This is a genomic window from Marinobacter sp. (genome assembly GCF_048259445.1).
GTDB lineage: Bacteria > Pseudomonadota > Gammaproteobacteria > Pseudomonadales > Oleiphilaceae > Marinobacter.
In genome coordinates, this window is sequence record NZ_JBLXHQ010000014.1 from 1 (window position 1) to 55,575 (window position 55,575).

General features: G+C 54.2%; 57 protein-coding genes (1 of these 57 only partly in view). 39 read left to right on the forward strand and 18 right to left on the reverse strand.

Annotation, left to right across the window (positions count from 1 at the left end; translation table 11 throughout):
• Positions 1-47: 47 nt before the first annotated feature.
• Complete coding sequence (locus ACN0RL_RS11215; protein ID WP_417516737.1) at positions 48-1,232, reverse strand: thiamine pyrophosphate-dependent dehydrogenase E1 component subunit alpha; 1,185 nt, start codon at positions 1,230-1,232, stop codon at positions 48-50.
• Between the two features lie 327 nt (positions 1,233-1,559).
• On the opposite strand from ACN0RL_RS11215, the gene ACN0RL_RS11220 reads away from it, so the two are divergent.
• From ACN0RL_RS11220 to ACN0RL_RS11255, 8 genes are all read left to right on the forward strand, one after another.
• On the forward strand, positions 1,560-4,205 hold the full coding sequence (locus ACN0RL_RS11220; RefSeq protein WP_417516739.1) for a DUF2339 domain-containing protein: 2,646 nt from the start codon (positions 1,560-1,562) through the stop codon (positions 4,203-4,205).
• 30 nt (positions 4,206-4,235) lie between these two features.
• A complete protein-coding gene (locus ACN0RL_RS11225) occupies positions 4,236-4,619 on the forward strand; it encodes a DUF2750 domain-containing protein (RefSeq protein ID WP_417516741.1) in 384 nt (127 codons plus the stop codon).
• Positions 4,620-4,666: 47 nt separating this feature from the next.
• Positions 4,667-5,107: a thioredoxin TrxC gene (trxC, locus tag ACN0RL_RS11230; RefSeq protein WP_417516743.1), complete on the forward strand. Its 441-nt coding sequence runs from the start codon at positions 4,667-4,669 to the stop codon at positions 5,105-5,107.
• Positions 5,108-5,453: 346 nt separating this feature from the next.
• Positions 5,454-6,875 (forward strand): diguanylate cyclase, encoded by a 1,422-nt coding sequence (locus ACN0RL_RS11235; RefSeq protein ID WP_417516745.1) that lies wholly within the window; start codon positions 5,454-5,456, stop codon positions 6,873-6,875.
• Between the two features lie 85 nt (positions 6,876-6,960).
• Positions 6,961-7,344, forward strand: a complete 384-nt coding sequence (locus ACN0RL_RS11240; RefSeq protein ID WP_417516747.1) for a hypothetical protein — start codon at positions 6,961-6,963, stop codon at positions 7,342-7,344.
• Positions 7,345-7,396: 52 nt separating this feature from the next.
• A complete protein-coding gene (locus tag ACN0RL_RS11245) occupies positions 7,397-7,576 on the forward strand; it encodes a hypothetical protein (RefSeq protein WP_417516749.1) in 180 nt (59 codons plus the stop codon).
• A 162-nt stretch (positions 7,577-7,738) separates the two neighbouring features.
• A complete protein-coding gene (locus ACN0RL_RS11250) occupies positions 7,739-9,220 on the forward strand; it encodes an esterase/lipase family protein (protein ID WP_417516751.1) in 1,482 nt (493 codons plus the stop codon).
• 95 nt (positions 9,221-9,315) lie between these two features.
• Entirely contained in the window at positions 9,316-10,014 is a 699-nt protein-coding gene (locus tag ACN0RL_RS11255; protein WP_417516753.1) for a crotonase/enoyl-CoA hydratase family protein, read from the forward strand.
• A 17-nt stretch (positions 10,015-10,031) separates the two neighbouring features.
• Here ACN0RL_RS11255 and ACN0RL_RS11260 read toward each other — a convergent pair whose 3' ends face one another.
• Complete coding sequence (locus ACN0RL_RS11260; RefSeq protein WP_417516755.1) at positions 10,032-10,859, reverse strand: zinc-dependent peptidase; 828 nt, start codon at positions 10,857-10,859, stop codon at positions 10,032-10,034.
• Between the two features lie 137 nt (positions 10,860-10,996).
• Here ACN0RL_RS11260 and ACN0RL_RS11265 point away from each other — a divergent pair, with 137 nt between their 5' ends.
• The 6 genes from ACN0RL_RS11265 to ACN0RL_RS11290 are packed head-to-tail and all read left to right on the forward strand — an operon-like array spanning position 10,997 to position 15,885.
• On the forward strand, positions 10,997-11,197 hold the full coding sequence (locus tag ACN0RL_RS11265; RefSeq protein WP_417516757.1) for a DUF1656 domain-containing protein: 201 nt from the start codon (positions 10,997-10,999) through the stop codon (positions 11,195-11,197).
• 9 nt (positions 11,198-11,206) lie between these two features.
• Positions 11,207-12,079 (forward strand): efflux RND transporter periplasmic adaptor subunit, encoded by an 873-nt coding sequence (locus ACN0RL_RS11270; protein WP_417516759.1) that lies wholly within the window; start codon positions 11,207-11,209, stop codon positions 12,077-12,079.
• 13 nt (positions 12,080-12,092) lie between these two features.
• Entirely contained in the window at positions 12,093-14,162 is a 2,070-nt protein-coding gene (locus ACN0RL_RS11275; protein ID WP_417516761.1) for an FUSC family protein, read from the forward strand.
• Between the two features lie 2 nt (positions 14,163-14,164).
• Positions 14,165-14,680, forward strand: a complete 516-nt coding sequence (locus ACN0RL_RS11280; RefSeq protein ID WP_417516763.1) for a thiol-disulfide oxidoreductase DCC family protein — start codon at positions 14,165-14,167, stop codon at positions 14,678-14,680.
• Between the two features lie 37 nt (positions 14,681-14,717).
• Positions 14,718-15,158 carry a MaoC family dehydratase gene (locus ACN0RL_RS11285; RefSeq protein ID WP_417516765.1) on the forward strand — a complete coding sequence of 147 codons (441 nt, stop codon included), beginning with the start codon at positions 14,718-14,720 and terminating at the stop codon, positions 15,156-15,158.
• 52 nt (positions 15,159-15,210) lie between these two features.
• A complete protein-coding gene (locus ACN0RL_RS11290) occupies positions 15,211-15,885 on the forward strand; it encodes a hypothetical protein (RefSeq protein ID WP_417516767.1) in 675 nt (224 codons plus the stop codon).
• Positions 15,886-15,903: 18 nt separating this feature from the next.
• On the opposite strand, the gene ACN0RL_RS11295 is transcribed toward ACN0RL_RS11290, so the two are convergent.
• Positions 15,904-16,758 carry a PA4780 family RIO1-like protein kinase gene (locus ACN0RL_RS11295; protein WP_417516769.1) on the reverse strand — a complete coding sequence of 285 codons (855 nt, stop codon included), beginning with the start codon at positions 16,756-16,758 and terminating at the stop codon, positions 15,904-15,906.
• A 235-nt stretch (positions 16,759-16,993) separates the two neighbouring features.
• Between ACN0RL_RS11295 and yeiP the strand changes: the two genes are divergently transcribed.
• Together yeiP and ACN0RL_RS11305 are read left to right on the forward strand one after the other, a co-directional pair.
• Positions 16,994-17,560 (forward strand): elongation factor P-like protein YeiP, encoded by a 567-nt coding sequence (gene yeiP, locus ACN0RL_RS11300; RefSeq protein WP_417516771.1) that lies wholly within the window; start codon positions 16,994-16,996, stop codon positions 17,558-17,560.
• 41 nt (positions 17,561-17,601) lie between these two features.
• On the forward strand, positions 17,602-18,786 hold the full coding sequence (locus ACN0RL_RS11305) for a YbfB/YjiJ family MFS transporter (protein ID WP_417516773.1): 1,185 nt from the start codon (positions 17,602-17,604) through the stop codon (positions 18,784-18,786).
• A 23-nt stretch (positions 18,787-18,809) separates the two neighbouring features.
• Here ACN0RL_RS11305 and ACN0RL_RS11310 read toward each other — a convergent pair whose 3' ends face one another.
• Positions 18,810-20,852, reverse strand: a complete 2,043-nt coding sequence (locus ACN0RL_RS11310) for an alkyl/aryl-sulfatase (RefSeq protein ID WP_417516775.1) — start codon at positions 20,850-20,852, stop codon at positions 18,810-18,812.
• Between the two features lie 99 nt (positions 20,853-20,951).
• On the opposite strand from ACN0RL_RS11310, the gene ACN0RL_RS11315 reads away from it, so the two are divergent.
• The gene (locus ACN0RL_RS11315) at positions 20,952-21,794 is read left to right on the forward strand and encodes a hypothetical protein (RefSeq protein WP_417516777.1); all 843 of its coding nucleotides are present in this window, start codon (positions 20,952-20,954) and stop codon (positions 21,792-21,794) included.
• A 22-nt stretch (positions 21,795-21,816) separates the two neighbouring features.
• On the opposite strand, the gene ACN0RL_RS11320 is transcribed toward ACN0RL_RS11315, so the two are convergent.
• Complete coding sequence (locus ACN0RL_RS11320; RefSeq protein WP_417516779.1) at positions 21,817-22,269, reverse strand: winged helix-turn-helix transcriptional regulator; 453 nt, start codon at positions 22,267-22,269, stop codon at positions 21,817-21,819.
• Positions 22,270-22,607: 338 nt separating this feature from the next.
• On the opposite strand from ACN0RL_RS11320, the gene putA reads away from it, so the two are divergent.
• Positions 22,608-26,237, forward strand: coding sequence for a bifunctional proline dehydrogenase/L-glutamate gamma-semialdehyde dehydrogenase PutA (gene putA, locus ACN0RL_RS11325; RefSeq protein ID WP_417516781.1), 3,630 nt, complete (start codon positions 22,608-22,610; stop codon positions 26,235-26,237).
• Between the two features lie 57 nt (positions 26,238-26,294).
• On the opposite strand, the gene ACN0RL_RS11330 is transcribed toward putA, so the two are convergent.
• Together ACN0RL_RS11330 and ACN0RL_RS11335 are read right to left on the reverse strand one after the other, a co-directional pair.
• On the reverse strand, positions 26,295-26,993 hold the full coding sequence (locus tag ACN0RL_RS11330) for a lytic transglycosylase domain-containing protein (protein WP_417516783.1): 699 nt from the start codon (positions 26,991-26,993) through the stop codon (positions 26,295-26,297).
• Between the two features lie 191 nt (positions 26,994-27,184).
• Entirely contained in the window at positions 27,185-27,361 is a 177-nt protein-coding gene (locus tag ACN0RL_RS11335; protein ID WP_134033325.1) for a DUF1328 domain-containing protein, read from the reverse strand.
• Positions 27,362-27,610: 249 nt separating this feature from the next.
• On the opposite strand from ACN0RL_RS11335, the gene ACN0RL_RS11340 reads away from it, so the two are divergent.
• The 3 genes from ACN0RL_RS11340 (at position 27,611) to ACN0RL_RS11350 (ending at position 29,366) form a co-directional block, all read left to right on the forward strand.
• On the forward strand, positions 27,611-28,087 hold the full coding sequence (locus ACN0RL_RS11340; protein ID WP_417516785.1) for a hypothetical protein: 477 nt from the start codon (positions 27,611-27,613) through the stop codon (positions 28,085-28,087).
• 26 nt (positions 28,088-28,113) lie between these two features.
• Positions 28,114-28,350, forward strand: coding sequence for a TIGR02647 family protein (locus ACN0RL_RS11345; RefSeq protein WP_417516787.1), 237 nt, complete (start codon positions 28,114-28,116; stop codon positions 28,348-28,350).
• A 125-nt stretch (positions 28,351-28,475) separates the two neighbouring features.
• The gene (locus ACN0RL_RS11350) at positions 28,476-29,366 is read left to right on the forward strand and encodes a DMT family transporter (RefSeq protein WP_417516789.1); all 891 of its coding nucleotides are present in this window, start codon (positions 28,476-28,478) and stop codon (positions 29,364-29,366) included.
• Here ACN0RL_RS11350 and ACN0RL_RS11355 read toward each other — a convergent pair.
• Positions 29,363-30,577, reverse strand: a complete 1,215-nt coding sequence (locus ACN0RL_RS11355) for an iron-containing alcohol dehydrogenase (protein ID WP_417516791.1) — start codon at positions 30,575-30,577, stop codon at positions 29,363-29,365. The two genes, ACN0RL_RS11350 and ACN0RL_RS11355, sit on opposite strands and share 4 nt — an antisense overlap.
• 178 nt (positions 30,578-30,755) lie before the next feature.
• Here ACN0RL_RS11355 and ACN0RL_RS11360 point away from each other — a divergent pair, with 178 nt between their 5' ends.
• The 3 genes from ACN0RL_RS11360 (at position 30,756) to ACN0RL_RS11370 (ending at position 33,114) form a co-directional block, all read left to right on the forward strand.
• Positions 30,756-31,658 carry a diacylglycerol/lipid kinase family protein gene (locus tag ACN0RL_RS11360; RefSeq protein WP_417516793.1) on the forward strand — a complete coding sequence of 301 codons (903 nt, stop codon included), beginning with the start codon at positions 30,756-30,758 and terminating at the stop codon, positions 31,656-31,658.
• A 7-nt stretch (positions 31,659-31,665) separates the two neighbouring features.
• On the forward strand, positions 31,666-32,361 hold the full coding sequence (gene mtgA, locus ACN0RL_RS11365; RefSeq protein ID WP_417516953.1) for a monofunctional biosynthetic peptidoglycan transglycosylase: 696 nt from the start codon (positions 31,666-31,668) through the stop codon (positions 32,359-32,361).
• A gap of 72 nt (positions 32,362-32,433) precedes the next feature.
• Positions 32,434-33,114 (forward strand): NAD-dependent epimerase/dehydratase family protein, encoded by a 681-nt coding sequence (locus tag ACN0RL_RS11370; RefSeq protein WP_417516795.1) that lies wholly within the window; start codon positions 32,434-32,436, stop codon positions 33,112-33,114.
• Here the strand turns inward: ACN0RL_RS11370 and ACN0RL_RS11375 are convergent.
• From ACN0RL_RS11375 to ACN0RL_RS11400, 6 genes are all read right to left on the reverse strand, one after another.
• Complete coding sequence (locus tag ACN0RL_RS11375) at positions 33,111-34,784, reverse strand: GMC family oxidoreductase (RefSeq protein ID WP_417516797.1); 1,674 nt, start codon at positions 34,782-34,784, stop codon at positions 33,111-33,113. The two genes, ACN0RL_RS11370 and ACN0RL_RS11375, sit on opposite strands and share 4 nt — an antisense overlap.
• A gap of 65 nt (positions 34,785-34,849) precedes the next feature.
• Positions 34,850-35,635, reverse strand: coding sequence for a ZIP family metal transporter (locus ACN0RL_RS11380; RefSeq protein WP_417516799.1), 786 nt, complete (start codon positions 35,633-35,635; stop codon positions 34,850-34,852).
• A gap of 63 nt (positions 35,636-35,698) precedes the next feature.
• Positions 35,699-36,184, reverse strand: coding sequence for a hypothetical protein (locus tag ACN0RL_RS11385; protein WP_417516801.1), 486 nt, complete (start codon positions 36,182-36,184; stop codon positions 35,699-35,701).
• A 114-nt stretch (positions 36,185-36,298) separates the two neighbouring features.
• Positions 36,299-36,967: a hypothetical protein gene (locus ACN0RL_RS11390; RefSeq protein WP_417516803.1), complete on the reverse strand. Its 669-nt coding sequence runs from the start codon at positions 36,965-36,967 to the stop codon at positions 36,299-36,301.
• 205 nt (positions 36,968-37,172) lie between these two features.
• Entirely contained in the window at positions 37,173-37,979 is an 807-nt protein-coding gene (locus ACN0RL_RS11395; protein ID WP_417516805.1) for a DUF1338 domain-containing protein, read from the reverse strand.
• Positions 37,969-39,075, reverse strand: a complete 1,107-nt coding sequence (locus ACN0RL_RS11400; RefSeq protein ID WP_417516807.1) for an arginine N-succinyltransferase — start codon at positions 39,073-39,075, stop codon at positions 37,969-37,971. Before ACN0RL_RS11400 ends, ACN0RL_RS11395 begins: the two co-directional genes overlap by 11 nt.
• A gap of 74 nt (positions 39,076-39,149) precedes the next feature.
• On the opposite strand from ACN0RL_RS11400, the gene ACN0RL_RS11405 reads away from it, so the two are divergent.
• Entirely contained in the window at positions 39,150-39,620 is a 471-nt protein-coding gene (locus ACN0RL_RS11405) for an Lrp/AsnC family transcriptional regulator (RefSeq protein WP_417516809.1), read from the forward strand.
• Between the two features lie 392 nt (positions 39,621-40,012).
• The gene (locus tag ACN0RL_RS11410) at positions 40,013-41,695 is read left to right on the forward strand and encodes an AMP-binding protein (protein WP_417516811.1); all 1,683 of its coding nucleotides are present in this window, start codon (positions 40,013-40,015) and stop codon (positions 41,693-41,695) included.
• A gap of 113 nt (positions 41,696-41,808) precedes the next feature.
• On the opposite strand, the gene ACN0RL_RS11415 is transcribed toward ACN0RL_RS11410, so the two are convergent.
• Positions 41,809-42,000 (reverse strand): hypothetical protein, encoded by a 192-nt coding sequence (locus tag ACN0RL_RS11415; RefSeq protein WP_417516813.1) that lies wholly within the window; start codon positions 41,998-42,000, stop codon positions 41,809-41,811.
• A gap of 141 nt (positions 42,001-42,141) precedes the next feature.
• Between ACN0RL_RS11415 and ACN0RL_RS11420 the strand changes: the two genes are divergently transcribed.
• Entirely contained in the window at positions 42,142-43,041 is a 900-nt protein-coding gene (locus ACN0RL_RS11420; protein WP_417516815.1) for a LysR family transcriptional regulator, read from the forward strand.
• A 4-nt stretch (positions 43,042-43,045) separates the two neighbouring features.
• Here the strand turns inward: ACN0RL_RS11420 and ACN0RL_RS11425 are convergent, their stop codons facing one another.
• Positions 43,046-43,663 (reverse strand): lysozyme-like domain containing protein, encoded by a 618-nt coding sequence (locus ACN0RL_RS11425; RefSeq protein WP_417516955.1) that lies wholly within the window; start codon positions 43,661-43,663, stop codon positions 43,046-43,048.
• 194 nt (positions 43,664-43,857) lie between these two features.
• On the opposite strand from ACN0RL_RS11425, the gene ACN0RL_RS11430 reads away from it, so the two are divergent.
• The gene (locus ACN0RL_RS11430) at positions 43,858-44,676 is read left to right on the forward strand and encodes a DUF2059 domain-containing protein (RefSeq protein WP_417516817.1); all 819 of its coding nucleotides are present in this window, start codon (positions 43,858-43,860) and stop codon (positions 44,674-44,676) included.
• A gap of 131 nt (positions 44,677-44,807) precedes the next feature.
• Here ACN0RL_RS11430 and ACN0RL_RS11435 read toward each other — a convergent pair whose 3' ends face one another.
• Positions 44,808-45,086 (reverse strand): peptidylprolyl isomerase, encoded by a 279-nt coding sequence (locus ACN0RL_RS11435; protein WP_417516819.1) that lies wholly within the window; start codon positions 45,084-45,086, stop codon positions 44,808-44,810.
• A 182-nt stretch (positions 45,087-45,268) separates the two neighbouring features.
• Here ACN0RL_RS11435 and ACN0RL_RS11440 point away from each other — a divergent pair, with 182 nt between their 5' ends.
• From ACN0RL_RS11440 to mnhG, 11 genes are all read left to right on the forward strand, one after another.
• Complete coding sequence (locus tag ACN0RL_RS11440; RefSeq protein WP_417516821.1) at positions 45,269-46,855, forward strand: ABC-F family ATPase; 1,587 nt, start codon at positions 45,269-45,271, stop codon at positions 46,853-46,855.
• Positions 46,856-47,029: 174 nt separating this feature from the next.
• On the forward strand, positions 47,030-47,593 hold the full coding sequence (locus ACN0RL_RS11445; RefSeq protein ID WP_417516823.1) for a DUF1415 domain-containing protein: 564 nt from the start codon (positions 47,030-47,032) through the stop codon (positions 47,591-47,593).
• Positions 47,594-47,826: 233 nt separating this feature from the next.
• Positions 47,827-48,558, forward strand: coding sequence for a spermidine synthase (locus ACN0RL_RS11450; RefSeq protein ID WP_417516825.1), 732 nt, complete (start codon positions 47,827-47,829; stop codon positions 48,556-48,558).
• A gap of 16 nt (positions 48,559-48,574) precedes the next feature.
• Positions 48,575-49,477, forward strand: a complete 903-nt coding sequence (locus ACN0RL_RS11455; protein ID WP_417516827.1) for an NAD-dependent protein deacetylase — start codon at positions 48,575-48,577, stop codon at positions 49,475-49,477.
• Between the two features lie 155 nt (positions 49,478-49,632).
• Positions 49,633-51,939 (forward strand): putative monovalent cation/H+ antiporter subunit A, encoded by a 2,307-nt coding sequence (locus ACN0RL_RS11460; RefSeq protein ID WP_417516829.1) that lies wholly within the window; start codon positions 49,633-49,635, stop codon positions 51,937-51,939.
• Positions 51,936-52,361 (forward strand): Na+/H+ antiporter subunit B, encoded by a 426-nt coding sequence (locus ACN0RL_RS11465; RefSeq protein ID WP_417516831.1) that lies wholly within the window; start codon positions 51,936-51,938, stop codon positions 52,359-52,361. The genes ACN0RL_RS11460 and ACN0RL_RS11465 overlap by 4 nt, the downstream gene beginning before the upstream one ends.
• A gap of 64 nt (positions 52,362-52,425) precedes the next feature.
• A complete protein-coding gene (locus tag ACN0RL_RS11470; RefSeq protein WP_417516833.1) occupies positions 52,426-52,773 on the forward strand; it encodes a Na+/H+ antiporter subunit C in 348 nt (115 codons plus the stop codon).
• Complete coding sequence (locus tag ACN0RL_RS11475; protein WP_417516835.1) at positions 52,770-54,284, forward strand: Na+/H+ antiporter subunit D; 1,515 nt, start codon at positions 52,770-52,772, stop codon at positions 54,282-54,284. The genes ACN0RL_RS11470 and ACN0RL_RS11475 overlap by 4 nt, the downstream gene beginning before the upstream one ends.
• A complete protein-coding gene (locus tag ACN0RL_RS11480; RefSeq protein ID WP_417516837.1) occupies positions 54,281-54,754 on the forward strand; it encodes a Na+/H+ antiporter subunit E in 474 nt (157 codons plus the stop codon). The genes ACN0RL_RS11475 and ACN0RL_RS11480 overlap by 4 nt, the downstream gene beginning before the upstream one ends.
• A gap of 11 nt (positions 54,755-54,765) precedes the next feature.
• Complete coding sequence (locus ACN0RL_RS11485; protein ID WP_417516839.1) at positions 54,766-55,038, forward strand: monovalent cation/H+ antiporter complex subunit F; 273 nt, start codon at positions 54,766-54,768, stop codon at positions 55,036-55,038.
• Positions 55,031-55,411, forward strand: coding sequence for a monovalent cation/H(+) antiporter subunit G (mnhG, locus tag ACN0RL_RS11490; RefSeq protein WP_417516841.1), 381 nt, complete (start codon positions 55,031-55,033; stop codon positions 55,409-55,411). The genes ACN0RL_RS11485 and mnhG overlap by 8 nt, the downstream gene beginning before the upstream one ends.
• Before the next feature lie 8 nt (positions 55,412-55,419).
• Here mnhG and ACN0RL_RS11495 read toward each other — a convergent pair whose 3' ends face one another.
• Positions 55,420-55,575, reverse strand: partial view of a sodium:calcium antiporter gene (locus tag ACN0RL_RS11495; RefSeq protein WP_417516843.1) — the end only. It continues 885 nt past the right edge of the window; only the last 156 of its 1,041 coding nucleotides appear in the window; the start codon falls outside the window, past its right edge; the stop codon is at positions 55,420-55,422.

The window sequence follows — 55,575 nt, forward strand, 5'->3', positions numbered from 1 at the left end:
TATCAAGCGCATCGTTGATGGCCTGCAGCATGTTCATCTTGGCCATGTTATGCCCCTCCCTGAACGTGAGCAGCCGACTTGGGATACTCGTCCGGATATTTGCGAATGTGTGCTTTGAGTTTTTCAAACTGCGCGTTCAGCAACGGAGGCACTTCGTCGTAAACATCCGTTATCAGGGACTCCAGCGGAGGCGGAGGGAGTTTCTGGGCGCGCTTCATGGTTTCAAGCACTTCGCGGCGCAGGCGTTCCTGCAGCTCTTTCTCTTCGCCGTCGCTCCACCATTTGCGCTTTTTGAGCCAGTTTTGCATGCGCAATATGGGGTCTTTTTCGCGCCACACGGCCTCTTCGTCTTTGCTGCGATAACCGGAAGGATCATCAGATGAAGAATGCGCCGCCAGGCGATAGGTCATGGCTTCGATCAACACCGGGCGATTCTCTTCCACGGCAAGTTTTCGGGCGGCTTCGGTGGCCTGATAAACAGCCAGAAGGTCGTTTCCGTCGACACGAATGGTATCCATTTTGTAGCCAAACCCACGGGGTGCTATGCCATCGGCGGCAAATTGCTCATCAGCGGGGGTGGAAATGGCATAGCCATTGTTGCGGCAGAAGAAAATAGCGGGTACCCGATGCACGGTTGCCATATTAAGGCCAGCATGGAAGTCGCCTTCCGAGGCTGCGCCCTCACCGAAGTAAACGATGGTGCAATGCCCGTTGCCAGCCATTTTCTGGCCATAGGCATAGCCGGTCGCCTGGGGAATCTGCGTGGCTAACGGCGACGAGATGGTCATGTAATTGAGTTTGCTGGAGCCATAATGGACCGGCATCTGACGACCTTTGCCGTAATCTTTTTCATTGCCGAACAGCTGGTTCATGAACTCGTCGATGGTGAACCCGCGATAGGCCAGCGCACCCTGCTCACGGTACTGGCCCATGATCATGTCGGCGTCATCCAGCGCGGCGGTACTGCCGATAACGGAAGCCTCCTCACCGGTACACTGCATGTAAAAGCTCAGGCGGCCCTGGCGCTGAGCGCCAAGCATGCGCTCATCCAGCACGCGGGTGGTAACCATCGCATGATAGATTCGCAGAGCTTTTTCTTTGTCGATGTCAGGGGCTTTGCCGCCTTTGTAGAGCGAGCCGTCCTGTTTCAGAAGTTTAAACGTCGGAATGCGGTACTCTGCACCGTCCGAAAAAACGGGGGTATAAACGGTTTTGGATTTTGTTGTTGTCATAATCCTCTTCCTGGGGTGATGGCTTGAGGAACAGAATGCCCCTTGTGAGGGCCTCGTCAGGTTACGGAGCCTTGTTCTATCCGCCGGTGTTTTGCCAGAGTATAGAACGCTTTATGCAAGCCTGCCGGCGTTGCAGTTCAGCTCCCGTTGTCAGTCTTTCCGGTTTGGGTAAAACCAGTTCAGACTGTACAAAGTTGACCTTAACGTAAAGTGCTCCTTTTGGGTAGTGTCCTTTCCGGGTGAGCTATTGCTACGGAGACGTTAGACTGCACACGGCCTCGGCAGCTCACGCCGCGATTGACGGGATTTTAAAAAGGGAAAAGGGATTTGGAAGCAATACTGATTCTTCTTGGTGTGGGTCTGGCATTGTTCATACCTTTGGGCTCCGTTCTTGGTTTTCTGGCTTTTCGCAAACGGAATGAGCAATCTTCCCGTATTGAGGCGCTGAGTCACGAGGTTGCATCTCTGCACCTTGAGGTTGCCGAATTACGTCTCCAAGCCAAGCAAACTCAACCCCCGCCGATTGCACCAGCGGCACCTTTACAGACACCTCTTCAGACACCTCTGCCGGGAGAGTCTCAAGAGGTTGTCCCGGAACAGCCGGCCAGGTCTGGGCGGAGGACAGCCGAAGAAATCATTGAAGCACAGTGGTCGAGCTCTCCTCAATCCCAGGCAGAGATGGGTGGCTGGGTCGAGCCCCGTGAACCCTCCCGCATTTTTGCGGCACTGAAAGAAAACTGGATGGTGTGGCTTGGTGGCCTGAGTGTCGCGCTGGCCGGTATTTTTATGGTTAGTCACTCCATCAACGCTGGGCTGATCGGCCCTGTGCAGCAATTACTACTTGCCCTCGCTACAGGTCTTGCCCTGCATGCAGGCGCTGAGTTCCTGCGCCGGCGCCACATGAGTACGGATCAGGTATTTGCCGCACTGGCGGGTGGAGGTAGCGTTACCCTTTATGCTGCATTGCTTGCGGGTGTTCACCACTACGAATTGATCAATCCTGTAGCCGGGTTAATGATTCTGGCTGCCGTATCTTTGGCGACCATGGCACTGGCGTTGGTGCATGGTCCTCTGCTGGCGATCATGGGGTTGAGCGGTGCCTATCTGGTGCCTCTGTTGATTGGTGGAGAGGATGGCAGTGTTGCCTTTGTGCTTACCTACAGCTTCGTAATCACCCTCAGCTCACTTCTGTTAATGCGGTACGTTTTTCGTGACTGGTTATGGTACGCCACCCTGGCCGGTGCATTGCTATGGTGGGCAGTCACGGTTGCTGCGGCGCCGTCTGAGTTGGCAACTGCCTGGTATCTGGCAGCGCTGTTTGTGGTTTTTGCACTCTTGCCCGGGGCAGAGCAGGCGGCGTCTTCGCGCTTGCGTGAGGCATTTCTGCCGCTATTGGCTGTATGGGGCATCTCGATTGCGCATCAGTCTGCTGATAACCCGTTGTTTTGGAGTTGGTTGCTTATGCTGCCTGCAGCGTCGCTGATTCCGCAAAGCCGCGAGGTTCTCGGGCGTGGAACCCTCTGGTTCCTGTCCTGGGGAGCCGTTCTGGCCAGCGCTGCCGGCTGGTTGCTCTATATGGGCAGGATGGATGGCGACCTTATCTATCTGGTGCAAATCCCCCTGGCGCAGCAGGCGGGTTTTGTCAGCTATCTTATTGCTGCAGCAATAATTACCACGGGCCTTGGTCTATGGCTGTGGGGCCACCATCCTGATCAGCGACGCTGGGCCTCGCTGACGCTGCTCTCACCGCTGGTGTGGCTGGTGCTTGGTTGGCTTTTGTTGCACGGCTACGGCGAAACATCAGCCGTGTGGTCGGTTACTACTGTCTTACTTGGCGCTGTTTACGGCGTTCTGGCCTGGCGCATGGAGGGGCGTGCCCGTTACGGCAATGGGGTCGTCTGGGCATTGATGGCAGCGCACTTCAGTTATTCGCTGGCCACCGTGATGGCTTTTCGGGAGGCATCGCTCACGCTGGCGTTATCCGTTCAGTTTGTCAGCCTCACCTGGCTGGCCCGGCGTTACCAGATGCCTGAGCTTTACCTGTTATTGAAAGGCGTGTTAGCACTGGTTGTCGCACGGCTTACCTTCAATCCCTGGCTACAGGGCTACGATGCCGGGGCTCACTGGTCGCTTTGGACCTATGGCGGCGCAACGCTGCTTGCCGCTGCTGCAACCAGGCTTGCCGATAGAAATCACTCGATTCGCCCCTGGCTTGAAGGCGCAACCCTGCATCTTCTGGTGTTATTCCTGGGCACTGAGCTACGTTACTGGCTCTATGACGGCGATATTTTTGTCCACGAATACAGCCTTGTTGAAGCAACAATGAATACGCTGCTGTGGGGTGCGCTCAGTGTGACTTATGCCGTGCGGGCAAAAGCCAGCCAGTCACTGGCCTGGCTCTACCGACTGTTTTCATGGATTCTGTTGGCGCTTTCCGGAATCAGCTATCTCACGCTGCTCACTCTTCACAACCCCTGGTGGAGTGACGGCACTATTGGCAGTACGCCCATTTTCAATATGCTGCTCCCCGCCTTTGGTGGCCCGGTGCTGCTGGCGCTTGTGATCAGCCGGTTCCCGGAGATCGCGCCCAGACTCTGGTCGCTGTGTGTTGCGGCAGCCGGTTTCCTTGTGTTCACAGCCCTGGAAATCCGTCAGCTCTGGCAAGGCAGCGATATGGCGCTTTGGTACGGCATGGCAGAGGGCGAGCTATACACCTATTCGGTGGTTGGTATGCTCTATGCCATTGCAGCCATTATCTACTCAACGGTTTATTCGGCGAAAAGTGCCCATATTGTGATGTATAAGGCGGGCATGGCGTTGCTCGGCATCGTCATCGGCAAGATTTTCCTGATTGACATGGCCGGCCTGCAAGGGCTCTGGCGGGTTGCGGCCTTTATGGGGCTGGGGCTTGCCCTGTTGGGCCTGGCCTGGATGTATCGGAAAGCGCAGCGCGCCAGCATTAAGGCACCATAGGCCTCATTTTATTAAACAGAGAAGCAGATTATGAGTGATGAGCGGTTAACGGGTGTGCTCGAGTCGAGCGGCGAAGAGCGATATGACTACTTTCTAAGCAGGGTGTTGGAAGAGCGCGAGATCTGGATACTGGTTAATTCAGACAACCGCTTTCTTTCGATCGTGTCGGAAGACGACGGAGTGAAGCACCTGCCAGTCTGGCCCAGTTCGGAATTTGCTGTTGAGTATGCCGGGGGGTCGAGCGATTTGAGTCCTAAAAGCATCTCGCTGCCGGACTTTTTCAAGAAATGGGTGCCGGGCTTGACGAAAGACGGGCTTCAGGTGGGTGTGTTTCCCGGTCTTGATAAAAGCGTTTGGATAACGGAAGCCAATGAATTGAAAAAAGATCTGCAGGATGAGTTATCCAGTTTCTGACGCACTGTCATAAACGTGATCTGTTAACGGTTATATGAGGTGAATCCATGAGTGATGGCGTAAAGCATGTCGTTTGTCCCCATTGCCACAAAACAAACCGTGTGCCTGTAGATCGCGTGGCAGCCGGTGGTAATTGTGGGGCCTGCAAGCAACCCCTGTGGCCAGGGTGTGTGCTGGAGCTTACAGAGCAGAGTTTTGCCGCGCACACCGGCCGCAGCGACTTGCCTGTGTTGGTGGACTTCTGGGCGAGCTGGTGTGGCCCCTGCAAAATGATGGCGCCACAATTTGAGCAGGCGGCCCGTGGTTGGTTGGGTAAGGTTCGTTTCGCCAAACTCAATACCGAAGAACACCAGGGTCCTGCAGGGAAATACAGCATTCGCAGCATTCCTACGCTGATTCTGTTCCGCAATGGCCGGGAACTGGCTCGCCAAAGCGGCGCCATGAATCAGGGGCAGATCGACCAGTGGCTGAAAAGCAACGGCTGCTGAGACCCGGTGAACAGTAAATGATCTGGTCAGTTAACGGTCATCTTTGCCGAACGCCCGTTTTAACTGGCGTGAGGTTACTTGTCCTGCGTCTTTTAACAAAGTTATCCACAGATTTTGTGGGTATATCGAAATCTATGTCAGCTGCTCATTGAATGATTGAGATCAACTAAATTCAGGGCGGGGCTGCGGATGGCACTGGTCGCAAGGACAGAGCCACCGCAAGGGTATATGCTGATCCTGATTTCCGGAATATGGCTGAAGTTTGCGGCCAGAGCCAACTAAAGGCCCGCCGTCTTTATGAACGCGACCGTCATAATCTGCCTTTGGAACAGGAAGATAACAGCCCATGACATCAGATCAATCCTGGAAAGAAAAGTATTTTAATGAACTAAAGTCTGCTGAATATAGAGAGAAACATTGGAAGACCGAGCGCAATGCGCTTGAGCGCATGCTGGTGCGCACCAGCTTGGCCTCCGAAGGTCAGGCGCCAGAGCTGGATCGTTTGCTTGCTCTTGTTCGATCTGATCTGCGCAAGAACAACGTTGATGTGACTACCTGGAAAGAGCTGCAAATACAGATCGATCGCGAGGTTGCCCTGCTGGATGACGCTCCGTCCCGAGCGGTGAGAAACCGCAATGAGCAGCTCACCGAAGTTGTGGCCGAGCCGGTATCCGAGAATCCTTCCGAGTCTTTATTGCCTGTTACTGCCGTGGACCATGGTCAGCGACTCTTGATTGCCCGGCGTGTTGGTCAGCTGATTGGGCAGCTACTCACTCAGGTTTCTCTTGAGGCGGAGGCAGAAGCGCATGCAAGAAATCTGCAGAGGTCGCTTCTGACCAGCGATAGCTGGGAAGAGTTGAGGGAGGGGCTGAATCAGGTAGCAGATCTGGTGATTGCGTCCGTTACCCGTGGTCAGCGCGAATTTGAGAGCTTTCTCAAACGACTGGACGAGCGTTTGGAGGCTCTGAAGCAGCATTTTTCGGTGCAGTCGAGTGCTCAAGTTGGCCGTCAAGCAGCGGCGGAAGCGCTTGATCGAGAAATTCGAGCAGAGATCGAGTTGGTTGGTCAGCATGTCGAAGCCAGCGATGACCTACAGGAACTGAAACACTCGGTCGGCCGCCATTTGGAAAGTATCGGCAACGTGGTGGGCCGCTTCCAGGCTCAGGAATCGGAACGAGAAAAAGCGCTATCCGAAGAGTTAACAGCCATGCGTGAGAAGGTCGCGCTATTGGAAACGCATTCGGAAGAGATGCAGGGCCAGGTTCGCAAGGAGCGCGAGCGCGCAATGACAGACTTGCTTACACAGCTTCCCAATCGCGAAGCCTGGCAAGAAAGGGTCGCCTTTGAGCTTAATCGCTGGCAGCGCTATCAGTATCCGCTGACTCTCAGCGTTCTGGATATAGATTTTTTCAAACGCGTGAACGACACATATGGTCACAAGGCTGGCGACAAGGTGCTTCAGCTTTTGGCCAGGGAAATCAAGAAACGCGTGCGTAAAAGTGACTTTGCAGCTCGTTTTGGCGGTGAAGAGTTTGTATTGTTGTTTCCGGAAACGCTTCCTGATAGCGCACACACGGTTTTAGACGAGCTTCGAGCACACGTTAGTGCATTGCCGTTTCACTTTGGTGGAGAACCGCTGACGATTACCTTCTCTGCTGGTCTGGCAAGCTTTGCCTCCGGTGACACCGAGGAATCGGTTTTTAATCGAGCCGACAAGGCACTCTATCTTGCCAAGAACAGTGGTCGAAATTGCATCAAGATCGGCTAATGGGCTTTGACGGAGCGTTTTCGTATTCCCGGGCTTGTCAGGTTTCCTCGTTTTGGCGAGGTAATCCAACAGGAGGTATTTTGTTATGACAGAAAATCCCGACACCAGAGGTGTGACTGGTCGCCCTAATATGCGCCGTCGCTATTTTTACTTGGCTCTCATCATTGCTTTAGCAATCGGTTGGGCTATCGGGCGTAATACCGCCCCGGTTCACGGGATGGAAGTAACATTCCAAAACCGCAGTGAGGTCGCTGTCGAGGCTATAAAGCTGGATTTTGGCACGGCAGACACGCAGTCATCGATACAGGCTTTTCGCCTTGCGCCGGGCCAAGAGCGTATACTTTTGTTAAATCACACGCCGGGTGCCGGCTTTAATGTGAACGTGCGCTACAAGGGTGGAGAAATTCAGGAGTTCTGTGCCCTGCGCGGAGACAAGCAACAAAAGCCGACGATTGAATTGAAGCCTTGATCTGCGGCTGCGGCCTGTTGAGGTACTGCGGTCTTTTGGAAAGGAGTTACCTATGGGAACCCTGCTGATTATTCTCGCCGTTCTGTTTCTGTCGCTGATTGTTATTCTGCCTCTGGTAGAGAAATATGCGCCGAAAGATGAGGGTCGTAGCTATGGCAATCTCACACGGTTCATTTTTCCACTGGTGGCTTTGCTGATTGTGGCTCAAATGATTCGGTACTATTTTTTTTAAAGACAGGTTTTGCCGTCAGCCTTTTTTACACTTTTTCTAAAACTACCTGAGCTTGAGCTCTGCGTGCATTCTGCAAGTACTGGCGATTTCCCGATAAAGAGCTTTACGGAACGGATATCGCATGCCTGCGGGGCAGGATCAGCCTGAAAGGAAGCATGCCTCATGAGCCAGTTGCACCCCATCATCTACGTTCGTGGCTACGCCATGACTGCCAGTGAAATTGCCGATACCGTATCCATGCCTTATATGGGCTTTAACCTGGGCGCGACCAAGGTTCGCCAGTCCTGGGATGGAACAATCTACAAGCAGGTCTTCGAATCACCGATGATGCGCCTGATGAAAGATTACGGCTATACAGATGCCTTCTCTGATGGTGCCGAGATCGACCGGGACATTACTCATAAATCCGTCATCATCTATCGTTATTATGACCAGGCGGACAGGGACTTTGGTGATGGCAAGCCTCTCTCGATACCCGCTGCAGCGCTGCAGCTTCGCGATCTGATTCTTAATGTCCGGCGTCAGTTGTGTGGCGACGACGAGGATTTGCTGGCGGAATTCCGTGTGCATCTTGTAGCACATTCAATGGGGGGGCTCGTGTGTCGGTGTCTGTTGCAGAATGACGGAATCAGTACACCGGCAATACGCGATATGGTGGATAAGGTGTTTACCTATGCGACGCCACACAACGGCATAGAAATGGCGGGGATCAACGTACCTTCTTTTCTCGGGTTATGGGACATCAATAACTTCAATCGCGAAACCATGGCGGGTTATCTGAGCCTGGATGGCAGGCCGGAAAGAGTGGATTCTCTGGGTGGCAAATTTGATCCGGACCGGTTTTTCTGTCTGGTCGGTACCAATCAGCAGGACTATGGTGCCGCCAAAGGTGTTTCAAAGTGGCTTGCCGGCAAGATGAGTGATGGCCTGGTAGCCATTGAGAATGCTACGGTTCAGGGCGCGCCCAGGGCTTTCGTTTACCGCAGCCACAGCGGTCCCTATGGCATCGTTAATTCCGAGGATGGCTACCAGAATATGGTGCGGTTCCTGTTCGGAGATGTTCGCGTAGACGGCGTGATGGATGTGGAATCTCTGCCGCTGCCGCCATCGGTAGAGAAGGCGAAAAAAGAAGGGCGTCGGGTTCGTGCTTCCTATTATTTTGAAGCCACCGTATCACCCCGGGGCGCACGCAGTTTTCGTTTGACTGAAAGGCGCAGAGAAACCTTCAGTGCTGTATTGCGCAAGTTCGACGAAATGATGAAACCGAAGCAGGCAGGGCTGGATTCCGCTCGCTCTCCTGTATTGTTCTCGACCTTTCTTGATAGTTCGAAAATTACCGTCGAGCGCGGGCGAACGATGGTTATGACCGTTGAACTTGCGGTCTCTGCTACGGATTATTTTGTTGACGGGGCGCTCTGGACCGAGCATCGGGTGGAGGGTGAATATCTTTACCGGGATACGCTTACGCTAAAAATGACCCCGTCCGGAGACGGCTGGAATCTGCGCTATGTCACCACGGATGAACGATGGAGTGAGCGCGGCGGCAGCAAAGCCGAGCAGGATGGTGACAACTATCTGATACCACTGTCGTCGAAGAAAGGTTTTAGCGCTCAGTTGAGGCTGTCGCTCCGGCGTCGTACTTGAGAAACCGGCATCTGGCGAAGAATGATTTGTGGCGGCCCGCATAAGCTGGCAAAGTTCTGCGCAATCAGACTTAACTCCACCAAGAGGATATGCCGGTGACAGATTTTGTAAGTTACACGCTGAACGATGGCGTCGCGACAGTCGTGATTAACAACGGAAAAGCGAACGCCCTGAGCCACGACGTATTTACAGAGCTGAACCAGGCTCTTGACCGTGCAGAACAGGACAAGGCTGTGGTTATCCTGACCGGCCAGCCAGGCATCTTCTCCGGCGGCTACGATCTGAAGGAGATGCAGAAGGGCATGAAGGAAGCGGCTGCGTTGGTTGCTGTGGGCTCAAAGTTCACTCGTCGTCTGGCGGCCTTTCCGCTTCCGGTTATAGGTGCATGCAGTGGCCACGCCATTGCCAAAGGTGCATTTATCATGCTGTCTGTGGATTACCGGGTTGGTATTGAGGGCAGCTTCAAGCTGGGCCTCAATGAAGTGGCCATTGGTATGACCATGCACCATGCTGGTATCGAGATTGCACGCCACCGCCTGGCACCTGCACACTTCTATCGTTCGGTGATCAACGCCGAAATTTACAGCCCGGAAGGCGCAGTTGTAGCCGGATATCTGGATGAAGTGGTCGCGCCGGATCAGCTTCTGATCCGCGCGAACGAGCTTGCCCAAGGGTTCCGGAAATTGAATATGAAGGCCCATGCCCAGACCAAGGTGAAAACCAAAGCTGGCTACCTGGAGCTACTGGATCGTAGCATCGAGAAGGATTCTGAGAGTCTGGGCCTGACCGCTTAACGGTAGTGACTGGAGGGTTAGCTTCGGGCCAGCTCTTCAGGATCTATTTTGTAGAAGGCGCGCAGCTGGTCATACACTGCGGGCTGTTGTTCTCTGAGATGTTGTGGTTGCTGATAGAAGGTTTCCGTCAGCACCGCAAAGAACTCTGCGGGTTTTGTGGCGCCATAAGGGTCGAGCCAACTGTTGCGGTGGTGTTTCAAGGAGTGTCTGAGGTCGTCGTAGGCAATGGTCATGGTCTGCTGCCATTCTTTGGCCTGGTCACCGCTCAATGGCGGAGCCCCGTCTGCCGACCCATCCAGATAATCAAGCTGATGTGCAAACTCGTGGAGGATTACATTGTGTGGACTTTTCGCCTGCATGGCTCCACTTTCGCATTCTGACCAGGCCAAGACCACTTGCCCCAGAGATGAAGCTTCACCTGCCCGCACCTGATTGCTGACGCCAACGACCATGCCGTCGCGCTCCGAAGCTTGTACCCTGTACACATCCGGGTAAACAAGGATGCTGCGAACTTCATCATAATCCGCATATGACCGCATGACAGTCAAAAGGCAGGCATGGCCGGCTACAGCTACCCGTACGCGGTCATTTACCTCAAAGCCGTCGCACCCGTAGAAGTTTTTTTCGGCAATGAACAACTGTATCTGTTGTTCCAGAATTTTCTGAAGGCGTTTCGGTAGTTGGCAGTATAGAGGTACTGTTGAACGCAGGTGCTTTCGCCAGACCTTCGGGAAGGGGTGTTTCAGTTCCCGCTCCCGCCGCCAGGATCGGTAGAAGAACAGATAAAAAATGGCCAGTGCGATGAAGGCGGTGGCGAAGAGTGCAAAAACAGTTGCTGACGACATTCTTTTAAACTCGCTTCATGCGTGTGTACCGGCTGTTTGTTGATAGCATACGCTAGTTGGCCAATTGCCTGAATCGTACCTATCATCAGACGCTGGATAGCAAATTACGTCGAAAAATTTGCGGGAACAGGGGTGACATGCTTCACGAGATAAGTATTGGTGGAATGTTGTTCAGCCCATTGCTGGTGCTGGCGCCCCTGGCATTTCTGCTGACGGCCGCTACGCGACTGGTATTGCACCATTCGGGCCTTCGCCGCTATATCTGGAGGGAGGCCTGGTTTGATGTGGCTGTGTTCGTCTGTTACCTGGCTGCTATCGTTTATCTGTTCGGAGATTAAGGGACTCGCATGGAAAAACTGGGGCGTATTGGACTGACATTACTGACGGTAGCTGCGGCGATTTTTGCCGGCACCTGGGTCTGGGATCATTACCTTTATTCGCCCTGGACCCGGGATGGCAGGATCCGGGCTGATGTCATTACCATTGCGCCCGACGTTTCTGGTTGGGTCACCGGGCTTAGCGTGAAAAACAACCTGGCGGTCAGTAAAGGCGACCCCCTCTTCACCATAGATGATACTCGCTATCGGGCGGAATTTGCGGAACGGAACGCGCGGCTTTCCCAGGAGCGCACAGCCTGGGATCTGGCGAGACATCAATATGACCGCAGGCAGAATATGGCCGATCGCCAGTCCATCAGCGAGGAGAGCCTGGAGGCTTACCGCATTCGGGCCGAGTCGGCCAAGGCCAGCTATCTGCTTGCACAAGCCGAGCTCAATACGGCCCGGATCGATCTGGAGCGGACGCAGGTGAGGGCGCCGGAAAGCGGTATTGTCAACAACCTCTCCTTGCGCCGGGGCAATTATGTGTCCCGTGGGGCTGCGGTTTTATCACTGATCAAAAGCGACTCTTTTTATGTGACCGGATACTTTGAAGAAACCAAGCTGCATCTGGTGCGAGTAGGGCAGAAAGCCCGGATTACACTGCTTTCTGGCGGCGAAAAGCTCAGTGGCGAGGTGGTCAGCATCGCTCGCGGAATCGCTGATCCGAATACCGCCAGTGATAACCAGATGTTGCCTCAGGTGCAGCAAGCCTTTAACTGGGTGCGTCTTGCCCAGCGAATTCCGGTTGATATAGCGCTCGATCCATTCCCGGAAGAAGTAAATATCAGTGCCGGCATGACCGTTTCCATATATCTGGAAACAGACCCGGGTAAAGAATAACGGAGCAACTTTCATGACGCTCCACCCTCTGCTGGCTCAGCTTTTGACACCAAAAAGGCACGCGGTGATATTTGCTCTGAAAGGAGTGATATCCATGGCGCTGGCAGTGTTCGTGTCGATGTACCTTGAGCTTGACCGGCCATACTGGGCGCTGGTGTCTGCCGTTTTCCTGCAGATCCGTCCGGAAAGCGGGCTGGTGATTGAAAAAGCGCTATGCCAGATTTTCGGGTCGGTGGTGGGGGGGGGTGTAGGCATCCTGATTCTTGCCTTTTTCATGCCTTACCCTCTGCTGGCGCTGGCCTGTCTCACACTCTGGATCGGCCTGAACTCCGCTGCCTCCTCCATGGTGCACAACGCCAACTTCATTTATGCCTTCGCGATGTCCGGGATGACGGCGGGTCTGGTGGTTATCATGGTGATGGCAGACGCCAGTGCTGCGGACGGGCGCGCAGTTTTCGATATTGCCCAGTCACGTATCAGTGAAATTGCCGTGGGCGCCCTCTGTGCGATGCTGGTCAGCCGGCTGTTTTGGCCAGTAACGGTGAAGAACAGTCTCCGCAGCAACGCCCGTGACGTGATCAACGATACGCTTGAGTACCTCTCGCTGGAGCTGGATCCCCATAGCACTCATGAACAGCGCCACCAGCATGCGGATGAGATTCTGGAAACGCTCGTTATTCTGAATGATGACTCCAGCGCGGTTGCCTATGAAGGGCCTGAGGGACCAGGGAGAAGCCGGGCCGCAAACCTTCTTTGTAACAAAGTGATGTCTTTGCTGGCAGTCGCACAGATTATGGGGCGCTTCCCGCGGAATCATCCGGATCTGGTATCGCCAGCTTTCAGCAAGTTGCTGGCAGACATGCGGAGCCATTTCATCAAGGTTGCGCAAGCGGACAACTATGAGGAGTCCTACCAGCAGTCGCAGGCTCTCAGGCGAGCGTTGCTGGAGCACAAGGCTGCCTACATCGATGAATCTGCCATTGTGACCCGTCTCACCCAGACGGCAGTGGAACTGGTGGCAGACCTGGTCATGGTATTACGAGCCTATAATGCGCTTGAAAATCGCGACCAGACGCTGCTGAAGGCCTCAAAGCTGAAAACCCACAGAGACCCATTGATCGGCGTAGTAAATGGCTTCCGGACCGCAGTCGTGTTCGTGATCGGAGCAACGGTATGGTTGGGCACCGGCAGCTCTGCGGCTATTATGCTGATGATTATGCCGGTCGTTTTTTCGGTGATGTTTGCCCGATTTTCTCTGGTTGTGTTGACGCCGATGTTGCGCCGCTTGCTGCTCGGGGTAATTGTAGCCATCCCGGTGGCATTGTTTTTCGGGCTGGGGCTGTTGTCGAGAAGCAGTGGAGACTTTGAAATGCTGGTTCTGGTGCTGGCCGGCCCCTATTTTATCGGTTTGCTTGCGCTTGCAGACCGACCGACACTGCCATACGGATTGGGCTTCTGCGTCGCTTTCACGCTCGTCGTGCAGCCTGGCAACCAGATGACTTTCAGTGCGGAGGTTGCGACAAGCAATGCTTTGGGGCTGTTTGTTGGTATCAGTATTCTCTACTGGGTATTCAAGTTGATTACCCCTCTGGACGGCCAGTTAATGCAGCGCCGTTTGCTCAGGGCCACGGCTCGTGATCTGATCGCTATTGATGATCAGCGCCGGCCCGAAAACTGGTTTAACGGCCGTATGGGGGAGCGCCTTTTGCGACTTGCCAACTATGATCAAGGGTCGGGCAGTTCCAGCCGTGTCATGACGGATCTGGGCTTTACCGGGCTGAATATTGGTCACATGTCTATTCGCCTGCGTCGGCGAATAAAGAATCATCGAAGTGCCGCTGTGGATTTAAAGCTTGCTGAGTGGCAGCAAGTGCTGGCAGACACCTATCTGATGAGTGCGAGTGGCAACATGAACTCCAGGTTCAGGGAGGCGAGCGCAGGGCTGCTGAGAGCTATCTTCGATGCTAAAGAGCCGGATGCGCAAACCGCAACTATTGAGGGAATGTTCGAGCGTATGGCCCTAACGTTTGAGCGAACAGCCCGGACGTTTCACCAGGTTCAATCAGCCGGGAAAGGAGTTTAACCGTGCCATTCGCTCGCAGGCATTTCTACCATTTTATTGGTGGCAGCGAGAGTAAATATGCGCCTGAGCCCGGAGTCGGCTGGCTGAATAAAGCCGGGTGGCTGGATGTGATAAAGTGCCATTCAGGCTTTCGCGATAGTTGGAGGGCTCTTATGAATCGAACGCAAGGCAAGCTGATCGTTTTCTACGATGGCTCCTGCTCTACCTGCATCAAGGATCGCCGCTGGTATGAAAAGCTGGCGGGGAAGACCGGTGAGTCTGTCGAATGGCTTGATATCACAGGCCGGGACGACGAACTGCTCCAGCAGGGCGTAGATCCGGACAAAGCGCTGCGAGAACTGCACGTGAAGGATGATCAGGGCGAAATTCACCGCGAGATGGACGCTTATATACTGCTGATGTCGCGAGTATTCGTGTTGAAACCGCTGGCGTGGTTGATTTCTTTACCTTTGATTAGGCCCGCTCTGGCGAAGCTCTATCATGCATGGGTTGAGCGTCGCCTCGCCGCGCGGGCCTAGGCTTTTAACTACCACACTGGATTCCGGAGAACCCTGAGTGACACACATTCGAGAACAGGCCATTCAGGGCCTCAAGACTGGTGATGTTTTTACGGTTACCCGAACCTTTACCGAGAATGACACAGTAGCGTTCGGCGAAATCAGCAGGGATATGAACCCTATTCATTACGATGAGAACTTTACTGCTGCCAAGGGGTTTCGGGGAAAAATCTGCCATGGCTTGCTGGTCGGCGGCATGATTACTGAAGTGGGTGGCCAGATTGGCTGGCTGGCATCCGGTATGAACTTCAGGTTCCGCCGGCCCGTCTATTTTGGCGATACGATTACCTGCGTGTTCACCATTATCGAGGCTGATGAGCAAAACCGAGCAAAAGCGGAAGCCGTGCTGTCGAATCAGCTGGGTGAGGTTGTTGTTGAATCCTGGCTGACCGGCATACTGCCTGGCACAGCTGAGCGGGCAATTCTCGCTCAAATCTGATTTACTGCGGCCCTCACCCACATCCCCCGGAATTCCATCTTCAGAGGTTTTTATGGCTCGCTTTGAGTTGTTAGGCACGGCGATCATCCCCGGCAAGGGCACAGAACTGCGCCTGTTGCAGCGTAATGATGAATTCTCCATCCGTATCGCCGGCACCAGCGGGGAGCTGATGAATACCCGCCTTCACGGCTCTGAGGACGCGCTTGCAACGCTGGCCTGTGAGCGCATTGCAGATCACCCCGCCCCGAAGGTGCTGATTGGTGGGCTGGGCATGGGGTTCACCCTTGCGGCGGCTTTGCAGTCTCTGGGTGATACCGCAGAAGTGACCGTTGCCGAATTGGTGCCAGAGGTAGAGCAGTGGAATCTGGGCCCCCTGGGCAGCGCTTCGGGCTACCCACTGAAAGACTCTCGTGCCCGGGTGCACATCGGTGATGTGGTTCAGCTGATCAAGGAATCTCCGGCCAGTTATGATGCTATCCTGCTGGATATCGACAATGGTCCGGAGGGTCTTACACGTAAGGAAAACGACTGGCTGTATTCTGCGGCGGGCATTGCCGCAGCGCAGGAAGCGTTACGGCCAGAGGGGATTCTGGCATATTGGTCAGCAGGGCAGGATCCAGCGTTTACCGAGCGCCTGAAGCGTGCCGGTCTTTCGGCTGAGGCCGTTACTGTGCGGGCCCATCGTCCCGGCAAAGGCGCAAAGCATGTTATCTGGCTTGCCTGGTAGGCGGCCGGACGACGAGCGCTAATCCTCGTCGTCTTCCTGCATGCGCTCCAGCCGTTCCCTTTCTTCCTCTTTGGCGGCGTCAATCACGGCCATAAGTTCTTCCACATCGGCACTGGCGGTATCGTGCTCAAAGCACCCGGTCAGTTTGATGTCGGGGTGCAAGTCGCCGCTTTCGTAAAGTGCCCAGATCTCCTTACCATAATCGGTAACCAGCAGGTCAGGAGCGTACTTACCAAAATAGCGGCGCATGTTGTCGACATCACGTTCCAGCATACGCTCGGCGTTATTATTGCCTGCGGCGTTAACGGCCTGGGGCAAATCAATGATCACGGGACCGCTGGCGTCTACCAGCACGTTGAATTCTGACAGGTCACCATGGATCAGCCCGGCGCTCAGCATCCGCACAATCTCTGCGATAACACGGCCGTGGTAGTCCCGGGCCTGCTCCGGAGTGAGGGTGACGTCATCCAGGCGAGGAGCAGCCTTGCCGTCTTCATCGGCAATCAACTCCATCAGCAGCACGCCGTCCACGAAGCCCATGGGCGCCGGCACGCGCACGCCAGCTTCGGCCAGGCGGTAGAGCGCATCCACTTCGGCATTGAGCCAGGCGTCTTCCTGCTCCTTCTGGCCATAGCGGGTTTTTTTGCTCATGGCCCGCGCCCGGCGTGTGTTGCGAACCTTTCTGCCTTCCTGGTACTCAACGGCCTGCTTGAAGCTCCGCTTTTGGGCTTCTTTGAACACCTTTGCGCAGCGTATCTGTTCGCCACACCGCACAACATAAACCTGTGCTTCTTTACCGCTCATAAGCTGGTAGAGCACTTCATCCACCATGCCGTCGTCGACCAGGGGCTGTAATCTCTTGGGTACTTTCATAAAACCTTTCAGTGTAAGGGCAAAATGATGGTCACAATGGGGCATAGCTTACATCAAATTGGTATTTCTTATGTGAATCCGGTTGTAGCGCCAGGAAGCTTTTTGCTGATTGGCTTATAGTGTTCGCTCGCCCTGTATCAGCGGGGCAGATCTGCGATTAGAATTGTCGGGTGTAAAATACGCCGGCTTCTGCCCGGTATGGATGCGTTCAGAGATTGTTTTGGAGCTTTAAAAAATGCCTAGAGCAAGTGAAATCAAAAAGAATTCTGCGGTTGAATATGAAGGCCGGGTTTATTTCGTCAAGGACATCGAGCGTTCTGTTCCTCAGGGACGGGCAGGTGGCAGCCTCTACCGCATGCGTATGTATGACGTGGTAACGGGCAGCAAAATCGACGAAACGTTTAAAGATTCCGATATGCTGAACCTTGCCGATCTCGTGCGCCGGCCAGCTTCCTTCTCCTATTCTGACGGCGAAGAATACGTCTTCATGGATACCGAAGACTTTACGCAGTACAGCCTCAATCGGGAAGCGATTGCCGAGGAGCTGCTGTTTATCAGTGAAGAGACCAAAGGCGTTATGGTGGTTCTGGTCAGTGATGCACCGGTTGCTCTGGCACTGCCGCCCACGGTGGAACTTGAAATCGAGGAAACCGATCCTTCCGTCAAGGGCGGTTCTGCGACCGCGCGTACCAAGCCGGCAAGAATGGCAACCGGACTGGTCGTTCAGGTTCCCGAGCATATTTCGACTGGCGATCGCATCAAAATCAATGTGGAGGAGCGTAAGTTCCTCAGCCGCGCCTGATCTTAAGCGGCCTTCAAGTTGTCCGGAAACAGGAAAACCCGGTGAAAACAGTAGAAACAATAAAAGTGCTGGCAGCCAGCGTGATCGCGGTGGTGGTGATGGTCGGGATAGCCCGGTTTTCATACACGCCGATGATTCCCGAGATGATGGACGCGCTTGGGTTAAGCCAGTCTGTTGTGGGCTTGCTGGCTACGGTGAACTACGCCGGCTATCTCACCGGTGCGCTTCTGATTACCCGAATCAGCGATCTTGGCCTCAAAGTAAGGTTTTACCAGCTTGGCCTGGTTGTCGCAGTAGTCTCAACCATTCTGATGGGGTATACCACCGACATCTGGCTGTGGTATCTGCTGCGTTTTGTTTCCGGGCTTAGTACCTCGGCAGGCATGCTGCTGGGCGCCGGCCTGCTGATGAGCTGGCTGATCAAGAACAATGAAAAATCCGAGCTTGGCGTGTTCTTTTCGGGCATCGGGCTCGGGATTGTTCTTACGGCTGTGCTGGCAGAACTTATCAAAGATTCCTTCACCTGGGATCAGCAGTGGGTAATCTACGGGCTGGTTGGTCTGGCACTTATGCTTCCTGTTTGGCGTTGGATGCCAGACTACCGTGCCTGCGCTCTGCCGAGAACCGGTGGGACATCGGGCAACGGTGGCCGGAGCCGGTTTATCATGATTTTGCAGCTGGCCTATTTTTGTGCAGGGGTCGGGTATGTGGTGACGGCAACCTTTCTGGTGGCGATTGCCGAATCCATGCCGGAACTCAGTGGCCGAGGATGGCTTATCTGGCTGATTGCCGGGCTGGCGGCCACGCCGGCCTGCTGGCTGTGGGATGTGTTCTCGCGCCGCTGGGGCCAGTGGACAGCGCTGTATCTTGCCTACGCACTCAATTCCGTCAGCATTCTGATGTTGATTGTTAATACCAGCATGTTCAGCGTCACGCTCAGCGCCATTATCTACGGCGCCAGCTTTATCGGCATTGTCAGCATGATGCTGGCAATGGTCGGGCGGGTGTTCCCGGAAAACCCCTCCCGGCCCATGAGCCGGCTTACCTTCAGCTACGGCATTGCCCAGATGCTGGCGCCTGCTGTTGTGGGCTACTTGGCTGACGTAGAGGGTAATTACACGAATGGTCTCTGGCTTACCCTGCTGGTGATGGCGCTCGGTGTTGGAGTGCTTCACATGGCGCGCCGTGCCAAGGACAGAGAAATGGAGCCAGCCTTGCCGGGATAGTATCCGGAAGGCTGGCGTAGGGTTCAGGGCGTCACAATGTTGAACTTACCCTCCGGCTTGTCCAGCATGCTGAAGAACCCGAGGAGGTCCAGTTTGCTTCCTTCAAAGCTGATCTCGTCGCTGAACAGCATGTCCTTCAATCCCGCCTCGCCAATCAGAATGTCGACAAACAATGGCTGGGTCAGGTTCAGTGTCGCGTCTGCGGGTGTATCACTGGCGGTTTTCCGGTTGTGCAGTACCGAATTGTCCAGGGTTAACAGGTAGCTTTCGCCAAGGTCGGTGAAAGTAACCTTGATGCTCAGGGACTCACCTTCAGCATCGTCTGCATTGAGGCGCACAGCCATACTGTCGAAGAACAGTGAGACGGGCGTATTGAGCAATACATCTTTCATTGTTGCAGGCTTGATACCCTCCGCAGGCCCTCCATGGCGTAGCTCATAGGCACCAGTTAGATAAAAATTGCGCCAGGGTGCTGATTCGGCCTGATACCCGAGTTGATCGTAAACCTTTGCCAGCAAGGTTGTGGCCTGCTCATTGTCCGGTTGGGCAAAGACAACATGGTTCAGAAGCTCTGCCAGCCAACGATAGGTTTTCTTGCCTTCGCTCGTATTCATCCCAGCTGCGGCGTCAAAGTTGCTTTGCGCCTTTTCCAGAATACTGTCAGCGCCGCCCATCATCTCGACGTAACGCTCAGCCGCTTCTGTTTCCGGCAAGGGGTCCAGCTTTGCGGGATTGGCGGTAAACCATCCCATGTAGTGCTGGTACACCGCTTTGGAATTATGGGAGACGGTTCCGTAGTAGCCCTGATTGTGAAAATCTTCATTCAGAGCGGCCGGGAGCTTGAGGTTGTCGGCGATTTCGTTGGGGGTGAAACCACGGTTCATAAGGCGAACGCTTTGGTCGTGAATGAACTTATAGGTGTCCCGTTGTTTGATCAGGAAGTCCTGAATCCTGTCTTGCCCCCATAATGGCCAGTGATGGCTTGCAAAGTAGACGTCTGCCTCGGAAAACTGGTTTCGGGCCTCGTCGATGAAAGCGCTCCAGATGCGTGCATCGCGAACTTTTGCGCCTCGCAGTGTGTAAAGGTTGTGCATGTTCCGGCTTACCAGTTCGGCACCACAGAAAGCTTTGAGCTGGGGTAGATAGAAAGTGAACTCAGCGGGGGCTTCGGAGCCTGAGACAATCTGGAAGACCATCCGAATGCCGTCAACGGTCAGTTCACTGCCTGTTTTGCTGATCAGTTGAGTTGGTTGGGCAAATCCGAAGTTGCCGAAAGCCGGGCCCTTGCCGAGGCCTGTTCCCACGTGGCCGCGATCGTCGCGCTCCAGTCGCTTCCCATACATGTATATGGCGCGCCTCGTCATTGCGGGCCCTGCGATGATGTTTTCGCTGGTGGCTTCCTCTTCAAAACCCTCCGGCGCAATAATTCTCAGTTCGCGTTTTTCGTCTTCTGAAAGGTGCTGGAGCACGCCCAGCACACCGCCAAAGTGATCGATATGGCTGTGGGTAAAGATGATTGCTTTAAGAGGTTTCTTGCCGAGGTGTTCCTGCGCGAACAAGAAGGCCTTGCTTGCGGTTTCGCGTGAGGTCAGCGGGTCCACCAGAATCCAGCCGTTGTCGCTCTCAATGATCGACATATTGGCCAGGTCGTAGCCGCGGATCTGGTAAAGGCCATCGGTGACCTTGAACAGGCCATGGATGTTATTGAGTGAAGCCTGGCGCCACAGGCTTGGATTGACTGAGGCGGGCGCATTGTTGCCATCCTCATCAATAAACGCATATTCAGGCATATTCCAGATCGCCTTATTGTTCTGGTCCTGGACAACCAGGTCTGGATCCTGAGCAATCAGGCCGCGGCGCGCGTTCTCAAAGTCTTCGCGATTGCTGAAGGGTCGCTGTTCAAGCACTTCCTTGTTAATTCGGCTGGTCATGTCCGTTGGAGCTGTATGGCCGGCAGTGTTGGCTCCAGCTTCCCGGGCCGGTCCGGAGTCGCAGCCGGCGATGCCCAGCACGGCAACAACTATTGTGAGAACGATTCGCTTGGGATAAACGAGTTTTGGGTTCATGGCGGGCCTGTTGTTATTAGTGGATGAATCTTGAGAGTTTAGCGCCAATGGTCGTTATAGCAGAATGTCGGCCAGAAAAGCTTGATTCGCTGTGGCGAAATGGAAGCAGCGATTGCAGGGGGTTGGTGCTATGGTAAGGGCTGGTTCATGGTGGAGCAGTCATCAGACATGTTGATATCGGAAGGCGCGCAACATTATGTTCTGATGCTGATCCCCAGTCTTTTGCGGGATATTGAAAAGCTGGGATTGCGGCGGATTATTCGTACGTCTGATTTTTCGGAACAGGAAGTGACCGCTCTTTACTTCGAGTTTGTGTCTGCCAAACGTGTGCTTCCGGATAACCCGGTCTCGATCGAACCGGTTCGCTGGCAGCATCTGCTCCACTGTGTTCGCGTGATGAGTTCGCTGGTAAGCCTGGCGACGACCGAAGATCTGGAGCGAGCCCGCGAGACTGCAATCCGCCGGTATTTTCCTCATGCCAGGGAAAGCCTGAAAAACGAGTATGACCAGATGCGCAGCGAGGGAAAAGTGGATTTCCGTCTCGCGGGCATTCTGCGTGGAGGTGATACGCCGGAGAACTCCGGCCAGGTTTGTATGGAGGCTATCAGGCGCGAGCGAGAGCAGCGCGTTGAATCGATCAAATGTATGGGTACCGAGCATCTGACTGACCACGAAGCCTTTGTGGTAGAGGCCGCCAGAGCTTACGTTATATCCCGTATCGATGATGCACCGAGTGATTTCGGCATTCTGGATCTGGTCATCCGGCTGCTGGATTTGCTTCGGCTGGTGCTCGTTCTGGAATCACGCTCCATCGGCGGTGCTAGCGCCGTGTCATCCAACTTTACGGTAGAGAATATTGTACTGGGTATCGGCAATGCGCTTTACCGAAGTGAACTTGGCCTTCATGTGTCTTCTCTGGGGCTGGCCCGAGTCAACAAGTAATTACTTACCGCGACCACGCGCTTCAGAGCCCCACATCTTTTACATTTTCCATCACCACAAACGTGCTCGTTTGCAGTACATGGGGCAGGGCGGAAATTTGCTCGCCCAGCACCTGCCGGTACTCTGCCATGTTGCGGGTCCGCACCTTCATCAGGTAATCGAAGTTGGCTGCAATCATGTGGCACTGCTCAACCGCCGCAATCTCTTTGACGGCTTTGTTGAAGGCCTTGAGTGCGTCGCTACTGGTGTCGCTCAGGGTTATTTGGGCGAAGGCGATGTGACTTTGCCCCAGCTTGGTCTGGTTTACGAGCACCGTGTAGCCGGTAATAAAGCCCTGTTCCTCAAGCCGCCGCATGCGCACCTGACATGGGGTTTTGGACAGGCCGACACGAGAGGCAAGGTCGGTGATCGTAATCCGCGCATTTTTTTGCAGCTCACGAATAATGGAATGATCGATCCGGTCAAGCTCGCTCATGTTGGTTGTCATCTTCCCCATGTGGCTACAGTCATCTGATCTTCCCCTCTCTAGCGGTCGTAGACATACGGTAGGCGTCTAAACCGTCACTTTCGGGCAAGTCATCGATTGGGGCGCTATGCTGTAGGTTGAAAATACCGGATAGCGCAGCAGCTCCGGAACCGAAGGTCTGGTCAGTTTAAGTTAATTTACCTGAAAAGGCATTTCGAAAAGGAGAATTGCTACATCTTTGAAGCTAAATAAAGCCGAAGTGACGTGTGCTTTTGGTTTTTACAGTGAAATAGTCTTTGTCGTTATCGGTAGAATGCGGAAAAGACAAACAACTGAGAGGTACAACTATGTTATCGCAGCAATCAGTTACTCCCGAACTTGCCAAAAGCCGGCAAGCGATTCGCGATTATTATCTCGAAGATGAGTATAAAGTCATTCACGAGATGATTGCTGACGCTCAGTTGTCCCGGGAAGAGCGCGAAGCTATCTCCGCCCGTGCGGCCGATCTGGTGCGCAGTGTTCGCAAAGGCGCAAAGTCGACGATCATGGAGAAATTTTTGGCGGAATACGGGCTCACGACCAAAGAGGGCGTGGCGCTTATGTGTCTGGCGGAAGCGCTGTTACGTGTGCCCGACAGCACTACCATCAATGCATTGATTGAAGACAAGATTACCTCAGGCAACTGGGGCGCTCACGTCGGCAAAGCGACGTCATCTTTTATCAACTCCACGACGGTTGCTCTGTTGATGACCAGCAACCTGCTGAAGGATTCCGAGCGTCAAACCGTCGGTGAGACTCTGCGCAAGCTGGTCAAGCGCCTGGGTGAGCCTGTGGTTCGCACGGTTGCAGGCCAGGCCATGAAGGAAATGGGCCGCCAGTTTGTTCTGGGCCGCGATATCGAAGAAGCGCAGAGTGAAGCCAAGTCTTACATGGCAAAAGGGTACACCTATTCCTACGACATGCTGGGTGAGGCCGCACGTACCGATGCCGATGCCCGTCGTTATTTCGAGTCCTATTCCAGCGCCATTGATAGCATTGCCAAAAACTGCAAAGGCGATGTGCGCAAAAACCCCGGCATTTCGGTAAAGCTGTCTGCACTGCTGGCTCGTTACGAGTACGGCCATAAGGACCGGGTGATGGCTGAGTTGCTGCCCCGCGCCCTGATGCTCGCCAAAAAAGCGGCGGCTGCCAATATGGGTTTCAATATTGATGCCGAGGAACAGGACCGGCTCGACCTCTCACTGGATGTTATCGAAGGGATTTTGTCCGACCCGGAACTGGCTGGTTGGGATGGCTTTGGCGTGGTTGTTCAGGCTTTTGCCAAGCGTGCCTCCTATACGCTTGACTGGTTATACGCGCTCTCTGAAAAGCTTGACCGTCGCATCATGGTTCGCCTGGTGAAGGGTGCTTACTGGGACGCCGAAATCAAGCGTGCCCAGGTGATGGGCCTGAGCGATTTCCCGGTGTTCACGCGCAAGGCATGCAGTGACGTCGCCTACCTCTCGTGTGCCAAAAAACTGGTGGGCATGAGCGATCGTATTTATTCGCAGTTCGCTACCCACAACGCGCACTCGGTTTCGGCCATTCTGGAACTGGCTAAAACCGCAGGTCTCAAAAGCTACGAGTTCCAGCGCTTGCACGGCATGGGCGAATCGTTGCACAACCAGGTCCTCAAAGAGAGTGGTGTGCCCTGCAGGATCTACGCACCTGTCGGTAAACACAGCGATTTGCTGGCTTATCTTGTGCGTCGTTTGCTCGAAAACGGAGCCAACAGCTCATTCGTCAATCAGATTGTAGACACCAGCATCACCCCTGAGGAGATTGCCAAGGATCCCATTGATGCAGTCCAGGAGCTGGGTGAAAACCTTTCCAGTAAGGTGATTGTGCGGCCTGCGGACCTGTTTGGCCCCAATCGCCGCAATTCCAAAGGGTGGGATATTACCGATCCGGTCACGGTTGCGCGCATCAACGAAGGACGCGATGCATTCCGTAGTCACCGCTGGACTGGCGGCCCGCTTATTGCTGCGGATGTTACCGGCACCGAAGTGCTGGACGTTAAAAATCCGGCTAACCCGGATGATCAGGTCGGGCAGATTACGCAGGCTAATGAAGCCGATGTCGATGCTGCCATTACCGCCGCTCAGCAAGGCTTCACTACCTGGTCCGCCATGTCTGCAGAAGATCGTGCAGCCTGTGTTCGCAAAGTTGGAGACCTTCTGGAGGAGAATGCCCACGAACTGTTTGCACTGACAACCCGGGAAGCAGGCAAATCCTTGCTGGATGCCATTGCCGAAATTCGCGAGGCGGTGGATTTTTCGCAGTTTTACGCCAACGAAGGTGTGCGCATTAACGACAATGGTGAGGCTCGCGGCGTTATTTGCTGTATCTCGCCCTGGAACTTCCCATTGGCAATCTTTGCGGGTCAGGTTCTGGCGAATCTGGCGGCCGGCAACGTAGTCGTTGCGAAACCAGCGGAGCAAACGTCGTTGCTTGCCTTCCGTGCTGTTGAACTTATGCACCAAGCGGGCATTCCAAAAGATGCGATTCAGTTGTTGCCGGGATCGGGTTCTGTTGTGGGCACTGCGCTCACCTCTGATTCCAGAGTGGCAGGCGTTTGTTTTACCGGCTCCACGCCGACGGCCCAACGTATCAATAAAGTGATGTCTGAAAACATGGCCCCGGATGCGCCTTTGGTGGCGGAAACCGGTGGTTTGAATGCCATGATTGTCGATTCCACAGCGCTGCCGGAACAGGTGGTTCGGGACGTACTTGCATCGTCTTTCCAGAGTGCGGGCCAGCGTTGCTCTGCGCTGCGTATGCTCTATGTGCAAAAAGACATAGCCGAGAACCTGCTGGAAATGCTTTACGGCGCCATGGAAGAGCTGGGGATTGGTGATCCCTGGGCACTTTCTACAGACGTGGGTCCGGTTATTGATGAGGCTGCCCGCAAGAAGATCGTGGATCATTGCGATAAGTTCGAACGCGAAGGTCGCCTGCTTAAAAAGCTCCCGGTACCCGAAAAGGGGCTGTTCGTTTCACCTGCTGTGCTGCGAGTCAACGGTATCGAAGATATGGAAGAAGAGATCTTCGGGCCGATACTGCATGTAGCTACCTTTGAGGCCAAGGAGATCGACAAGGTCGTCGATGCGATTAACGCCAAAGGCTATGGGCTGACGTTCGGCATCCACAGTCGGGTGGATAACCGGGTTGACCGCATTTCCAGCCGGGTCAAGGTTGGCAACATCTATGTTAACCGTAACCAGATCGGTGCGATTGTTGGTTCTCAGCCGTTTGGTGGTGAAGGGCTCTCCGGAACCGGGCCAAAGGCAGGCGGCCCTCAATACGTTCGCCGCTTCCTGAAAGGACCCACGGCCGAGCGGCCGGCAGCGTCGGGTGGTAAAGCGATCGATGGCAAGAAACTGGAAGGATTGATTGGCAACCTTGGCAAGCTCAAAGCGCCGGCGCCAAAAGCCAGAACTGAAGCCCTGGAGCCGATTTTCGGGAAGGTGCCTGAGCCGCTGGATGCCCACGCGGAAGAGTTGCCGGGACCAACCGGTGAGCTTAACCGGCTCACCAATCATGCACGTGGTGTGGTGATATGTCTTGGGCCAGACAAGGAAACGGCGCTGGCACAGGCTGCCATGGCGCTGTCGCAGGGTAACAAAGTGGCGGTGATCGCACCGGGCGTTGGAGACACCGTGAGTCGCGCAGCACAGGCCGGGCTGCCAATTGTAGGCGTTGAAGGTAATCTTGAGCCGGAAGCACTGGCTACTGCCAGTGGCTTTGAAGCAGTCGTGAGTTGTGCTGAGCAACCACTTCTGCGGAAGTATCGTCTGGCTCTGGCGAAACGTGACGGTGCGCTGCTGCCTCTGATCACCGAACATACTCTTGATGAGCGTTTTGTGATTGAGCGTCATCTTTGCGTAGATACAACCGCGGCCGGTGGTAACGCCAGCCTCATTGCGGCATCCGAATAAAATTGTTGCCAGAACCGGTAGCGCTGAGACCCAGGGACGGGTCGGCCGGTTTATTGATCAATTGCTCGCATATCGTTCGTGCAGTATGCCTACTCGCTCAACGTAGGCTTTGGTTTCGGCATAGGGCGGTATTCCGCCGTAACGGCTCACGGCACCAGGGCCAGCGTTGTAGGCTGCGGTTGCCAGCCTTGTGTCGCCCTTGAACCGATCAAGCATTTTCGCAAGATAGGTGACTCCGCCGCGGATGTTATCGGCTGCCACCATGGCGTTCTGAACGCCGACTTCCAGAGCGGTTCCCGGCATTAACTGCATCAGCCCTTGCGCACCCACCGGTGAAAGCGCCTTTTCATTGAACGCAGATTCCGCATGAATGACCGCGCGTACCAGCGCCGGATCTACGCCATACTCGCTGGCAGCTGTTTTAATTTCGGTATCATAACGGCCAGAAAACAGGGGTGTTGTGCGCCAGTTGACGCGAGAGTCGGGGTCGCAGGCGTAACAGTGGAAGCTGATCACGTCGAAATCTGCAACCGAGGGCCGGGTTCCGGTGTACGCGACAATGCCGTTTTCGTCCTGATACCGGAAAACAGTTTCGCTTTTACTGGAGGCTCGTCCGGGGCTGTTACTTTTAACGTTGGTAAACTCAACGCGGCCGTCGGGGTGCACAATACGCTTGATGCTGTCTGCTGTAACCGGTGTGGATAACCAGATCAGTAAGGTAAGAAACGGCAGGGCGATATGCTGTGGTCGTATCATTGGCTACTCGCGGAAAGCGCAATCGACGGATGTGCTGCCGGACATGATAAGACAGACACAGCGAAGATTATACGGCGCTACCGGGCAGAAATGACATTACGTCTTGTCGGAAAAATGTTACCGGGAGAGCAGCCCGGGCACGGCAATCAGGGGTGCCCGGGCCAAAACACTGATCAGATTCACTGAGAATGCTAGATCTTTGGCCCCCGCCCGCGCACTGCATTGGCGACCAGAGAAATCACCAGCAGGATGAGAAATATAAAGAACAGTACTTTGGCGATACCTGCCGCTGTGCCTGCAATGCCCCCGAAACCGAGAACGCCGGCAATGACGGCGATGATGAGACAAATGACAGCCCAATAAAGCATAGTCTTTCCTCCTTGTTAAACTTCAGTTCAAACGTGGCACAGACTTCAGGAATGCACAAATTTCGAACGGGTCCAAAGCCATCAAAGTGCAATTCCTGATGAGGTTTATCGTTTTTAAAGATATGTTTTTATTGATATAAACTGGTTTCATTGTCAGTTGATTAAGCTTTTATAAGATAAGCTGTTGGTCGGGATATTGTTATCGTGGCGCTACTGCTATTCTTAATGGACGAAGCTCGGGAGTAATTTATGACTTTGAAACACATCACCTGTGCTCTGCTTGTTGCAGCCTCTTGCGCGCTGGCCGAACCTCTGTATGCGGAAACAACCGAGTCATCGGTAGACAAGCTCAAGCAGGAAAGCCGGGAGCTTGGCGAGACACTGCAGGAATACGGTGCCGACCAGAAGGACCAGGCGGAGGACTCGATCAACCGCACACTCTCAGCTCTGGACAGACGTATTGCTGAACTCGAGAAAGAGCTTTCAGAAAATTGGGATGACATGAGCAACACTGCGAGGGAGCGCTCGCAGGAAAGTCTGGCGTCTCTTCGCGAACAGCGTGAACGAGTGCAAGTCTGGTATAACGAGCTCAAAGCCAGTTCTGCATCGGCATGGGAGCGGGCCAAAAAAGGCTTCTCTGATGCCTATGAAACATTTTCTGAGCAGTGGAATGAAACCGAGCGGGATCTGACTCTCGATCAGGAAAAGAAATCCGAAAGCATCTGACCATCAAAACGAGACAAGGAAACACAATGCCATTTTCTCCAGACCACATTGCCGAGCTTAACCTGTTGTCACAGTTTGAATCCTCTTCAGGCCAGGCTGGTATCAAGGTGCATCGGCATGATGCAGCACCGGCGACCGTTCAGGCCGCCGAGCGACTTTTTGCCAAGGGTTTGATTACTCGTGATGACGGGGGCTATCTCACGCCCATGGGCAGTGAGGCCGTAGAGTTGGCGCAGAAGCTGCAGTCTATACTCACTACATAAAAGCCAGTATTTCGGCCAGATGGGCATCTGTGATGGTCTTCTGGCCGGTTGTCTGTGTCTGTTATACATGCGCATGAGCTACTAAACTGGCTGACCGCCTAAATACCTCATTCCGGCTATCCGCTATGCGCAAGATGTTCTTTTCCTTTTTTGTTCCCGCGCTTTTTGTTTGGTTGTGGAGCACCGGTTTTATCGGTGCCAAATACGGCTTGCCCTACGCCGAGCCATTTACTCTCCTGTTGATCCGTATGTTGCTGACGCTGGTGCTGCTTTTTGTACTGGCATTGTTGCTTAAAACCCGCTGGCCGGGCTGGCGGCCTGCCGGGCACCTGGCGGTTACCGGGCTGCTGGTTCACGGTTGTTATCTTGGCGGGGTCTATTACGCGATTCAGGACGGAATGCCCTCCGGTATAGTGTCTTTGGTCGTTGGTCTTCAGCCGTTGGTAACGGCAGGTGCGGCGGTCTTCGTGCTGAGAGAGGCGGTCTCAGGCAGGCAGTGGCTTGGGCTTGGGCTGGGGTTGTTGGGTGTAACGCTGGTTTTGCTGGAGAAGTTTGGCGGGGCAGGCAATCCGGGCACCGGCTTTCCCCTCTGGACGCTTGTCTGGGCTCTGTTTGCCCTGACCGGCATCTCATTGGGAACGGTGTATCAGAAGCGTTATGGCACCGGTGCAGATCTTGTTGCGGGCACTATCATTCAGTATGGCGCCGCGGCCATGTTCTTCGCAGTTGGCGCGCTGATGCTGGAGACCCGAGAGGTAATCTGGTCTTTGCAGTTACAGCTTTCCATGGCCTGGCTGGTCCTGGGTGTTTCCATTGGTGCAATACTGCTGCTGATGTGGCTGATTCGTCGTGGCGCAGCATCCCAGGTTGCCAGCCTGTTTTATCTGGTGCCCCCGGTGACTGCCCTGGAAGCTTTCTGGCTGTTCGATGAACGCCTGGGCGTGCTGGCGATTGCGGGAGGCATTGTTTCCATAACCGGAGTCGCGCTGGTGGTATCGCAGAGGCGCCCCGGCTAAGAGGCGCTGATAACGCGCAACACCTGAACAATGTCGCCTTGATTCAGATATCTGGGAACCGCATAAGTGCCGTGTGCCTCTTTCATGGAGGCCTGGGCAATATCCGCAAAGTGGCTTTGATCGATACCTTTTACTTTGCGCTCTATTGGCAAGGCTGCCAGCAGTTCATTGACCCTTTCGATCAGCTTGTCGGCAGCCCGCGAATCCATATCTTTATCAGAGGCAAGATCACAAAATCTGGCCAGCGCAGCCATGCGTGCTTCAGCGCATTTCCGGTTCACTTCCAGTATGTGTGGCAAAACAATGGCATTAGCCCGGCCGTGAGGAACGCCATACTGTGTGCCCAGCTGATGGGCAATGGCATGTACATAGCCCAGGCCCGTTTTATTGATCGCCTGGCCGCCATAATTTGCTGCCAGCGCCATTGCACCGCGGGCTTCGTGGTCCTGGCCGTTTTCGCAGGCTTTTTCCAGATGTTTGAATACAAGCCTCACACCTGCACCGGAGTAAAATTCAGTCTCCGGTGTTGAAAAATCGCTGATCCACGATTCGAGACAATGAGTCAGGGCATCGATTCCGGTATCCGCTGTTACGGATCGGGGCATGCCGACCATGATTTCCGGATCCAGTGCAGCAGCCAGAGGCACCAGCTTCGGGTCGATCACAAGATTCTTCACATGCGTGATTTCATCCGATATAACCGCGCCGATGGTTACCTCGGAGCCGGTTCCGGCTGTCGTTGGAACTACGAAAAGCGGTAGCGCACGCTTTCGGGCTTTGAGTATACCAACCAGATCCTGAGGTGTTTTATTGTTAGTGGCCGCCAAAGCGATAACTTTCGCGGCATCGATGGAGGAACCTCCGCCAACAGCCAGCACCGCATCGCAGGTATGCTGGTGAAGTATTTTCAATCCGCTCTCTACAACCCGGAATCCCGGGTCTGGTGTAACTTCGCTGTATACGACCGTTTCAACTCCCATCTCGTTCAGGCGATCGACAATCGGGCTTGTAACACCCAACTGCAACAACACCTCGTCTGTGACCAGAAGCACCCGTTTGAAACCAAAGTGCGCTATCTGTTCAGCCAGCCGGAGGCGGGACTGCGCGCCTAGCAGGATATTGGGCATCGGAGTTGGTATCAGTTTCACGATTAACTTGAGAGCCGCCAGTTGGGCTTTGGATCGTACAGGGGTGAATTTATCAATAAACATAGCCAGCTTCCGGGTAATTCCAGTTGGGTTCAGATCTTGAACTATAGTCTGACAATCCGTCATCTGGAAATAGGATGCTGGTTTCCTGATCGTAACCTCAGTAGAGGCGAGTTTGAGGTATGTTGGAAGTGATTGTTTTCCGGATAATGTATGGCGCACGTAAAGAGAAAAGGATGATATGACCTATTGGCTGGTTGCAAATCCAGAAGCAGGCGATGGCCAGAAAGGCAGGGCGTTCTGGCTTGAGATGCTTGGAAATGCCGGCATCATCAGCCCCGAGTGTTGTGATTTCAGAGATCAGAACTGGAAGGATCGGGTACATCCTGATGACGTTGTTATGGTTGCGGGTGGCGATGGTTCGGTTAATGCCGGTGCCAGGCTTTGCCTTGAGCGCAATGCCATACTGGCCGTTTTGCCGTCAGGTACAGCTAACGATTTTGCTCGCAACCTTGCTTTGCCGCAGGAACCTGAGGCGGTGTGTCGATTAGTGAAGCAGGGTGTTACGCAAATGATTGATGTCGCCGAGTTTGGCGACCGGCTTTTCCTGAATGTTGCCCATGTCGGCCTGGGTACACTTCCCGCCCGGGAGTCGCAGGGCTCAGCCAAAAAGCTCCTGGGTCGTTTCAGCTACGGTGTTGAACTGTTGCGCAGTGTCCGCGCCAAGCGAGGCTTTCACGCAGAAATAACGTGCGATCAAGCTTTCGTGAGCGGTCGTTGGTTATCCATTGCAGTGGCCAGTGGTGCTTTTTTCGGAGGAGGGAATGAGATTCCGCAAGCGACTGCCGATGACGGGCTTCTGGACGTTATCGCCGTGAAACCACGGCCGTTGGTGCAACTGATTCTGACGTTTCTGATGGTCAGGTTTAACGGCAGATCGCCCAACCGCACCAGCACTGTAGTGCACCTGAAAGGTAAGCGTTGCGATGTTCTTACTTCCCGACCAAAGACTGTTACCGTGGACGGCGACGAAGCGGGCAAGACGCCGCTGCACGTAATCTGTCGAAAGCATTGTCTCCGGGTCATCGGTGCGTCGGTCGTGGGCACGGGAATGGTCGATGGCGACAGCCTGGGGCTCGGGTAACGCGCTTATGGCCCGCAGATCGATGGTTAGATGGCTTTTCCGTGCGATGGCCTGGGTGCTTTTTACACTGGTGCTGTTATTTGTTTCCCTGTTGCTTCTTTTTCGGTACGTAAATCCTCCAACCTCTGCGTTTATCGTCAGTTACAGTATTGCAAATCCGGACCAGAAGGTGCGACAGCAATGGGTCAGCCTTTCGGATATTTCGCCGTGGATGCCGCTTGCGGTTGTGGCCAGCGAAGATCAGCGGTTTCCGGATCACTGGGGGGTCGATTTTTCAGCGATTCGCCAAGCCCTGGCCGAATATCACGCTGGTGAGGGGCTCAGAGGTGCAAGCACGATCACGCAGCAAACTGCGAAGAACCTGTTTCTCTGGAATGGTCGCAGCTTCGTGCGTAAGGCGATGGAAGCGGGCCTTGGGCTGGCTGTCGATGGGCTCTGGCCCAAACGCAGAATTCTGGAGGTATACCTCAATATTGCCGAATTTGGCCCCGGAATATATGGGGTTGAGGCTGCAAGTCAGGTTTATTTCGGGATTCCTGCTCGCCAGTTGTCAGCAGAGCAAGCTGCGCGCTTAGCGGCGGTTTTGCCTAATCCGAAGGTTCTCAGTGTTGCGTCTCCGTCAGCCTATGTTCGGGATCGGGCATTCTGGATTCGTGGCCAGATGGACCAATTATCGGGATTGCAGTACCTGAAAGGGCTCTAGATACCAAAGGCGGGCTCCGGTCTGGCGGAGTCTTTGATATTATGAGTGCCTGCGCTGAGAGAAGAGAATACTATGAGAGTGCTATTACTGGGTGCTACCGGGCTTACCGGCGGGCTTGTTTTAAGTGGGTTGCTGGCCCGTGACGATATTGAGTTGGTGCAGGTGCCACTGCGGCGCCGGTCAAAGTTTGATCACAGCAAGCTCCGCCAGGAGGAGATTGATTTTGATCGCATGGAAGACTATCCCGGGCTTTTTCAGGTAGATGCGATTATCTGTTGTCTTGGTACAACGATCAAAAAGGCGGGCTCTCAGGAACAGTTCCGTAAAGTGGATTTTGGTTACGGGCTGAAAGCCGCCGAGCTGGGTCGGGCTGAGGGTGCTAAAGCATTTATTCTGATGTCGGCCATAGGTTCTTCGTCTTCATCAACCATCTTTTACAACCGGGTAAAGGGCGAACTGGAGGATGGTGTCAGGGGGCTAGGGTATCCTTATCTTTCAATTTACCAGCCCAGCCTGTTGCTTGGTGCCAGGACCGAGCATCGCGCAGGAGAGGCCTTGGGAGTTAAAGCCATGCCACTGGTCAATCGGGTTCTTGTTGGTCCGTTGGAAAAATACCGTGGTATCGAAGCGGCGACGGTTGCCAGTGCGATGGTTAATGAGGTTTGCAGTCTGGCATCCGAATCTGCGGCCGAGCAGGTGGTTCAGATCCGGGAATACCAGGATATCGTCAGGCTGTCTGATCAGGCAGCTTAATTGCCGGCCAGGATCCACCTTGCGGCTTTCTCGGCAATCATCAATGTGGGTGAATTGGTGTTGCCGCTGGTAATCACGGGCATCACGCCCGCGTCTACCACGCGCAAACCGGTTACACCTCTTACTCTAAGGTGAGAGTCCACCACGGCCATCGCATCATCGGGCCGCCCCATGCGGGTTGTGCCCACGGGATGAAAAATGGTGGTGCCTATGTCGCCGGCCAGGCGGCTAAGATCCTCGTCGGTCTGATACTGCGCCCCGGGTTTGTATTCCTCGGGCATGTACTTTGAAAAGGCTGGCTGTTCCGCAATGCGGCGTGTTACTCGCAATGAGTCTGCCGCAACTTTAAGATCCTCCGGGGTGCTGAGATAATTGGGCGCAATAGCCGGCGCCTCCAGGGGGTTGCGACTACGGATACGCACAGTGCCCCGGCTAGTGGGATTGAGGTTGCACACACTTGCGGTAATGGCCGGGAAATCGTGCAGGGGTTGGCCAAAGGCATCCAGGCTCAGCGGCTGAATGTGGTACTGGATATTGGCGTAGTCATATTCATCTGAACTGCGGGTAAATGCGCACAGTTGTGAAGGCGCCATGCTCATGGGGCCGGAGCGTTTAAGCAGATACTCAAGACCAATCCGGGCCTTGCCCCAAAGAGAGTTGGCCATGGTGTTCAGGGTGAGGGCGTTCTTTACCTTGTAAACAGAGCGGATTTGCAAGTGATCCTGAAGGTTTTCGCCGACCCCTGGCAAGTCTGCGACGACCGGAATGTCTAATGCCTGCAACAGGTCGGATGGCCCTATTCCGGATAATTGCAGCAGTTGCGGTGAGCCGATCGAGCCGGCCGATAAAATAACTTCGCGGCTGGCCGTCGCCAGGGTTTCAACTTGAGAGTCAGTGCCTGCCACGCGCACGCCGGTGCACCTTGGCTGTTCGCCATCCGTGTTCATCTCCAGGTTCAATACCTGAGTGGAGTGCCACACGGTGAGGTTGGGCCGTTTCGAGGCGCTCCGCAAAAAGGCTTTGGAGGTATTCCAGCGCCAGCCGGCGCGTTGGTTTACCTCGAAATAGTTCACGCCTTCATTGTCACCCCGGTTGAAATCACTTGTCCGGGGGACACCCGCCTGAACCGCTGCTTCGGCAAAGTCTTCGAGAACTTGCCATTTCAGACGCTGGCGCTCCACCCGCCATTCACCGCCATGGCCGTGAAAATGTTTGTGTTCACTATTTGTGCGGTCGCCGGCGTCCCGGCCATGATGATCCTCATGGCGCATGAAGTCAGGCAGGCAATTGTCCCAGTTCCAGGCGTCATCGCCGGTTATTTCCGCCCACCGATTGTAATCCCTGGCCTGGCCGCGAATATACAACATGCCGTTGATGCTGGAGCAGCCACCCAGGGTTTTACCGCGCGGGTATATCAGAGACCGGTTATTCAGCCCCGGTGCCGGCTCGGTGCGGAAACACCAATCGGTACGTGGATTGTTGATGCAGTAGAGGTAACCCACCGGAATATGAATCCAGTGATAGTTGTCCCGCCCTCCGGCTTCGATCAGCAGCACCCGGTTCTCCGGTTTGGCGCTCAGGCGGTTCGCCAACAGACAACCGGCGGTTCCGGCACCAACTACAATATAGTCAAACTCAAACGGACCCGGCGTTTTATTGTTATCGGGCAAGGTGGTTTCTCCGAGGTGATCGTTCTGAAATAGTGGCCTGATTTAAACAGTAGTCTTACGCCACACTACCCCAATGTGGCGTCCAGGAACATCATGACAACAAAGCCTACCAGCAATGAGAAAGTCGCCAGCGTTTTATAGCTGTTCCGGTGGGTTTCCGGAATGATCTCGTTGCTGATAATAAATAGCATGGCCCCTGCAGCAAAACCCAGAGTCCAGGGCATAACCGGCTCTGCCAGCCATACCATGGCAGCGCCGAATATGCCGCCGATTGGCTCGGCAAGCCCGGTCAGCAGCGCTATAGTGAATGCTCTGGCCCTGGAGTATTGGATGGCCATCAATGAGAGAGCAACGGCAAGGCCTTCGGGAATGTTCTGAATACCTATGCCCATCGCCAGCACAAAGCCGTTGCTCACGTCCCCTCCTGCAAAACCAACGCCCACCGCCATGCCTTCCGGGAAGTTATGCAGCGTTATGGCAATAATAAAGAGCCATATGCGGCGAATATGCGTAGCATTCGGGCCTTCTGGCCCAAGGCTGAAGTGCTCATGGGGCAGTCTCTGGTGGATGAAGTACAGAGCCCCTGCGCCGGACAATATGCCGAATATTACCAGCAGGGCTGCCGCCCAGGTTGAACCCAGCAGTGCCTCGCCGTGCTCGAGCCCCGGAAGCAGCAACGAGAAAAAAGAGGCTGCAAGCATCACGCCCGCAGCACCTGCAAGCATGCTGTCCTGCAACCGGTCAGACAGGGTTTTGACGAAGAAAACCGCCAAGGCACCGATTCCGGTTGCAAGGCCCGCCAGCAAGCTCGCCAGTGCGCCAAGCCATATAATGTTGATATCGGTTGTCATAAAAAACTGATTTTCATGGCCGGTGTTATGCCGCGTAATCGCTGTAGGAGCTGCTTCATGCCGTCAGTCTGTTTTGTAGGTTGGGCTTTTCGAGCGCGACAGAGTTGGCTCGCAGCCAATGATCTGTCTTGCCTGCTTGTGAGCATGGAGGTACCAGCGCACCCCGGGTTTTTTGAATGTTTGCGGTGTGACACTGAAATCGGTTGTTTCCATCGTGGCGGGGATAGGCGAGCCGTCGGCATGACGGTAAACACAGCTGGTACCCAGAGTTACAGAAGTAGCAACGGGTAACTCTATAAAGCCGTCATCCTGAACCTGCGGGGTTTCGCCATCCACACTGATGATTTTGAGGCAGGGGCCATAATGAACTTTTGCCAGATCACGCAGATATTCACTCAGACAGTGTTGGGCGCTGAGAAAGACTGTGCCGCTGGTTGCGCCTTCCTGGCTTGCGGATGCATTTTTGTTGCCTGGCTGTTGATCGGGCAATGACTGGCAGCCTGCAATGGAAAGGAGGCTGGCCAGCAGAAGCGTGACGACAGGTTTCATCGTGACTCCTTGTTGTGTTGAACAAAAGGGAATTGTCCGGGAACAAACAAGGAGCCAGTTTAGATCAGATCCGGGATGCCTGGGTACCCGTCAGGATATATAAAAGGACACAGCTCAGCTTGCCCGCCCGAACAGCTTCTCAAAAAAGCCGGCGGAACGTACATCCGGAATGGGCAAGCTATCTAATTCATCCATGGCTCTACGCCAGAAGTGTTCCGGGTTGTCCAGTTCCGCAACCAGTGCGCGCTCATCCGGGCTGTAATGGTTGTGTTCTCCCGCCAGCCCTTTGTCCATCAGTGCCTGTGTCCACAAATAAACCGCGGCCCTTACTGTTCTAAGCAGGCGTGAATAAACATCGCGGCTGAGGTTGATGGCCAGTTCTGCGCTCAGGTTGATCTGTTTCTGCAGAACAGCCATATCTTCTTCATCCAGCATTAGCCGGTTGCCGTCGCCTTTTTTGCTGTTAACGCAGATTTTTTCCAGAGACCTGGTGCCCTCTATCAGGTCGATATGTCCAAACTCGAGCTTCTGCTTTTCGTTTATCACTGGCGCAGGGATCCACCCATATTGTGGAGATTTCGCGACGATGTGTCCGGGTAGATCCAGGCGATAGGGCGGTGCCGCATCGCGATCCTGGTAACCATCGAATTCGGAGCGTAGCCATGCAGCCATTTTTTTGTGTCGCAACATCATGGCAAGCGTTATAGCCGACGGCATGATGCTCTCAAGAAGCTCGCCCGAATCCCGGGTACGCTCGTCGAGATGATTGGCTGATGCAGACATATGCTCTCCTCGGTGGAGGCGGGGTTCTGGGGGCCTGCCTCCATATTTTTGTTGTTGTGCCGTTCCCGGAATTGCCTGGACGGATTTATCAGAATGGTGCTCGTGCTTAAAAAGTAGACAATGACGCCGAGTGGCGCCGTTGTAAAAAGGTTATTTCTTTGTAACGGAGGGTAAGCGGTTTATGCGGTTAGGCACACCCAGGCCGTTACATACCGGCGTGGGTGCTCTCGAAAATTTTGTCCGCAGAGGCAGCAACAAACCCGTTGTATAGATTGCCGTCGGGTTTCGGGTAGCGCAGTGCAAACTCATAAAAACAGCTGGGAATGGTCATTTCCCGATTGCTGAACTTCACGGGAACGCGATCAGCCATGGTAGATGACTGCTCAAGAAGGTCTTCCGGGGAGCCTTTCACTTCGCCGCCGGAAGCGTTCACTGTAAAACCGTTGTCTTTCAGAAGCTGGTTAACGTCAGCAACTGTCTGAAAGTTATGCAGGTGATTAACACTCACGGTGAAGTGATTCGCACGGTAGCCCCAAGCCGCCAGCCAGGCCGCATATTCGCTTTCGTCCAGCAGTTTTCTGTAGGTGGCGTAATCGATATTCCAATGCCGGCCTGAGTATAGAAAGTCATCTGCTGTGACCTGTTCTTTTGTTACCCCCTCTACCAGCCCTTTTACTATGCCCTGGAGCTCTGGTGAGCACTGTTCCGTCAAGAGCTCTGAAATGAATACTCTCGGAGCTTCCGGGTCTGCGTGTTCATAGTGCCGTGCATAGAGTTTCTTGCTTTTAAAGTGATACTCGCCGCCTTCGCGATAGCCAAGAGCGAGAAAATGCTTTGCAAGCGTATCCAGACCAACGGGTGCCAGATTGAAGGTTCTCAGAGCGATATGATCGTTGATTATACTGTTGCCTTCTTCGGCACCCAGAATCTTGTGGATTTTTACTGCAGAAGGCGTGACGTCGCGATAGTTTTGCCAGAGCTTTTCGAACAACGCGTTGCGATCAGTAAGCATAACTTAACTCCGGGGCCGTATTTCGGGTTTGTGATGGCGCCGACTGGCTCAAGGGCAGAATGCGCGCGAGGTTGCCATTACTCAAGCGTAGCTTGTCAGCGAGGGCCGGAGGAACAGTCACTTTGCCTGGTTGGACAGACACCTCGGATGTAACAGTGGCCCGAAAATCTGTTGTGCCTGTATTTGCAATCAGGATGGGCTGATCCAGCTGGTAGCGGTTGTGTTCATACCCGTTGCCAGTTCCTGTATCCGCTTTATCAATTCTTATGGCACACGCCGAAGAGGACCGCACGCTGCCAATGTCCGCCAGAGCGCATTCAACCGTTGGGCCTGCGTCAAACAGGTCTATCAGCCCTTTGTGCTGAAACCCTTCGGCTTGCAGTATCCTTAAAGCCGGCCGTGTATTTTCGTGCACCTGGCTGAGAACCGCCCGGGCCTCCTTGCTCATCAGGCAAGTGTAAAGAGGATGCGAAGGCATCAGCTCATCAATAAATTCAGTGTTGCCGCTGCCTACCAGATGTGTCGCCCGCCCGAACTCCAGGTCAACAAAGTGCGCATTAAGCCAGTTCCAGAATGGCGACTGGCCAGCGGCATTGGATACACCTCGCATTTCTGCAATCACTTTGTGTGAAAAGCGTTCCGGGTGTTGTGCCATAAACAGAAAACGCACTCTGGATAAGAGTTTGCCAGCATGGGCCCGACGGAATTCGGGCCGCAAATAGAGTGAGCAGATTTCGGAGTAGCCGGTGTAGTGGTTGCAGCGGGTGAGAATTTCCACGCTTCGGCGAAGACCCAGGTCCCTGGAGTGATGGGTAACCGTATTGCGCCGGAAATGATAAAGCGGCCGGGTATGTCCTGCATTTGCTTCTATGCCGGAGGTGCCGAGAATATCGCCTGTGCTTTCATCTTCCAGTACGAACAGGTAATGCTCGTCGCCCGGACAGGTCACCCGGCGCTCGAAACTGGCCATAGAGTGGGCGATTTTTCGCGCCAGAGCATTTCTGTTTGGCATTAAGGAGGTAAACCCCGGGCCGGACTCCTCGGCTATCTGAGAAAGAGTGTCCAGATCTGTGTCGGTAATCGGGCGAATGATCATGAGCTGCAACCTGACATTGTTTGGGAACAGTATGAAGTGATGTTCCAACAGTTTGCAGGTGCAATATGCGCTAAATGAGCTATGATTTTATCAAAATGACCAGTCAGGTGATCAAAGTGATCGGGAACAAAGACCAGAAGCTGCTTATGCTGCTCCGCCAGAACGCCAGAACAAGTATCAGTGACCTTGCCAGAGCTTTAAGTCTGTCGCGCTCGACGGTGCAAAACCGGATAGCCCGTCTGGAAAACAGTGGCGTAATTGCCGGGTATTCGGTGCAGTTGGGAGGAGCTTTTTCAACCAGCCAGGTAGAGGCTCACGTTTCGATAAAAGTTATGCAGAAACTGACTGCGCGGACAAATTCCGCTCTCGATGGCATCAGCCAGGTATCGCAGTTGTTCTCGGTAAGCGGAGAATACGACCTGATAGCTATCGTTCAGGCGCAGTCTCTGGAGGAATTGAGTGCCGTGCTTGATGAGATCGGAAATCTGGAAGGTGTTGAGCGCACTAACTCGGCAGTAGTTCTGGAAACCCGCTTCCGGCGTTAGGCGCCTTTCAAAGACTATTTTTTAAATTTTGAGTGTCAAGAACCCAGCATGCCTGCGAAAGCGCTGTAAAAGAAAGCGGCTGACCCAAGCAGAATAAATCCCCAGGCCGGAAAAATCAGGAAAGAGCGACTCGATTGTTTCATGGTTGTCTCCTGTGAGTGACGGGATTCGATACGCTTCATCGTTCACTCTAGACCAGTCTTGATTAATGTCACAAAAAATTAATTAATTTCTTCGGTCACCCTGCTTCATACGGTGCGTTTTGCCAACACGCAGGGCGTTTAATGCCATTGAGCTCTTCAGAAATCGCGTTAATATGAGAATAATGTCGATTGCGATCCCGATGAACGGGTATCGGCTCAGTAGACGATAACAACAATAAGGAGTTTTTCATGGCAGTGGATTCCCGTAGGCAGACATCGTTGCACTGCTTGTATTTCTGGGCCGAACAGAACCCGGAAAAAATATATCTGACCCAGCCTTATCCGGATGGCACGGTAGAAGACATTACCTGGAAGCAGGCCGCCGATCAGGTATCGCGAATGGCGGCCCATCTCAACAGCCTTGAGCTACCAGAACGCAGCAACATCGCAATTCTTGGCAAAAACAGTGCGCACTGGATTCTGTCGGATCTTGCCATCTGGGCTGCCGGGCATGTGTCTGTGCCGCTCTATCCGACCCTCAATGGTGAAGCTGCCGCCTATATCCTCGAGCACAGTGAGGCGAAGCTGCTGTTTCTCGGGAAGCTTGATGGAACAGCGGATGGCTGGAACGATATAAAAGGAAATATTCCTTCAGGTCTTTCTGTTATTTCCCTGCCTATGTCGCCGCGGAATGACACGCCCAAATGGCTGGATATCATTGCTGAGTGCCAGCCAGCTTCACCAAAGCTACCCGATCCGGATATGTTGGCGACTGTTAAATACACCTCAGGCAGCACCGGTCGCCCCAAAGGGGTCATGCACAGTTTCCGGGCCATGATGTCGGTTGCGGACGGTTTGCAACAGATGTTCACCGCGTCATCTGACGACCGGATGCTGTCCTATTTGCCTCTGGCTCACGTGGCCGAGCGGGCTGCGGTGGAGACCCAGTCACTGTATTTCGGCTTTCATGTGTACTTTGCCAATACTCTGGACACCTTCCAGCAGGACTTGCAGCGTGCCCGGCCAACCCTTTTCTTCTCGGTCCCCCGTTTGTGGATGAAGTTCTACCTGGGAATTAACGCCAAACTGCCGCCCCAAAAGCAGAAGCTGCTGTTCAGCATTCCGTTTGTAAGCTCAATGGTGAAAAAGAAGGTACTCAAGCAGCTGGGGCTGGACCATTGTCGTGCCGCTCTGACGGGAGCCGCACCTTTGTCAGAAGAGATTATCACCTGGTACCGCAATCTCGGGCTGGAGCTGCTGGAGGTCTACGGTATGACAGAAAACTTCGGTTACTCCCACGCCAGCCGGCCCGGGCAGGCCAGAATTGGCTATGTAGGCGTAACGAATCCGGGTGTTGAACATCGTATTGGTGATGGGGGCGAGCTACAGGTTAAAAGCCCAGGAATGATGCTGGGTTATTATCAGAATGAGGAAAAAACCCGGGAAGATGTCACTGCCGATGGTTTCCTGAAAACCGGTGATATGGGTGAAATTAATGCCGATGGCTATCTGCAGATTACGGGCCGGGTGAAGGACCTGTTCAAAACTTCCAAAGGCAAGTATGTAGTGCCGGTGCCCATCGAAAACAGATTCAACCATCCTTCGGTAGAAGTGGTCTGTGTGGCGGGTGCAAACCAGCCCCAGCCCTGCCTTATGCTGTTGCTCTCTGAAGATGTCAGAGATGCTCTGGGAACCGGTACAGACCGGGATCAACTGGAGCGGGAGCTGGCGAACGAACTGGAGGCGGTAAACAAAGGCTGCGAGGCCCATGAGAAAATTGCGTTTGTGGTGGCGGTGAAAGAGCCCTGGACGATGGAGAACGGAATGCTGACACCTACCATGAAGATCAAGCGCAACGTTATTGAGGATATGTATAATCGTAAGATGGACGAGTGGTTTGAGCAGAAGAAAAAAGTAATCTGGGAATTCTGACCGCTGAATGCAAAACGCCGACGACTCTTTTCAGAATCGTCGGCGTTTTGAGTCAGGCTTTTGGTTTCAGAGCTGCGCTATTGGTGCAGCTCTTTACGTATGCGTGACTGGAATCAGTGGCCACCCTGCATTTGGGTGATATCAGTTACTGCTGCAGCTTTGCGATTAAATGAGCGCAGTTTGCTGCTCATGAATTGCACCGCCATCTTTGCAGCCGCACGTGTGTGCTGGCTTCTCACCGCAGTACTGTTGTGGAGGATACTGGATGGTAGCGGTTTAACGGTTGCCATATGTCTTTGTTCCATAGCGACTTCCTCCTGCTCTGGTGAGTTGCTTTTCAAAAATGATTAAAGGGGTTGGCCCGAATTTACAGCGAATTATAAGGGTATTTTTTTGCAGCGTAAATACGTTAAACTCCGTACTCACGTTGCAAATATGCAGTAACTATGGACTGGGATTATCTTCGATACATACACGCTCTGGCAATAGGTGGAACGCTCGCCAAAGCCGGAGAAATACTGGGCGTTCATCAAACCACTGTTTTGCGCCGGCTGGACCAGATGGAAGAGTCCCTGGGTGTGCAGTTTTTTGAGCGCAACCGGGATGGATTACAGCTGACGCCGGTGGGCGAGACAGCTTTCCGCAACGCGGAAAAACTGTCTGTCGAGATGGAAAACCTCGAGCGCAAGCTGGTAGGGCAGGATGCGGCGCCAGTAGGTAAGGTGCGTCTGGCCGCCGAGGACATGATGATGAGCGAACTGCTCGGGTCGGTTCTGGCGGAGCTGGTGCGCGAGTTCCCGGATATTGAACTGGAAGTTCTCACGGATAACGACGTAACCAACCTCACACACCGGGAGGCCGATCTCACACTGCGGCCTGAAAACAAACCTCAGGCAACACTCGAAGGTGAGCGGATAGCCGCAATCGAATCGGCTGTTTATGGCTCAGCCAGCTACTGCCGGCGCCATCGCAATATGGATATTGAAAACCACCCCGAAGACTGTCTCTGGATTATTCCGGATGAGACCTTCAGCCACCTGGCTACGGGCCGCTGGTATCGTAAACATCTGAAAAACGCTACGTCGGTCATCCGCTGTAACAGCCTGCATGCCATGCATGCTCTGGCGCGCTCCGGAGCTGGTCTGGCTGTGCTGCCCTGTTTCCTGGGTGAAGGCACCAAAGAGCTGCGCCGCCTGTCAGACCCCATAGAGGGTGAAAGTGTCGACCTGTGGGTGCATGTAAGCCAGGACACGCACCAAATGGCGAGAGTTCGTATTGTTATGGAGTTTCTGGTGGACCGACTGCGGGCCCAGGCCGCTGCCATCGAGTTCAGCCCGACCGCCTGACAGCTCAGCTGCAGAATGGCCAGAACTGATACCAGCGCCAGCATTGGAACTCCTGTTCACAGGATTTGAGCTGGTTGTCGTATCGGAAGGCCCGATTCTGAACTCTTGAAGCCAGCGCTGTAACCGCTGGTTTTCGTTTAAAGGATTGGCGTGCGTAACCGCCACGGCCTTCGTGGTACGCCAGATAAAGCTCGCGTGGTTTGTGGAAGGCGATACCGAGCTCTCGATGGGTGAGGTGGTTATACCAGCCCACAAAATCCAGTGCATACTCCATGTCGGTGCGAACGGTAAACAAGCCATCGCCGTTGGCAGCAAGATACTCGCCCCAGGCGGGATCAAGCGCCTGAGCGTAGCCGTAAGCTGTGGTTGGCCGTGTCCAGGGTATAAAGCCCCAAAGCAGAGTTCTGGGTGGCTTGGCGTGGCTGCGAAACGAAGATTCGTAGTAAACAAAAGCCATCTGTGTGGCGATGGGTGTCCCCCAGCGTTTCTCAGAGTTGCTCGCGTAGTCATACCAGACGGTATGTTCCCGGAAAATTTCGCACAGATTCTCGGGGTTAACCGGGGGATCCGGAGCCAGCAGGCTAAAGCGCAGCGTTGCCCAGGTTCCGATAATCAAACCCAGAACCGGGAGCCCGTACCATTTAACGCGCGATCGCCATTGATCACGGCGCGTTTGGCGTCGGGGTCGCCTGCGCGGACGCGCCGGCTTCCAGAATTTTCCTACCAAACTGTCATCTCCGGAACCCATGGATTGCTTGCTCTGGGAAGGGTGCGCGTGTCATAAACGCAGCACCCACCAAACAGGATGATAATTAAATGAAGCTTGGCACCCTAGTTAAACCTCTTTTAATCACCGGCCTGTTTCTGGCAGGTCCCGTTATGGCAGCGCCCACGGCTCAACAGGTTCTGGCAGCGTCGCCTATTGATGACATTGTTGATCGTTACCCCGCCATGATGAGTGAGGGTATCCGTGAGGGCCTGAAGCGCAACCCGCAGCTGCCCGCCATGGTTGCCGATACGATTGGATATGTCGTCACCAACAGTTTTCGTGCGTCGGATATCGAGCAGCAGATTGTAAAGAACCTGGAGAGTGACCTCTCGGCGAAGCAGCTTGAAGCGGTACAGAGTTGGTATGAAACTCCGGTCGCCCGGAAAATTTCTGCGGCGGAAATTGCAGCCGCTGATCCGGGAGCCTGGAAACAGATTCAGGCCAGGGCGGCAGATTTGAACAAGAAGTATAAAGGCACCGACCGCGCTCAGGCGTTTGAGCGATTTGATCGGGCATCCCGTGCCACTGAAAGTGCTGTGGACACTTCCATTGCCGTGCAGCTCGGGTTGGCAACCGCCATGGCTGCGTTCAGCAGTGATTCAGCAAATTACGATGAGCTCAAACAGAGCATAGAAAACCAGCGCGGCAAAATCCGGGGTATCGTGGAGCAGCAGGTGTATGACAGTTACCTGCACACCTATGAAAAAATCAGCTCTCAGGAAATGGGCCTGTATATCGATTTTCTGGAGAGCGGCCCGGGGACTGCATTTTCAAAAACCGTCACCCAGAGCATTCAGCAGGCCATCACGGATCCTGTTGAATCTATCGGCAACCAGATGGCGCGCTTTCTCTCTCCGCAGAAGTAGGGTTGAAGCAGAAAGGATGTTCAGCACTGGCAGGATTGGCTCCTGATGCGGTCAGGAGCCAGTCTGCAATTCGCAGTTGGAGAGCTCTCAGTTCGTGATTGAAAAACTCCCGACATGCGGCTGAGGGCTCATCAGGTGCGGCTGGTTACTTCGAGAAGGTGGTAGCCAAACTGGGTTTTTACCGGCCCGAGAACCTTGTTCACTTCGCCACTGAAGACCACTTTGTCGAACTCGGGAACCATCTGCCCCGGGCCGAAAGAGCCCAGGTCGCCGCCGTTACGGCCAGACGGGCAAGAAGAGTGCTGCTTTGCAACTTCAGCGAAATCCTTACCACCTTCAATCTCTTTCTTCAGTTCTTCACACTTCGCTTCGCTGTCTACCAGAATGTGGCGTGCGGTTGCCTGTGTCATGGTAACGATCCTTAAATAGAATGAATGGGTACTTCAGAGAGGGAATGCTGCCCGTCCCTTTCGCCGGAGGCAAGCCTTTTTATCGGTGTTTCTGCGGCCTCACGATTGTTACTGCAAACCTGTACAATGCGCGCTTTATTTAGCCGGCACGGCGCCGGCCCTCACATCTATAGGTTTGTTTCTTGATCTCTACTGCCAATATCACCATGCAATTCGGGGCTAAACCCCTGTTTGAAAATGTTTCCGCCAAGTTTGGCAACGGTAATCGCTACGGCCTGATCGGGGCTAACGGCTGCGGCAAATCCACGCTGATGAAGATCCTCGGCGGCGACCTTGAGCCGTCTGCAGGCCAGGTCATGCTGGAGCCGAACGTTCGCCTGGGCAAGCTGAGGCAGGATCAGTTTGCCTATGAGACCTGTTCGGTCATGGACACCGTGATCATGGGCCATGAAGAACTGTGGGAAGTAAAAAGAGAGCTCGATCGCATCTATTCGCTGGCAGAAATGAGCGAAGAAGATGGCATGGCAGTGGCAGATCTGGAAGTCCAGTTCGCTGAAATGGACGGCTACACCGCGGAATCCCGCGCAGGGGAACTGCTCCTGGGTCTGGATATTCCGCTGGAGCAGCACGAAGGGCCTATGAGTAACCTGGCCCCGGGCTGGAAACTACGGGTACTGTTGGCACAGGCCTTGTTTTCGGATCCTGATGTGCTTTTGCTGGACGAGCCCACCAACCACCTGGACATCAATACAATCCGCTGGCTTGAAAACATTCTGGTGGCGCGTAGCAGTACCATGATTATCATCTCCCACGACCGCCACTTCCTGAACAGCGTGTGCACCCACATGGCTGATCTGGACTACGGCGAGTTGAGACTGTTCCCGGGGAACTACGATGAGTATATGACCGCCGCCACCCAGGCTCGCGAGCGTATGCTTTCGGACAACGCCAAGAAGAAAGCCCAGATTGCGGAACTGCAGCAGTTTGTGAGCCGCTTCTCTGCCAACGCTTCGAAAGCGAAGCAGGCCACTTCTCGCGCGCGCCAGATCGACAAAATCCAGCTGGATGAAGTGAAGCCCTCCAGCCGCGTCAATCCGTTCATCCGTTTTGAGCAAGGCAAAAAGTTGCACCGCCAGGCGGTGACAATTCGTGATCTGACCAAAGGTTTTGATGGGAATACTCTGTTCAACAAGCTGAACCTGCAGGTTGAAGCCGGCGAGCGAGTGGCTGTCATCGGCCCTAACGGTATTGGTAAAACCACATTGCTGCAGTGCCTGGCTGGCGCTTATGAGCCAGACAGTGGTGAAGTAAAGTGGACGGACAGCGCCGAAGTGGGCTACTACGCGCAGGATCACACGGCGGATTTCGCAGCAGACGACACGCTGTCGGAATGGATGGCCCAGTGGACCACTGGCGGCGAGCAGCTTATAAGAGGCACACTCGGCCGTATGCTTTTCTCCGGTGATGACATTGGCAAATCTGTGCGGGTTATCTCGGGTGGTGAGCAGGGGCGCATGCTGTTTGGCAAGCTGATTCTGCAAAAGCCTAATGTGATGCTGTTGGATGAGCCGACCAACCACCTGGATATGGAGTCCATCGAGTCGCTGAACCTGGCGCTTGAGAACTATCCCGGCACACTGATTTTCGTGAGCCACGACCGTGAGTTTGTTTCCTCACTGGCGACCCGGATTATTGAGTTGACGCCTGAGGGTATTACGGACTTTAGTGGTACTTATGACGATTACCTGCGGAGTCAGGGATACCTCTAAAAGCTACATCTACTGAGGGGGCAGGGCAGGCTGGCAGGGCTGTCCAAAAACCGCTGTTAATACGTCCTTGTACGCTTGGCTCCGCCATCCATGGCTCCGCACATTTTTGGACAGCCCTGCCAGCCTACCCGATCTGACTTCTGTGGGTTGGATCAACAGCTAGAGGAGCTCCGTGTGAGTGAAGAATTAGTAGTTCAAGCGACCCGGAAATGGGTCGAAGACGTTGTCGTTGGATACAACCTATGTCCTTTCGCCAAACGGGAACTGGTCAGAGACCGGGTGCGGTTTGTGGTATCCGACGCGGATAACGAAGACTCATTGCTACAGGCCCTGCAAACCGAGCTCCTGCGCCTGGATGATGAACCGGAAATCGAAACCACGCTCCTGATTCATCCTCACGTCCTTCAGAGCTTTGCGGACTACAATGAGTTTCTCGATGCTGCCGACGGGCTGTTAACTTATCTGGATCTGGAAGGTGTATACCAGATCGCCAGTTTCCACCCGGACTACCAGTTTGCAGGCACCGAATCGGATGCCGCCGAGAATTATACAAATCGCTCTCCGTTCCCGATGCTTCACCTGTTGCGGGAAGCCAGTCTGGAAGCCGCGATTGATAGCCATCCGGATGTAGATGGAATACCACTGCGTAATATCGAACTGATGAACCAGCTCGGTGCAGAAAAAATGCGAACAGTTTTGGCCAATTGCGCAAAGGCACCTGAGAATACAGGGGAGTAGAACGAAGAGTCGGAGGATGCCGCCCTTCCAAAATGTGTGAAGCGCGGAATACCGGGGAGTAGACAGTAGCGCTGGTGGGGGCCTCTCTCCCAAAAATGTGCGGAGCCATGGATGGCGGAGCCAAGCGTACACGGACGTATTCACAGCGGTTTTTGGGAGAGAGGCCCCCACCAGCGCTTGCACACTGCAAATTTGAAGCAGGCCCGACCTTAGCTAAAAAAAGAGGCAATACAGTGGGACGTCTGTTCGAGCAAATTGATAGCCAACCCTCCGAAATCGGCGAAATCACACTCCGCCGTCGCCGCATCCCGGCACTCGGCGACAGAGACATTTTTGAGGTAAAACTCGGCGAAGAGTTTCTCATGTCCAGCATGTTTGTGGACGCCGAAGTTGCCCTTTCTGATCTCGGGCTGAACGAAACCGAAGGCGACAACCTGAGTGTCGTCGTTGGTGGCCTCGGGCTCGGTTACACCGCCGTGGCCGCCCTCAAGCACGAACGGGTAGGGGAGTTGCTGATTGTCGAATACCTTGAGCCCGTCATTCGCTGGCACCAGCAAGAATATGTACCCCTTGGCAAAGACATCAACGCTGATGCCCGCAGCCGCTATGTTCACGGCAGCTTCTTTGACCTGGCCATTGCCGATCCCGAGAGCGGCGGCTTTGATCCCGAAGCGCCGGGCAAAAAGTTCGATGCCATTCTCCTCGATATAGACCACTCCCCCCGCGCACTGCTGAACGACTCCAACGCCAGTTTTTATACCACCGAAAATATCCGCCGTATGGCCCGGCAACTCAAACCGCGGGGCATCTTTGCAATGTGGTCCAATGAGGGTGAAGACGCCGTATTCATGGAGGTACTGAGGGATATGTTCACCGAAGTGGTCTGCCATGTGGTGAGCTTTTACAATCCCTTCCAGAACAGAGAGTCTTTCAACACCGTTTATGTGGCCCGCAAACCGGGCTGAACTTGCCGGAGTTTGTATGCCAGTGACTACCCATCGCACCCGCCCCTTCAGTGCGAGCCAACGCCTCCCCGAACTCGATGGGCCGTTGGTACTGCATGAACCGGAACAGGCGGGTGAGTTACTGGCGGATTTTATTCATCGCTACCCCAGACTCATGATCTTGACCGGCGCTGGCGTCAGCACGGATTCCGGCATTCCCGACTACCGCGATGGCGAAGGTGCCTGGAAGCGGAAGCAGCCGGTTCAGCACCGTGAATTCATGGAACGTTTTGAAACCCGTCAGAGATACTGGGGGCGTAGCCTGATCGGCTGGCCTGTCATGCGCAATGCCACGCCTAATCCCGCCCACTACCACATCGCCGACCTCGAACTACGCAACCACGCCAGCCTTGTGGTAACCCAGAATGTTGATCGTCTGCACCAGAAAGCAGGCACTCAGGGTGTGAGCGATCTGCATGGTCGCGCCGATGAAGTGCTTTGCATGAGCTGCGGCTATCGCTGCCCCAGAGACGTTATGCACGAGCGTTGCGCCGATCTCAACCCGGATTTCGGGCAATACAAGGCGGACACCGCGCCGGATGGCGATGCGGATCTCGATGTGGATTTTTCAGGGTTTCGACTGGCAGATTGCCCTGAGTGTGGCGGCATATTGAAGCCAGACGTTGTGTTTTTCGGGGATTATGTGCCGAAAGAAAGGGTGAATTCGGCACTGGATGCACTGAAGGCCAGTGATGGCTTGTTGGTGATAGGTTCTTCGCTGATGGTGTATTCGGGATTTCGTTTCTGCCGTTACGCTAAAGAATTCGGTAAGCCGATCGCTACCCTGAACCTCGGTCGCACTCGTGCGGAAGCCCTGGCGGATCTGAAACTGAACGCAAGTATCGGCGAAGCTCTGGAGGCCACCTTGAACCGGTTGTGAAACGCGGTTGCGAACGACCTTTCTTGCCATCGGTCAAGTTGTCGGATAGTCTCACAAGTCATTGATCAGGAAGCGATAATCGGGCTTCTTAGGTCGTCCCCTTACTGGCAGGAAGCTAATTAATTTAACGGGCTTGAAGGGAGTGCAACCAAAACATGTTATTGGCTGTTTTATCAGGCTTCTTGCTAGCGATTTGTACCCCTGCATTACACAGGGTTGCCGGGCAATATATCGGTTGGGTACTCGCCGTGTTGCCTGCCGGTCTTGCTGTCTATTTCATCAGTCTTATTCCAGCCGTTAACGCCAATGGATCTGTGCTTATAGAGTATGCATGGATGCCCGGGCTGGAGATTACGCTGGATTTCCTGGTGGACGGGCTCTCCCTGACCTTCGCCTTGTTGATCAGCGGAATCGGCACATTTGTTTTAATCTATGCAGGTGCTTATCTTGCCGGGCATAAATATCTCGCCAGATTTTTTGTCATCATGCTGGCCTTTATGGCCTCCATGCTCGGTCTGGTGCTCTCCGATAATCTGGTAACACTTTTCGTTTTCTGGGAATTGACCAGCATTACCTCTTACCTGCTGATCGGCTTCAACCACGAGGACATGAATGCCCGCAAGTCGGCTTTACAGGGGCTTTTCGTAACAGTCGCTGGCGGGCTGGCTCTGATGGCTGGCCTTATTCTGCTGGCGATTATGAGTGGCAGTTATTCGATTTCTGAAATCCTTTCCTCGAATACAGCCGTGCATGAACACGCGTTTTATACCGCAGCCGTCATCTGCATTCTGGCAGGTACCTTTACCAAATCTGCTCAGGTGCCTTTCCACTTCTGGCTGCCCAACGCGATGGCCGCACCCACCCCTGTTTCGGCGTTCCTGCATTCCGCAACTATGGTCAAAGCGGGTATTTACCTGATGGCGCGCCTGAACCCCTCGCTCGGGCAAGGTGAGCTTTGGAGCCAGGCGCTTATGTTGTTCGGCTCTGCCACCATGTTGACCGGCGCTTATCTGGCTTTCAGCAATACCGGCATTAAAAAGGTGCTGGCCTATTCCACCATTATGGCGCTGGGCATGTTGACCATGCTCATCGGCGTGGGCACAGAACTCGCACTCACCGCCTTTATTTGTGTGTTGGTGGCTCACTCCCTTTATAAAGGTGCGCTTTTCATGATCGCCGGAGCGCTGGATCATGAAACGGGTACCAAGGACATCACGCTGATGGGTGGGCTCAGAAAGACCATGCCGGTAACAGCGGTCATTGCCTGCCTGGCCGCCCTCTCATTAGCCGGGCTGCCACCTTTGTTTGGTTTTATTGCCAAGGAGCTGGTATTCGAGTCGTTGCTTGGTGCGCCAATATGGTCAGCCGTGCTAATTATCGTAACGGTTGTGGCTGCGTTATTGGTTGTCAGCGTAGCCGGGCTGGTTGCGATCAAACCGTTTTTCGGAAAGGTCGGTAACACGCCCAAGAGGCCTCACGAGGCGCCTTTTGGAATGCTGGTTGGGCCGGCTGTGCTCGCAACGATTGCGCTGGTATTCGGGCTGGCGCCCTCGATTCCGGAATCTGCATTGCTGCAGGCGGCTATTGGTAGCGTCAACGGAGCCGCGGTGAAAACCAAACTGGCGCTCTGGCACGGCGTCAATATACCCCTGATGCTATCGGCGGTTTGTCTGGTTTTCGGGCTGATTTTGCTGGCCCTATGGGGTCGGCTTATTACCTCGCTCCAGGCGATCAATACGGCATTCGCACGCTTTGGCCCGGAAGCCGGGTATTTCCGCGTTATGGAGGGCATCACCACCATCGCTGCGTGGCAGACCCGAGTACTTCAAAACGGCGTATTGGGGCTCTATCTGCTGTTGCTTGTTGCGGTAACCTTTGGCTTGACCGGCTACACCTTGCTGGTGAAGCACGGCGTCAATCTGACGCTGAATCTTTCAGGCAGCCATTTCTATGAATGGGGCATTGCGCTGCTGCTGGTGGCATCGGTGGTTTTCGCCAGTGTTACCCGTTCACGCCTTGGAGCAGTGGCATCAACGGGTGTGCTGGGCTTCAGTGTTGCGCTTATCTTCATTCATTTCAGCGCGCCGGATCTCGGCATTACGCAGCTTCTGGTGGAAACCTTAACGGTGATCCTTCTGGTGCTGGTGCTTATCAAACTGCCGGAGTTCGTTCGCCTGTCGTCGCCGTTCGAACGCTTTCGGGATCTTGCTGTCGCAATCTTTGCCGGCGTGGTTATGACGCTCATGATTCTCTCTGCGCTCGATGTGCAATATTTTGAGAGCATTTCGAGTTATTACATCGAAAACAGCGCAACACTCGCTTACGGCCGCAACATCGTCAACGTGATTCTGGTGGATTTCCGGGCGCTGGATACCCTGGGTGAGATCTTTGTTCTGGCCCTTGCCGCGCTGGGTGTTTTCTCAATGACAAAACTCAAGGCAGAGGATCAGCACAAACCATGAAAAACAACACCCTGATCCTTCACACCGCAGCACTCTTTATCATGCCTTTGCAGGTGATGTTCTCGATATTTCTCATGCTCCGGGGCCATAACGAGCCCGGGGGTGGCTTTATCGGCGGGCTGGTTGCCGCAGGGGCGTTCGTGCTTTATGCCTTCGCCTTCGGCTCAGAAGCTACACGCCGCATTCTTCGGGTCGATCCAAGGGATCTGTTGTCAGCTGGCCTTCTGTTCGCGCTTGCGTCAACGATACCAGCCTTTCTGGCCGGCCAGCCCATGTTGACAGCCCATTGGTGGGAAGTGCCCCTGCCGGGTGATGGGTATCTCAAACTTTCGACGCCGTTGATTTTCGATATCGGCGTATATGCAGCCGTACTGGGAACCATAATGACTTTTGTTATCAACCTGATGGAGTCGGAAGAATGATTGGGGGTGGCTGTAGGCAACCGCGCGTGTTTCGCGCCATTTGTGACACGAAAGGAGAGCGTTTATGGAAAGCCTGATGGCTTACGTAGTCGGCATCCTGTTCGCAGCTGCAATATACATGATGCTGCGACGCTCCATCGTGAAGCTGGTTATAGGCCTGATCATATTAAGCAACGCCGCTAACCTTCTCATTTTCGTGGTGTCTGGAATGACCCGCGGAGCACCGCCTTTATTGCCTGAGAACTCACAAACAGCAATGGGTGTGATCGCAGATCCTTTGCCACAGGCATTGATTCTCACCGCAATTGTTATCGCCTTTGGTGTTCTCGCTTTTGCAGTGGTTCTTATACGCCGCGCCTACGAAGTTGTAGGAACCGACGACCTTGACCAGATGAAGGATACGGACACTTGAATCCGGAACTTGCCCTGCCGATTCTGATACCTTTGGTCGCCGGCGCCGTTTCGCTGGCTCTTTGGCGGTCTGTTCGTTATCAGCGCATCATCGCTGTGCTGGCGACCGCGATGCTGCTGGCAGCAAGCGTATGGCTGCTGCGCTCCACGATAGATCAAGGGTTTCTGGTCATGGAAATGGGCAGCTGGCCAGCCCCCTTCAGCATTGTGTTTGTATCGGATTTGCTCAGTGCCATCATGATTGTGCTGACTGGTATTATCGGGTTAGCCATCGCCATTTATTCCCTGGCGTCGACGCCCCAGGGGCACGCAAAGTTCGGTTACTTCCCTCTGATGCACTTGCTGCTGGCCGGGGTTGCGGGTTCTTTCCTCACCGGGGACATCTTCAATCTGTTCGTCTGGTTCGAGGTGATGCTGCTCGCATCCTTTGCTCTCCTGACCCTCGGGGGTGAGCGGGCGCAAATGGAAGGGGCCATAAAATACGTCACTCTGAACCTGTTCTCGTCGGCCATGTTTCTTTCAGCGGTGGGCCTGCTTTATGGCACGGTCGGTACCCTGAATATGGCCGATATCGCACAGAAAGTGGCGACGCTTGAAGACCCGGGCATGATTACCGTGATATCGATGATGTTCATGGTGTCCTTCGGTATCAAGGCCGCTGCATTCCCCCTGTTTTTCTGGCTGCCAGCGTCTTATCACACGCCGCAGGTTGCTGTATCTGCGCTTTTTGCCGGCCTGCTGACCAAGGTGGGTGTTTACGCGCTTTACCGTGTTTTCACACTGATTTTCACCCAGGACGTCGATTACACCCACACGATTCTGCTTTGGGCTGCGGCATTGACCATGCTGACGGGTGTGTTGGGAGCCGCTGCGCAATTCGAGTTCCGCAGGATTCTGTCTTTCCACATCGTCAGCCAGATTGGCTACATGCTTTTGGGGCTGGCTTTGTTCACGCCGCTCGCCATCATTGGTGGTGTGTTCTATATCATGCACCACATCATTGTGAAGACGAATCTGTTCCTGGTCAGCGGCATCGTTTATCGATTGCTTGGTAGTTACGAACTCAAGGATCTTGGGGGTGTATACAAAGAGCGCCCCTGGCTGGCGGTGCTGTTCCTGATTCCAGCTCTCTCACTGGCTGGCATTCCGCCGCTGTCCGGTTTCTTTGCCAAGTTCGTGGTAATACGCGCGGGCCTGGAAGTGGAAGCCTATGTGGTCACCGGTATTGCTTTGGCAGTCGGGTTGCTGACGCTGTATTCCATGATCAAAATATGGGCGGAAGTGTTCTGGAAGGAAACACCAGAGCATGTCACGGATTTGCGGCGCCTGAGAGGCGAGGTGAAAGACAGGCACAACTGGGCCTACTTCGTGCCAGCCATCGGTCTTGCAGCTTGTACGCTTTACATTGGCCTCAACGGCCAGCCAATTTATGAGCTTGCAGAGATGGCTGCGCACCAGCTGTTGAACCCGCAACTCTACATTGAGGCGGTTCTGGGAGGGCAGCAGCGATGATCGGTTTTGTCTGGAACATCATGTTGGCGCTTGCCTGGACAGCGTTGAGTGGTGATTTCAGTGGCATGAATTTCATGGCAGGCTTCATTTTCGCGTATGTGGCACTGATGATCCTGCAGAGACAGGTACCTGTCCTCACAGGTTATTCCAGAAGGCTTCCACGGCTCGTAGCGTTCCTGGTGTATTTCGTAAAAGAGCTCGCAAAGTCGAATTTCCGTGTTGCTTACGATGTCGCTACCCCTGTGTGGTACATGAAGCCCGGGGTTATTGCGTTCCGCCTTGAGGCCCGCACGGATGTTGAAATCATGTTTCTGAGCAGCGTGATTTCATTGACTCCAGGTACGCTGAGCCTGGATGTGTCTGACGACAAAAAGGTGCTTTTCATACATGCCATGTTTTTGCAGGATGAAGATCAGTTGCGCCAGGAGCTCCGGGAACTTGAGCGTCGAATCCTGAATATCATGCGCTGAGGAGCCATTACGTGATTCCATTCGTTATCAACATCGTCTACTTCATGCTTTCTCTGGCACTCCTGCTTTCGTTTATTCGTTTAACGCGAGGGCCGTCATTCCCCGACAGAGTTGTAGCTCTGGAACTGATCGCCGCGATTGTTGTGGGCTTCGTGGGGGTTCATGCCATAGATACCGGTGTGCCCAGCCTTCTCGATGTTGCCATTGTTATCGCACTGACAGCCTTCCTTGCCGCCGTTGGCTTTGCGCGATTCCTGGTACCGGGAGGGCACAAAAATGATTGAAGTCATCGTATCCGCACTGCTTCTGGCAGGTGCCGCTTTCATGCTGTTGGCGGCCGTTGGCATCCTTCGGCTGCCAGATTTACCCACACGCATGCACGCTTCCACTAAAGCGGGCGCTATGGGCGCCATCTTTACGATGGGTGCAGTGGCATTTTACTTTGCTGACAGCGTTGTATTTGCACGGGCGTTAGCCATCGTCGTGTTCATTCTGATCACCTCGCCCATCGCGGCCCATGTTATCGGCCGAGCGGGCTACTTCACGGGAACACCGTTGTGGAGCGGTACAATAAAAGATGAGCTTCGGGAAAATTACGATCCAGAAACCCAAACACTCAGGAGCGGCTACGAGGATAGCTCTGACGGTCAGCCTTGATCAGTTGCTTAGGCACCGTCAAGCATTAACACGACCCCGAAAATGTACAGCACCATGATGACGGCACTTTCTGTGCCGATCTTCCCGATTCCGTGGCGTTCGCGACGGATCAGCCCCATCATCAGCACGCCCGACATCAGCAAGGTGAGAGCTGCCCAGAATTT

What these genes read in the sequence shown, in the direction of transcription:
- ACN0RL_RS11215 (WP_417516737.1), bottom strand. Translation starts at nt 1,232, where the DNA reads ATGACAACAACAAAATCCAAAACCGTTTATACCCCCGTTTTTTCGGAC.
- ACN0RL_RS11225 (WP_417516741.1), top strand. Translation starts at nt 4,236, where the DNA reads ATGAGTGATGAGCGGTTAACGGGTGTGCTCGAGTCGAGCGGCGAAGAG.
- trxC (WP_417516743.1), top strand. Translation starts at nt 4,667, where the DNA reads ATGAGTGATGGCGTAAAGCATGTCGTTTGTCCCCATTGCCACAAAACA.
- ACN0RL_RS11235 (WP_417516745.1), top strand. Translation starts at nt 5,454, where the DNA reads ATGACATCAGATCAATCCTGGAAAGAAAAGTATTTTAATGAACTAAAG.
- ACN0RL_RS11240 (WP_417516747.1), top strand. Translation starts at nt 6,961, where the DNA reads ATGACAGAAAATCCCGACACCAGAGGTGTGACTGGTCGCCCTAATATG.
- ACN0RL_RS11245 (WP_417516749.1), top strand. Translation starts at nt 7,397, where the DNA reads ATGGGAACCCTGCTGATTATTCTCGCCGTTCTGTTTCTGTCGCTGATT.
- ACN0RL_RS11250 (WP_417516751.1), top strand. Translation starts at nt 7,739, where the DNA reads ATGAGCCAGTTGCACCCCATCATCTACGTTCGTGGCTACGCCATGACT.
- ACN0RL_RS11260 (WP_417516755.1), bottom strand. Translation starts at nt 10,859, where the DNA reads ATGTCGTCAGCAACTGTTTTTGCACTCTTCGCCACCGCCTTCATCGCA.
- ACN0RL_RS11265 (WP_417516757.1), top strand. Translation starts at nt 10,997, where the DNA reads ATGCTTCACGAGATAAGTATTGGTGGAATGTTGTTCAGCCCATTGCTG.
- ACN0RL_RS11270 (WP_417516759.1), top strand. Translation starts at nt 11,207, where the DNA reads ATGGAAAAACTGGGGCGTATTGGACTGACATTACTGACGGTAGCTGCG.
- ACN0RL_RS11275 (WP_417516761.1), top strand. Translation starts at nt 12,093, where the DNA reads ATGACGCTCCACCCTCTGCTGGCTCAGCTTTTGACACCAAAAAGGCAC.
- ACN0RL_RS11290 (WP_417516767.1), top strand. Translation starts at nt 15,211, where the DNA reads ATGGCTCGCTTTGAGTTGTTAGGCACGGCGATCATCCCCGGCAAGGGC.
- ACN0RL_RS11295 (WP_417516769.1), bottom strand. Translation starts at nt 16,758, where the DNA reads ATGAAAGTACCCAAGAGATTACAGCCCCTGGTCGACGACGGCATGGTG.
- yeiP (WP_417516771.1), top strand. Translation starts at nt 16,994, where the DNA reads ATGCCTAGAGCAAGTGAAATCAAAAAGAATTCTGCGGTTGAATATGAA.
- ACN0RL_RS11310 (WP_417516775.1), bottom strand. Translation starts at nt 20,852, where the DNA reads ATGAACCCAAAACTCGTTTATCCCAAGCGAATCGTTCTCACAATAGTT.
- ACN0RL_RS11315 (WP_417516777.1), top strand. Translation starts at nt 20,952, where the DNA reads ATGGAAGCAGCGATTGCAGGGGGTTGGTGCTATGGTAAGGGCTGGTTC.
- ACN0RL_RS11320 (WP_417516779.1), bottom strand. Translation starts at nt 22,269, where the DNA reads ATGAGCGAGCTTGACCGGATCGATCATTCCATTATTCGTGAGCTGCAA.
- putA (WP_417516781.1), top strand. Translation starts at nt 22,608, where the DNA reads ATGTTATCGCAGCAATCAGTTACTCCCGAACTTGCCAAAAGCCGGCAA.
- ACN0RL_RS11330 (WP_417516783.1), bottom strand. Translation starts at nt 26,993, where the DNA reads ATGATACGACCACAGCATATCGCCCTGCCGTTTCTTACCTTACTGATC.
- ACN0RL_RS11335 (WP_134033325.1), bottom strand. Translation starts at nt 27,361, where the DNA reads ATGCTTTATTGGGCTGTCATTTGTCTCATCATCGCCGTCATTGCCGGC.
- ACN0RL_RS11340 (WP_417516785.1), top strand. Translation starts at nt 27,611, where the DNA reads ATGACTTTGAAACACATCACCTGTGCTCTGCTTGTTGCAGCCTCTTGC.
- ACN0RL_RS11345 (WP_417516787.1), top strand. Translation starts at nt 28,114, where the DNA reads ATGCCATTTTCTCCAGACCACATTGCCGAGCTTAACCTGTTGTCACAG.
- ACN0RL_RS11350 (WP_417516789.1), top strand. Translation starts at nt 28,476, where the DNA reads ATGCGCAAGATGTTCTTTTCCTTTTTTGTTCCCGCGCTTTTTGTTTGG.
- ACN0RL_RS11355 (WP_417516791.1), bottom strand. Translation starts at nt 30,577, where the DNA reads ATGTTTATTGATAAATTCACCCCTGTACGATCCAAAGCCCAACTGGCG.
- ACN0RL_RS11360 (WP_417516793.1), top strand. Translation starts at nt 30,756, where the DNA reads ATGACCTATTGGCTGGTTGCAAATCCAGAAGCAGGCGATGGCCAGAAA.
- mtgA (WP_417516953.1), top strand. Translation starts at nt 31,666, where the DNA reads ATGGCCCGCAGATCGATGGTTAGATGGCTTTTCCGTGCGATGGCCTGG.
- ACN0RL_RS11370 (WP_417516795.1), top strand. Translation starts at nt 32,434, where the DNA reads ATGAGAGTGCTATTACTGGGTGCTACCGGGCTTACCGGCGGGCTTGTT.
- ACN0RL_RS11380 (WP_417516799.1), bottom strand. Translation starts at nt 35,635, where the DNA reads ATGACAACCGATATCAACATTATATGGCTTGGCGCACTGGCGAGCTTG.
- ACN0RL_RS11385 (WP_417516801.1), bottom strand. Translation starts at nt 36,184, where the DNA reads ATGAAACCTGTCGTCACGCTTCTGCTGGCCAGCCTCCTTTCCATTGCA.
- ACN0RL_RS11390 (WP_417516803.1), bottom strand. Translation starts at nt 36,967, where the DNA reads ATGTCTGCATCAGCCAATCATCTCGACGAGCGTACCCGGGATTCGGGC.
- ACN0RL_RS11395 (WP_417516805.1), bottom strand. Translation starts at nt 37,979, where the DNA reads ATGCTTACTGATCGCAACGCGTTGTTCGAAAAGCTCTGGCAAAACTAT.
- ACN0RL_RS11400 (WP_417516807.1), bottom strand. Translation starts at nt 39,075, where the DNA reads ATGATCATTCGCCCGATTACCGACACAGATCTGGACACTCTTTCTCAG.
- ACN0RL_RS11405 (WP_417516809.1), top strand. Translation starts at nt 39,150, where the DNA reads ATGAGCTATGATTTTATCAAAATGACCAGTCAGGTGATCAAAGTGATC.
- ACN0RL_RS11410 (WP_417516811.1), top strand. Translation starts at nt 40,013, where the DNA reads ATGGCAGTGGATTCCCGTAGGCAGACATCGTTGCACTGCTTGTATTTC.
- ACN0RL_RS11415 (WP_417516813.1), bottom strand. Translation starts at nt 42,000, where the DNA reads ATGGAACAAAGACATATGGCAACCGTTAAACCGCTACCATCCAGTATC.
- ACN0RL_RS11420 (WP_417516815.1), top strand. Translation starts at nt 42,142, where the DNA reads ATGGACTGGGATTATCTTCGATACATACACGCTCTGGCAATAGGTGGA.
- ACN0RL_RS11430 (WP_417516817.1), top strand. Translation starts at nt 43,858, where the DNA reads ATGAAGCTTGGCACCCTAGTTAAACCTCTTTTAATCACCGGCCTGTTT.
- ACN0RL_RS11435 (WP_417516819.1), bottom strand. Translation starts at nt 45,086, where the DNA reads ATGACACAGGCAACCGCACGCCACATTCTGGTAGACAGCGAAGCGAAG.
- ACN0RL_RS11455 (WP_417516827.1), top strand. Translation starts at nt 48,575, where the DNA reads ATGCCAGTGACTACCCATCGCACCCGCCCCTTCAGTGCGAGCCAACGC.
- ACN0RL_RS11460 (WP_417516829.1), top strand. Translation starts at nt 49,633, where the DNA reads ATGTTATTGGCTGTTTTATCAGGCTTCTTGCTAGCGATTTGTACCCCT.
- ACN0RL_RS11465 (WP_417516831.1), top strand. Translation starts at nt 51,936, where the DNA reads ATGAAAAACAACACCCTGATCCTTCACACCGCAGCACTCTTTATCATG.
- ACN0RL_RS11470 (WP_417516833.1), top strand. Translation starts at nt 52,426, where the DNA reads ATGGAAAGCCTGATGGCTTACGTAGTCGGCATCCTGTTCGCAGCTGCA.
- ACN0RL_RS11480 (WP_417516837.1), top strand. Translation starts at nt 54,281, where the DNA reads ATGATCGGTTTTGTCTGGAACATCATGTTGGCGCTTGCCTGGACAGCG.
- mnhG (WP_417516841.1), top strand. Translation starts at nt 55,031, where the DNA reads ATGATTGAAGTCATCGTATCCGCACTGCTTCTGGCAGGTGCCGCTTTC.